Annotated in this window: 57 protein-coding genes (2 of these 57 running past the window's edge); 37 read left to right on the top strand and 20 right to left on the bottom strand. The window is 31.3% G+C overall.

All coding sequences use genetic code 11. The features are described 5' to 3' along the window. The 4 genes from KO500_RS04185 to KO500_RS04170 all read right to left on the bottom strand — a co-directional run. Positions 1-63 carry the start of a transporter gene (locus KO500_RS04185; protein ID WP_215955245.1) on the bottom strand. The gene continues 954 nt to the left of window position 1, outside the view, so 63 of the gene's 1,017 nt are visible here — the first part of the coding sequence; it begins with the start codon at positions 61-63; its stop codon lies beyond the left edge, outside the window. 80 nt (positions 64-143) lie between these two features. Further along, entirely contained in the window at positions 144-509 is a 366-nt protein-coding gene (locus KO500_RS04180) for a hypothetical protein (protein WP_215955244.1), read from the bottom strand. 150 nt (positions 510-659) lie between these two features. Continuing rightward, positions 660-2,738: a M16 family metallopeptidase gene (locus tag KO500_RS04175; protein ID WP_215955243.1), complete on the bottom strand. Its 2,079-nt coding sequence runs from the start codon at positions 2,736-2,738 to the stop codon at positions 660-662. 8 nt (positions 2,739-2,746) lie between these two features. Beyond that, on the bottom strand, positions 2,747-4,069 hold the full coding sequence (locus tag KO500_RS04170) for a M16 family metallopeptidase (RefSeq protein WP_215955242.1): 1,323 nt from the start codon (positions 4,067-4,069) through the stop codon (positions 2,747-2,749). Between the two features lie 358 nt (positions 4,070-4,427). Between KO500_RS04170 and rplU the strand changes: the two genes are divergently transcribed. From rplU to KO500_RS04145, 5 genes are all read left to right on the top strand, one after another. Continuing rightward, positions 4,428-5,066 (top strand): 50S ribosomal protein L21, encoded by a 639-nt coding sequence (rplU, locus tag KO500_RS04165; protein ID WP_215955241.1) that lies wholly within the window; start codon positions 4,428-4,430, stop codon positions 5,064-5,066. 28 nt (positions 5,067-5,094) lie between these two features. Beyond that, complete coding sequence (gene rpmA, locus KO500_RS04160) at positions 5,095-5,355, top strand: 50S ribosomal protein L27 (protein WP_215955240.1); 261 nt, start codon at positions 5,095-5,097, stop codon at positions 5,353-5,355. Positions 5,356-5,509: 154 nt separating this feature from the next. After that, a complete protein-coding gene (locus tag KO500_RS04155; protein WP_215955239.1) occupies positions 5,510-7,096 on the top strand; it encodes a tetratricopeptide repeat protein in 1,587 nt (528 codons plus the stop codon). A 173-nt stretch (positions 7,097-7,269) separates the two neighbouring features. Next, on the top strand, positions 7,270-10,158 hold the full coding sequence (locus KO500_RS04150) for a TonB-dependent receptor (RefSeq protein WP_215955238.1): 2,889 nt from the start codon (positions 7,270-7,272) through the stop codon (positions 10,156-10,158). Positions 10,159-10,227: 69 nt separating this feature from the next. After that, a complete protein-coding gene (locus KO500_RS04145; RefSeq protein ID WP_215955237.1) occupies positions 10,228-11,250 on the top strand; it encodes a phytase in 1,023 nt (340 codons plus the stop codon). 56 nt (positions 11,251-11,306) lie between these two features. Here the strand turns inward: KO500_RS04145 and KO500_RS04140 are convergent, their stop codons facing one another. Together KO500_RS04140 and ahcY are read right to left on the bottom strand one after the other, a co-directional pair. Further along, positions 11,307-12,410 carry an SDR family oxidoreductase gene (locus tag KO500_RS04140; protein ID WP_215955236.1) on the bottom strand — a complete coding sequence of 368 codons (1,104 nt, stop codon included), beginning with the start codon at positions 12,408-12,410 and terminating at the stop codon, positions 11,307-11,309. A gap of 89 nt (positions 12,411-12,499) precedes the next feature. Next, on the bottom strand, positions 12,500-13,816 hold the full coding sequence (gene ahcY / locus KO500_RS04135) for an adenosylhomocysteinase (protein WP_215955235.1): 1,317 nt from the start codon (positions 13,814-13,816) through the stop codon (positions 12,500-12,502). Positions 13,817-13,890: 74 nt separating this feature from the next. Here ahcY and KO500_RS04130 point away from each other — a divergent pair, with 74 nt between their 5' ends. From KO500_RS04130 to KO500_RS04055, 16 genes are all read left to right on the top strand, one after another. After that, the gene (locus tag KO500_RS04130) at positions 13,891-14,523 is read left to right on the top strand and encodes a 4'-phosphopantetheinyl transferase family protein (protein WP_215955234.1); all 633 of its coding nucleotides are present in this window, start codon (positions 13,891-13,893) and stop codon (positions 14,521-14,523) included. Between the two features lie 11 nt (positions 14,524-14,534). Beyond that, a complete protein-coding gene (locus KO500_RS04125) occupies positions 14,535-14,795 on the top strand; it encodes a thiamine-binding protein (protein ID WP_215955233.1) in 261 nt (86 codons plus the stop codon). After that, entirely contained in the window at positions 14,779-15,411 is a 633-nt protein-coding gene (gene pnuC / locus KO500_RS04120) for a nicotinamide riboside transporter PnuC (protein ID WP_215955232.1), read from the top strand. Before KO500_RS04125 ends, pnuC begins: the two co-directional genes overlap by 17 nt. Further along, positions 15,372-15,935, top strand: a complete 564-nt coding sequence (locus KO500_RS04115) for an AAA family ATPase (protein WP_215955231.1) — start codon at positions 15,372-15,374, stop codon at positions 15,933-15,935. Before pnuC ends, KO500_RS04115 begins: the two co-directional genes overlap by 40 nt. After that, entirely contained in the window at positions 15,932-17,470 is a 1,539-nt protein-coding gene (locus KO500_RS04110; RefSeq protein ID WP_215955230.1) for a DUF4301 family protein, read from the top strand. The genes KO500_RS04115 and KO500_RS04110 overlap by 4 nt, the downstream gene beginning before the upstream one ends. Positions 17,471-17,650: 180 nt before the next feature. Continuing rightward, positions 17,651-17,953: a hypothetical protein gene (locus KO500_RS04105; protein ID WP_215955229.1), complete on the top strand. Its 303-nt coding sequence runs from the start codon at positions 17,651-17,653 to the stop codon at positions 17,951-17,953. Positions 17,954-18,188: 235 nt separating this feature from the next. Further along, positions 18,189-18,872, top strand: coding sequence for a type VI secretion system tube protein TssD (tssD, locus tag KO500_RS04100; RefSeq protein WP_215955228.1), 684 nt, complete (start codon positions 18,189-18,191; stop codon positions 18,870-18,872). 20 nt (positions 18,873-18,892) lie between these two features. Then, the gene (locus KO500_RS04095) at positions 18,893-22,309 is read left to right on the top strand and encodes a hypothetical protein (RefSeq protein WP_215955227.1); all 3,417 of its coding nucleotides are present in this window, start codon (positions 18,893-18,895) and stop codon (positions 22,307-22,309) included. Next, complete coding sequence (locus KO500_RS04090; protein ID WP_215955226.1) at positions 22,291-23,085, top strand: formylglycine-generating enzyme family protein; 795 nt, start codon at positions 22,291-22,293, stop codon at positions 23,083-23,085. The genes KO500_RS04095 and KO500_RS04090 overlap by 19 nt, the downstream gene beginning before the upstream one ends. Beyond that, positions 23,085-23,873 carry a formylglycine-generating enzyme family protein gene (locus tag KO500_RS04085; protein ID WP_215955225.1) on the top strand — a complete coding sequence of 263 codons (789 nt, stop codon included), beginning with the start codon at positions 23,085-23,087 and terminating at the stop codon, positions 23,871-23,873. Before KO500_RS04090 ends, KO500_RS04085 begins: the two co-directional genes overlap by 1 nt. Positions 23,874-24,276: 403 nt before the next feature. Next, the gene (locus KO500_RS04080) at positions 24,277-24,660 is read left to right on the top strand and encodes a hypothetical protein (protein WP_215955224.1); all 384 of its coding nucleotides are present in this window, start codon (positions 24,277-24,279) and stop codon (positions 24,658-24,660) included. 203 nt (positions 24,661-24,863) lie between these two features. Then, positions 24,864-25,160: a hypothetical protein gene (locus KO500_RS04075; protein WP_215955223.1), complete on the top strand. Its 297-nt coding sequence runs from the start codon at positions 24,864-24,866 to the stop codon at positions 25,158-25,160. A 296-nt stretch (positions 25,161-25,456) separates the two neighbouring features. Continuing rightward, complete coding sequence (locus KO500_RS04070) at positions 25,457-25,765, top strand: hypothetical protein (protein WP_215955222.1); 309 nt, start codon at positions 25,457-25,459, stop codon at positions 25,763-25,765. Positions 25,766-26,031: 266 nt separating this feature from the next. Next, positions 26,032-26,340, top strand: a complete 309-nt coding sequence (locus KO500_RS04065) for a hypothetical protein (protein WP_215955221.1) — start codon at positions 26,032-26,034, stop codon at positions 26,338-26,340. Between the two features lie 245 nt (positions 26,341-26,585). After that, positions 26,586-26,894: a hypothetical protein gene (locus tag KO500_RS04060; protein ID WP_215955220.1), complete on the top strand. Its 309-nt coding sequence runs from the start codon at positions 26,586-26,588 to the stop codon at positions 26,892-26,894. 146 nt (positions 26,895-27,040) lie between these two features. After that, positions 27,041-28,405 (top strand): sigma-54-dependent transcriptional regulator, encoded by a 1,365-nt coding sequence (locus KO500_RS04055; protein ID WP_215955219.1) that lies wholly within the window; start codon positions 27,041-27,043, stop codon positions 28,403-28,405. Here KO500_RS04055 and KO500_RS04050 read toward each other — a convergent pair. Further along, positions 28,380-30,860, bottom strand: a complete 2,481-nt coding sequence (locus KO500_RS04050; protein WP_215955218.1) for a hybrid sensor histidine kinase/response regulator — start codon at positions 30,858-30,860, stop codon at positions 28,380-28,382. The two genes, KO500_RS04055 and KO500_RS04050, sit on opposite strands and share 26 nt — an antisense overlap. A 386-nt stretch (positions 30,861-31,246) precedes the next feature. On the opposite strand from KO500_RS04050, the gene KO500_RS04045 reads away from it, so the two are divergent. Both KO500_RS04045 and KO500_RS04040 read left to right on the top strand, forming a co-directional pair. Then, a complete protein-coding gene (locus tag KO500_RS04045; protein ID WP_436835708.1) occupies positions 31,247-33,523 on the top strand; it encodes a TonB-dependent receptor in 2,277 nt (758 codons plus the stop codon). A 100-nt stretch (positions 33,524-33,623) separates the two neighbouring features. Next, positions 33,624-34,592, top strand: coding sequence for a Gfo/Idh/MocA family protein (locus KO500_RS04040; RefSeq protein WP_215955217.1), 969 nt, complete (start codon positions 33,624-33,626; stop codon positions 34,590-34,592). Positions 34,593-34,596: 4 nt separating this feature from the next. On the opposite strand, the gene KO500_RS04035 is transcribed toward KO500_RS04040, so the two are convergent. Continuing rightward, positions 34,597-35,049 carry a hypothetical protein gene (locus KO500_RS04035; protein WP_215955216.1) on the bottom strand — a complete coding sequence of 151 codons (453 nt, stop codon included), beginning with the start codon at positions 35,047-35,049 and terminating at the stop codon, positions 34,597-34,599. A 112-nt stretch (positions 35,050-35,161) separates the two neighbouring features. Here KO500_RS04035 and greA point away from each other — a divergent pair, with 112 nt between their 5' ends. Genes greA through KO500_RS04020 form a run of 3 tightly spaced genes read left to right on the top strand, consistent with a single transcriptional unit; the run spans position 35,162 to position 36,529 of the window. Continuing rightward, positions 35,162-35,638, top strand: a complete 477-nt coding sequence (gene greA / locus KO500_RS04030; protein ID WP_215955215.1) for a transcription elongation factor GreA — start codon at positions 35,162-35,164, stop codon at positions 35,636-35,638. Between the two features lie 53 nt (positions 35,639-35,691). After that, positions 35,692-36,123 carry a BLUF domain-containing protein gene (locus KO500_RS04025; protein WP_215955214.1) on the top strand — a complete coding sequence of 144 codons (432 nt, stop codon included), beginning with the start codon at positions 35,692-35,694 and terminating at the stop codon, positions 36,121-36,123. 16 nt (positions 36,124-36,139) lie between these two features. Further along, positions 36,140-36,529, top strand: coding sequence for an HIT family protein (locus tag KO500_RS04020; RefSeq protein ID WP_215955213.1), 390 nt, complete (start codon positions 36,140-36,142; stop codon positions 36,527-36,529). Positions 36,530-36,533: 4 nt separating this feature from the next. Here KO500_RS04020 and KO500_RS04015 read toward each other — a convergent pair whose 3' ends face one another. Then, positions 36,534-36,893: a hypothetical protein gene (locus KO500_RS04015; RefSeq protein ID WP_215955212.1), complete on the bottom strand. Its 360-nt coding sequence runs from the start codon at positions 36,891-36,893 to the stop codon at positions 36,534-36,536. 11 nt (positions 36,894-36,904) lie between these two features. After that, entirely contained in the window at positions 36,905-38,050 is a 1,146-nt protein-coding gene (locus KO500_RS04010) for a sensor histidine kinase (RefSeq protein WP_215955211.1), read from the bottom strand. A 238-nt stretch (positions 38,051-38,288) separates the two neighbouring features. On the opposite strand from KO500_RS04010, the gene KO500_RS04005 reads away from it, so the two are divergent. Then, on the top strand, positions 38,289-38,669 hold the full coding sequence (locus tag KO500_RS04005; RefSeq protein WP_215955210.1) for a DUF3127 domain-containing protein: 381 nt from the start codon (positions 38,289-38,291) through the stop codon (positions 38,667-38,669). A gap of 100 nt (positions 38,670-38,769) precedes the next feature. Continuing rightward, positions 38,770-39,411 (top strand): leucyl/phenylalanyl-tRNA--protein transferase, encoded by a 642-nt coding sequence (gene aat / locus KO500_RS04000; RefSeq protein ID WP_215955209.1) that lies wholly within the window; start codon positions 38,770-38,772, stop codon positions 39,409-39,411. On the opposite strand, the gene KO500_RS03995 is transcribed toward aat, so the two are convergent. The 4 genes from KO500_RS03995 to KO500_RS03980 all read right to left on the bottom strand — a co-directional run bounded on the left by KO500_RS03995 (position 39,394) and on the right by KO500_RS03980 (position 41,623). Then, the gene (locus tag KO500_RS03995) at positions 39,394-40,083 is read right to left on the bottom strand and encodes a DUF2490 domain-containing protein (protein ID WP_215955208.1); all 690 of its coding nucleotides are present in this window, start codon (positions 40,081-40,083) and stop codon (positions 39,394-39,396) included. The genes aat and KO500_RS03995 overlap by 18 nt on opposite strands. Then, the gene (locus KO500_RS03990; protein ID WP_215955207.1) at positions 40,064-40,651 is read right to left on the bottom strand and encodes a hypothetical protein; all 588 of its coding nucleotides are present in this window, start codon (positions 40,649-40,651) and stop codon (positions 40,064-40,066) included. The genes KO500_RS03995 and KO500_RS03990 overlap by 20 nt, the downstream gene beginning before the upstream one ends. Continuing rightward, positions 40,638-41,201 (bottom strand): DNA-3-methyladenine glycosylase I, encoded by a 564-nt coding sequence (locus KO500_RS03985; protein WP_215955206.1) that lies wholly within the window; start codon positions 41,199-41,201, stop codon positions 40,638-40,640. Before KO500_RS03985 ends, KO500_RS03990 begins: the two co-directional genes overlap by 14 nt. A 68-nt stretch (positions 41,202-41,269) precedes the next feature. Further along, positions 41,270-41,623 carry a hypothetical protein gene (locus KO500_RS03980; RefSeq protein ID WP_215955205.1) on the bottom strand — a complete coding sequence of 118 codons (354 nt, stop codon included), beginning with the start codon at positions 41,621-41,623 and terminating at the stop codon, positions 41,270-41,272. Positions 41,624-41,760: 137 nt separating this feature from the next. On the opposite strand from KO500_RS03980, the gene KO500_RS03975 reads away from it, so the two are divergent. From KO500_RS03975 to KO500_RS03950, 6 genes are all read left to right on the top strand, one after another. Further along, positions 41,761-42,432 (top strand): TetR/AcrR family transcriptional regulator, encoded by a 672-nt coding sequence (locus tag KO500_RS03975; protein WP_215955204.1) that lies wholly within the window; start codon positions 41,761-41,763, stop codon positions 42,430-42,432. After that, positions 42,432-44,099 (top strand): peptidase domain-containing ABC transporter, encoded by a 1,668-nt coding sequence (locus KO500_RS03970; protein WP_215955203.1) that lies wholly within the window; start codon positions 42,432-42,434, stop codon positions 44,097-44,099. The genes KO500_RS03975 and KO500_RS03970 overlap by 1 nt, the downstream gene beginning before the upstream one ends. 6 nt (positions 44,100-44,105) lie before the next feature. Further along, complete coding sequence (locus KO500_RS03965; RefSeq protein WP_215955202.1) at positions 44,106-45,455, top strand: HlyD family secretion protein; 1,350 nt, start codon at positions 44,106-44,108, stop codon at positions 45,453-45,455. Beyond that, positions 45,452-46,858 carry a TolC family protein gene (locus tag KO500_RS03960; protein ID WP_215955201.1) on the top strand — a complete coding sequence of 469 codons (1,407 nt, stop codon included), beginning with the start codon at positions 45,452-45,454 and terminating at the stop codon, positions 46,856-46,858. The genes KO500_RS03965 and KO500_RS03960 overlap by 4 nt, the downstream gene beginning before the upstream one ends. Before the next feature lie 29 nt (positions 46,859-46,887). Beyond that, the gene (locus tag KO500_RS03955) at positions 46,888-47,817 is read left to right on the top strand and encodes a YitT family protein (RefSeq protein ID WP_215955200.1); all 930 of its coding nucleotides are present in this window, start codon (positions 46,888-46,890) and stop codon (positions 47,815-47,817) included. 93 nt (positions 47,818-47,910) lie between these two features. Next, positions 47,911-48,540, top strand: a complete 630-nt coding sequence (locus KO500_RS03950) for a thioredoxin family protein (protein ID WP_215955199.1) — start codon at positions 47,911-47,913, stop codon at positions 48,538-48,540. Here KO500_RS03950 and KO500_RS03945 read toward each other — a convergent pair. The 5 genes from KO500_RS03945 to KO500_RS03925 form a co-directional block, all read right to left on the bottom strand. Beyond that, a complete protein-coding gene (locus tag KO500_RS03945; protein ID WP_215955198.1) occupies positions 48,517-49,257 on the bottom strand; it encodes a hypothetical protein in 741 nt (246 codons plus the stop codon). The genes KO500_RS03950 and KO500_RS03945 overlap by 24 nt on opposite strands. 71 nt (positions 49,258-49,328) lie before the next feature. Further along, on the bottom strand, positions 49,329-50,036 hold the full coding sequence (gene truB / locus KO500_RS03940; RefSeq protein ID WP_215955197.1) for a tRNA pseudouridine(55) synthase TruB: 708 nt from the start codon (positions 50,034-50,036) through the stop codon (positions 49,329-49,331). Between the two features lie 19 nt (positions 50,037-50,055). Then, positions 50,056-50,850, bottom strand: a complete 795-nt coding sequence (locus tag KO500_RS03935) for an undecaprenyl-diphosphate phosphatase (protein WP_215955196.1) — start codon at positions 50,848-50,850, stop codon at positions 50,056-50,058. Next, positions 50,851-51,108 (bottom strand): DUF3098 domain-containing protein, encoded by a 258-nt coding sequence (locus KO500_RS03930; RefSeq protein ID WP_215955195.1) that lies wholly within the window; start codon positions 51,106-51,108, stop codon positions 50,851-50,853. It lies immediately after the preceding gene. A 9-nt stretch (positions 51,109-51,117) separates the two neighbouring features. Continuing rightward, a complete protein-coding gene (locus KO500_RS03925; protein WP_215955194.1) occupies positions 51,118-51,996 on the bottom strand; it encodes a cell division protein FtsX in 879 nt (292 codons plus the stop codon). Between the two features lie 187 nt (positions 51,997-52,183). Here KO500_RS03925 and KO500_RS03920 point away from each other — a divergent pair, with 187 nt between their 5' ends. From KO500_RS03920 to KO500_RS03910, 3 genes are all read left to right on the top strand, one after another. After that, positions 52,184-55,276 carry a leucine--tRNA ligase gene (locus KO500_RS03920; RefSeq protein ID WP_215955193.1) on the top strand — a complete coding sequence of 1,031 codons (3,093 nt, stop codon included), beginning with the start codon at positions 52,184-52,186 and terminating at the stop codon, positions 55,274-55,276. Between the two features lie 409 nt (positions 55,277-55,685). Next, on the top strand, positions 55,686-56,777 hold the full coding sequence (ald, locus tag KO500_RS03915) for an alanine dehydrogenase (protein WP_215955192.1): 1,092 nt from the start codon (positions 55,686-55,688) through the stop codon (positions 56,775-56,777). Positions 56,778-56,916: 139 nt separating this feature from the next. Continuing rightward, positions 56,917-57,615: a zinc metallopeptidase gene (locus KO500_RS03910; RefSeq protein ID WP_215955191.1), complete on the top strand. Its 699-nt coding sequence runs from the start codon at positions 56,917-56,919 to the stop codon at positions 57,613-57,615. 50 nt (positions 57,616-57,665) lie between these two features. Here KO500_RS03910 and KO500_RS03905 read toward each other — a convergent pair whose 3' ends face one another. After that, on the bottom strand, positions 57,666-57,671 hold the 3' end of the coding sequence (locus KO500_RS03905) for an Lrp/AsnC family transcriptional regulator (protein ID WP_215955190.1). The gene runs 465 nt beyond the window's last position; the window shows 6 of its 471 coding nt (coding positions 466-471); its start codon lies beyond the right edge, outside the window — the gene reads right to left on this strand; the stop codon is at positions 57,666-57,668.

The raw sequence follows: 57,671 nt of genomic DNA, 5'->3' as shown, positions 1-57,671 counted from the left end.
AGTTTCTTGAGCGTATACGGTAATTGATGCCATTAATATAAGGGCATATTTAAATATTTTCATTTTAATATGATTTTTTGTTTTAATGTAATTTGTGGCCCTAGAACATATATTCAGGACTTATTTTTTATTGAAAAATCAAATTAAATAGGAGGGTGAAAAAAATTGTAGACACCTTTATAAGTGTATATTTTAGGTTGATAGGTGCTATAGTTTAAAATATAATTCTCAATTTTTTGTATTGAAGAACTAAACGGAGTTAATATTCCAATAACATAATTTTCTTTTGAAACCTTTGGGGTATTGTTTTTGTCAGATTCATTTTGTTTATGAATTTGTTTTGCTAAAAAACATTTACCATTACAATTTAATTTGGGTTTGTCTTTATTTATACATAAAAACTCATTAATATAATCTTGATTTAAGGTGTAGTTAATTAACGGTACAATAGGTTTGGTTAATGCCGTTACATATAGAAGTAAACAAAAATAAGTGACTTTGATATTCAAATATTTTTTTGACAAAGATAGTATCAGGTGTATAGTACTTAAAATTTAAAATCTTAATAAGTGTTAAACTTTAAGTTTTGCTTAATAAAAAAGCACCTACTTAAGTCTATTTTTGACTTTGGTAGGTGCTTTGCTTTTAGTGAGGTTTAATTACTCAAAATCAGCATCACTTACATTTGTGTTTATTGTTGCTGAAATTAATTTGCTTTCCAGTTTTTGCGGACCAAAAGAGCTGATTTTTATACTAGGGAACATAAGTCCGTTAGTTTCTGTATAATCTTTTAAAATGGCTTCTTGAGATTGTGTTTGGCCATTCATATTAGTTACTGATGTTTCTTTGATTTTTAAACCAGATTCAACATCATAATAATAAGAAGCAGTTATTGCATCGCCAGTTACTTCAATTTTATAAGCTTTTGTATCATCTACATCTTCAATACCTACTAATTTTCCTGTTCCATTTTTAGTAAATGTTTGCTCAGGGAAAATGCCTAAAGAATTTTTCATATCTGTAGCAACGCTTTCTGGTAAAGACATTTTGTTTTCGCCTTGTTTCATGTAAAGTTCATCACCATTAGATATAATAGTTTGCATAGGGGTGTTATTCATATACATTGTCATTGCATATCTATCAATAGTTCTTTTTTCTTCTATTTTTACAACAGCTCCATTCATGCTTCCTTCGTAAACTAATGCTAAAGAAGTTAAAGTGGCAACTTTGTCTTTTCCGCCAATAGCCTTAAAATAGTTGTCAATTACTGTTTGAATAGATGTTCCCTCAGGTAAGGCTGTTTCATAATTTGGTTTTTCAACCTCCTTAATCATTTTGTTGTAGTATTTTACAGGTATTTTGTTTCCGTTAAAGCTTATGTTGTCTAAATTTTCTAAAACTTCACTTCCTTTACCTGCAACCACAATTCTAAGTTTATCAGTAGTTAAATATTTTTGAGCAACCTTTTGAATATCTTCAACGGTAATTGAATTAATTCGCTCTAAATAAGTTTTGTAGTAATCATCTGAAAGACCTTCTGTTTCAATATTAAGTGCATAGCCGGCAATAGTTTCAGGTTTTTCCAATGCCATAATAAAACGGCCCATGTACTTTGCTTTTGCATTCTCTAAATCTTTGTCACTTACAAGTTCGGTTTTAATTCTTTGAACTTCTTTTAAAATTTCAACGACAGAGCTATCAGTTACCGCATTTCTAACTTGTGCGGTAGCTCTAAACCTTGCTGGTGCATATTTGTCATTTCCAATACTCGAGTAAGAGCCGTATGTATACCCCTTATCTTCTCTAAGGTTTAAAAATAAACGACCTTCACCGCCACCACCTAAAATTTGATTCATTATTAAAGCAGGAAAATAGTCTTCATCACTCATTTTTAAATCAACTAAACTTTCAACTGCAATTTCTGATTGTACTGCATTTGGTATATCAATAAAATTTATTTGTGTATACAAAGCATTTTTTGGTCTTGAATATTGAAATGAAGGAGGTGTTGATTTAGTCCAAGAAGTAAAGTTTTTCTTAATTAATTTTTGAACTTCTTTAGTGTTAACATCACCAATAACTATCAAATATGCGTTTGCTGGCACAAAGTAGTTTGCATGAAAGCGTTTAACATCTGCAAGAGAAATATTTTCAACTGTTTCAGGAGTTGTAAATTCTCCATATGGGTGGTCTTTTCCATAGGCTAATGCTAATTGTGCTCTATATGCAATTGATGCCACATCTTTTTCTTCGCTTTTTAAACCAGTGATGATTTTTTCTTTCTCTTTGTCAAATTCTTCTTGAGTGAAATTAGGATTTATAGTGGCATCAGCCATTAATTCTAAAATTCTAGGAAAATATTTTGAAATAGAGCTAGCAAATGCACTCTGCGAACCAAAATTCATTCTAGCACCTAAAAAATCAACTTCTTCGTTAAAATCATCTTTAGGTATTGTAGTAGAGCCATTACCTAACAAGCTTGATACAAATGATGTAGTACCAGCTTTTTCTCCTTCTGCGATTGGCGGATTGTCAATTCTTAATTGAATGGAAACTCTAGGTAGTTTATGGTTTTCAACAATTAATACTTTTAATCCATTTTTAAGTTCAAATTGTTGAGGTTCGCTTAAATTTATTTCAGGTGCAGAGCCAGATTTTGGCATTACACTTCTGTCTATTTGTGCGTTTGCAATTACGGCAAATAAAGTGAAGGCTAATGTTATGTATATTTTTTTCATGATAGTGTTTAATTTGCAGGTTTTTCTTCAGGTAAATAATCCAACTCTACACGTTGATTCGGATTTAGATATTTTTTAGCTACGGCTCTAATTTCTTCACGAGTAATTGAGCGGTAAATATCTATTTCGGTATTAATCAAATCTGTGTTTTTATAAAGCATATAATTTCTTGCTAATGAATTAGCGATGCCTTCAACACTTGAATTAGAGTTTATGAAGCTGTTTTCAAACTTATTCTGTAATTTTTGATACTCTTTTTCTGTAATTAATTCAGTTTGAATCTTTACAATTTCTTCATCAATTTCAGCTTTAATAGCTTCAAGAGTGTTGTCGCCAACAGGTAAACCGCCTACTATATACGTTCCGTAATCTTCTTGCGATCCATTAAAAGCAAATACTTGAAGGGCCATTTTTTTCTGGTCAACAATTTTTTTATAAAGTCTAGAGCTTTTTCCGTCACTTAATAAAGTAGAGACCATATCTAATATATACGCTTCTCTGTTTGTTTGCTCAGGCGTTCGGTATCCTAGCATTATTAACGGAATCTGAATATTAGAATCTCTGAATTCAGCTTTTATAGTTGAAGTTATTGGTTCTTCTTTAAAAGTTTGTCTTTTAATTTCAGCGCCTTTTGGGATTGGGCCAAAATAATCTTGAATCATTTTTTTTGTTTCATCAATTTTAATGTCTCCAGCAACAACTAATACAGCATTGTTTGGTACATAATATGTTTTATTAAAGTTTTTAAAATCATCAAGAGTGGCACTTGCTAAGTGTTCAAGAGAACCGATTGTTTGCCAGCGGTAAGGGTGTTTTGTAAAAAGATTTTTAGACATTACTTCTCTCCATCTTCCATAAGGAGCATTATCGTAACTTCTCCTTTTTTCTTCTTGAACCACTTCTTTTTGTGTGTCTACTCCAATTTGATTAATTACTGGGTGCATTAACCGTTCAGACTCTAACCAAAGGCCAAGTTCTAATTTGTTTGATGGGAATACTTCGTAGTAATAGGTTCTGTCTTGAGTTGTATTTGCATTGTTTTTTCCACCATTAGAGCTTACAATTTCAAACCATTTTCCTCTTTCGATATTTTCGGTGCCTTCAAATAGTAAATGTTCAAAAAAATGAGCAAACCCTGTTTTTTTTGGGTCTTCATCTTTTGCGCCAACATGGTACATTACTGATGTTGTTACTAAAGGTGCGTTGTTGTCTTGGTGAAGAATAACATGTAAACCGTTGTCTAGATCATACTCTTCATAAGTCACCTCTTGAGCTTTTGAGGCTAACGTCACTAACGAAAGTGACATAGCTAGAAATAAATTTCTTTTCATTCTTAATAAGTGTTTAGTGTTCGTTTGTAAACTGAAAAATAAGCATTTGTAATCAAATTCTTATAGTGAGTGTGCTGTTTGTTAGTTTTGTTACAGATAAATTCAATTAATTTTATTTTTAGTGGGCTTTAAATAAGAATTTATTAATTAAATAATTTTTATAGTTTTAATAATCAGTTTTTTAGACCTAATTTAAAGCTGTATTTTTGTTGGTAAATATGAGGGTTTAGGTTTTTTTAAGTTTTATGTAAATTTTAAAGACAAAAACCCTTGTTAGTTAACGAATTAAGAGTATATTTGCACCCGCCTATTGAGAAATAGGTAAATTGATTTATTGATAAAATAACAAACACAAGCTATGTACGCAATTGTAGAGATAGCAGGGCAGCAATTTAAAGTTGCGAAAGACCAAAAAGTGTATGTTCACCGTTTACAGAACGAAGAAGGTAGCAAAGTTACTTTTGATAACGTTCTTTTATTAGAAGACGGAAGCAACATTACTATTGGCGCCCCAGCTATAGACGGAGCCACTGTTGAGGCAAAAGTCATTAAGCACCTTAAAGGTGACAAAGTAATCGTTTTTAAGAAAAAAAGACGTAAAGGTTACAAAGTTAAAAACGGTCATAGACAGTATTTAACTGAATTAGTTATTGAAAGCATAGTTTCTTCAGGTGCTAAAAAAGCAACGAAGAAAGCTGAACCTAAAAAAGAAGAGGCTCCTAAAAAAGCAGCTCCAAAAAAGGTAGCTAAAGCTGACGATTTAAAAAAAGTTGAAGGTATTGGTCCAAAGATTGCAGAAACATTAGTTGCTGCTGGAATTTCAACTTTTGCAGAATTAGCTAAAACTGATGCTGCTAAAATCTCTGAAATCATCTCTGATGTTCGTGGAAATCACGTAACTGACACATGGCCTGCACAAGCTAAATTAGCTGCTGAAGGTAAGTGGGATGAGTTGAAAAAATGGCAAGATGAATTAGATGGTGGGAAACCAGCATAAGTATTAATAAAATTAAAACCGTAACAAAATGGCACATAAGAAAGGTGTAGGTAGTTCTAAAAACGGTAGAGAATCAGAATCGAAACGTTTAGGTGTTAAGATTTATGGTGGTCAAGCTGCTATAGCTGGTAACGTACTTGTTAGACAGCGTGGAACTAGACACAATCCAGGTGAAAATGTATACGCAGGAAAAGATCATACTTTACACGCTCGTGTAGATGGTATCGTAAAATTCCAAAAGAAAGCGGGAGGAAAATCTTTCGTATCTATTGAGCCTTTCGAAGCTTAAGAGATAATTTCTTAATACAAAATATACCCTTTATTGCTTTAATTAGCGATAAAGGGTTTTTGCGTTAACTAAAGTTTACTTTAAATTAATATATTCTTAAGCTTAACCTTAAGCTATTCTAGTACTTTTCAAGATTAATTTATATCTGATTATAGTGCTTAAAAAATTTCTTTTTTTCTTCATATTATTTATTGTAAATACATCAATTCTTTTATCTCAAAAAAATGTAGTTCAACATGATACTTCTACTGTTGATATTACTTTCAATAAGTTAAACAATAGTTTAAAAGATAAGTTAGCGTCTGATAATGCAAAAGCTATCGCAAATGCACATTTAAAATTGGGTTCTTTTTGTCAAGAGAATGATGTGTATGCGGAAGCAATAAATCAATTTAACAAGGGTGTATTATTGTTGGAAAATAAAACTCATGATTATTTATATCTCGAATTAATTAATAGGTTGGGTATTGTTCATTTACATTTAAAAAATTACGATACTGCAGAAAGTTATTTTAAGAAAGGAGTAATTGAGGCTTTAGAGCGTAATGATAAACGCCAATTAGCGTATTCAAAAAGTAATTTAGGTACTTGTTTTGAAAAGAAAGGGAATTATATAAAAGCACTTGAATTACAAGAAGAAAGTTTAGGCCTTTATGAAATTCTACTAAATACAGAAGGCCTATCTGTTGTAAATGAAAATATTGGTAGTATTTATGAAGATCTAGAGAAGTACGATGTAGCGTTAAATTATTTTATGAAATCGCTTCATTATCATAAGCATAATAAGGATGCGAGACAAGCTAATATTTTAAATAATATAGGTGATGTGTATAGAAAAACTGGTGTTTTAGATAAAGGTTCTCACTATACGAATAAAGCCTTACTAATTGCAAAGCAAATACATGACAAAACTGAAGAAGCAAGTGCTTATAAAGATTTAGCTGAAAATCATCAATTTATGGGTAATTTAAATGATGCTTATACTTGTTTAGATTATTACATCACCATTAATAGGGCAAATGAAAAATTGCAAGTTGCCAATCAAGCCAGAGCTCTTCAGGTAATTTATGATTCTAAAGAAAAGAAAACTAAAATAGAGCTATTGCTCCAAAATAGTAAGGTTGATAAAGCACAAAATAGATTGTTATTAGTTTCAATTTTAGGATTTGCAGTTTTTGTACTTTTTTGGTACTTATATATTGTTAAAAAAAGAAAGCAAACAAAACAAGAGTTAATTTATAAAGAGCAAATTTTAAAAGCAGCACTTGAAAAAAAGAAAGTTGAGGAGAAAAATTTACAGCGTGAGGTGCATCTTAAAAATTCTTCGTTATCTAGATATAGTTTGCACCTTTCTCAAAAAAATAAAATGCTTTCAAATTTATCACATACTCTAAAAAAATGTTTAGAACGAACAAATGTAGATTTAAAACGTAAGCTAAATGAATTAATAAAGGAAATTGATTTTAACCTTTCACAAGAACAAGAATGGGATGAATTTATGGAGTTGTTTAAAGATATTCATCCGAAATATATTCAGAAAATTAATGATATAGCACTTGATAAACTTTCACCTGCAGAATTGAGATTAAGTATTTTGTTACGATTAAATTTGTCTTCAAAAGAAATTGCATCAATTTTACGATTAACACCTGATAGTGTTCGTGTTTCAAGGTATCGACTTAGAAAAAAATTACCTATTGATTCAAAAGCGGAATTAAGCACTTTTTTACACTCAATTTAACTTTAATTAATGCCAGTGTGTTCATAGTGTTATTGAAATGTAAATTTATCTTTATTGTTGCCCTCTTGTTTCCCCTGTTTGTTGTCATTGTTTCCCTTTTCTTTCCATTAAATAAACATGCTATGTGCTTGATTAACATAAATTTGAATTCGTAAAAATCAACGAAAACAAAAATGAAAAATTCTTTAAAATTTATCTTGTTACTACTCTTTGTTGCTTGTAGTAGTACTTCAGTTCAAGCGCAAAGTGGAAATTTGTCAGGTACAATTTCTGATGAAAATGGTTTAAGTGTTCCTGGGGCAACGGTACACATTGCTTCATTGAAAAAAGGAACAGTTTCTGATTTTGATGGTCACTATTCCTTAGTAAATATTCCTGTAGGTGATTATTCTGTAACAATATCTTATTTAGGGTATTCAAATATTGAAAAAGCAATAACTATTGGTGATGGTAGAACAACTTCATTGGATGTTTACATAGAGCCAAAAAGTTTAGAATTACAAGGTGTTGAAGTTTTAGGTTATGGTTTGCAAAGTCAAGCGAAAGCATTAAATACTCAGAAAAATAATATGAATATTACCAATGTTGTTTCAACAGATCAAATTGGTAAATTTCCTGATTCAAATATTGGTGATGCTGTTAAGCGTATTCCTGGTATAACAATGCAGGTAGATCAAGGGGAGGCACGTAATGTTATTGTTCGTGGTTTGTCTCCGCAATTAAACTCTGTTACATTAAACGGGAGTAGAATTCCATCAGCTGAAAGCGATAATAGAAACATTCAGATGGATTTAATTCCTTCCGATATGATTCAGACAATTGAAGTGAGTAAAGCAGTTACACCTGATATGGATGCAGACGCACTTGGTGGGTCAATTAATTTAATTACTAGAACATCACCACAAGGTTTTAGATTGTCTGCAACTGGAGGTTCAGGAATGAATTTTATTACAGATAAAGCTATTATCAATGGTTCCTTTTTGGTTGGTGACAGAAGTAAAAACGGAAAATTTGGTTGGATGATTTCTGCATCTTACAATAACAATGATTTTGGTTCAGATAATGTAGAAGCGGAATGGAGTGATGAATTTGAATATTATACTGGTGCTGATGATGCTGATGGAGACGCGATTTTACAAGAAGTGGAAGTTGACCCCTTCACAAGTGAGTTTCAGCAACGTGAGTATGTAGTACAACGTATACGCCGTAGTTTTTCAGCAAATATGGATTATAAGATAGATAATAATAACTCACTTTTTTTAAAAACTATTTATAATTGGAGAGATGATAGAGAAAATAGATTTAGACTTTCTTCTGAAATTTTAGATGCTGAAGATATTGAGTTAGGTGACTTTACGGTTCTTGATGGAATGTTAACTCGTTTTCCTGCGGAGGTAGCTCGTGAAACTAAAGGGGGCATTAGTGGTGGTAGAACTCAAAATGCACGTTTAGAAGATCAACGCATGCAAAATTATAGTATTGGTGGTAAACACTTAATTGGTAAATTAAAAGTAGATTGGATGACATCTTTCGCCAAAGCTTCAGAAGAGCGGTTGAATGAACGTTATATTGTTTATGCATCAGAATATTCAGTTTTAAATGATAATACTGATACGCGTTTACCAATAATGACCGCTGAAGACGAAGATGATGCTGTTTTAGAAAATTTTGAATATGATGAGTTATCTGAAGAAAATCAATTTACAAAAGAGGAAGATTTTAATGTATTCGTAAACTTTGAAGTGCCTTCAGACTTTTTTGGTCAAGGTGACGGTACAATTAAATTTGGAGCAAGAACACGTATGAAAACTAAACTACGTGATAATGATTATTTTGAGTACGACTTAGAAGATGATTACCCAACTTTAGCTTCAACTGTAACTAAAAATTTATCAGATGGTGATTTTCTTGCAGGTAGTCAATATCAAATAGGTTCTTTTGCTGATGAAGAGTGGTTAGGTAGTTTAGAGCTTACTGATGGTGAATCTATTATTGATGAGTTTTTGCCTGGTAATTTTAATGTAAGTGAAGATGTTTTTGCTGGTTATTTAATGGCGAATCAAAAACTAACTGAAAAATTAAGTATGCTAGTGGGCGTTAGAGTTGAAAATACAAAATTAGAATCTGATGGTTATAGCTTAACTTATATTGAAGAAGATGAAGATAATGGTATTGACGAAAGTATTTTAGTTGAAGAAGTTAATGATGAAAATAGCTATACAAATGTTTTGCCGGGTGTACATTTTAAATATGATGTAGCAGATAATACGGTATTGAGGTTAGCTTGGACAAATACATTAGCAAGACCTAATTATGAAGATATTGTACCAAGAGTTGAGATTATAAATGAAGATGATGAAATAGTAATTGGTAATCCTGATTTAGAAGCAACAACATCAATGAATTTTGACCTTATGGCTGAGCATTATTACAAAAATGTAGGTTTGCTTTCAGGAGGTGTTTTTTATAAAGATCTAGATAACTTTATCTATACTTTTGTTACAGAAACTTCTGATGATACTTTTGGTGAAGGCACCTCTGGGTATGATGTTTTTCAGCCATTAAATGGTGAAGGAGCTAGTATATTTGGTGCAGAGATTGCTTTTCAACGTCAATTAGATTTCTTGCCTGGTTTTGCAAGAAACTTTAGCATCTATTTAAATTATACATATATCACGTCTTCTGCAAGCGGAATAATGAATGAAGACGGTGATGAGCGAGAAGATGTAGATTTGCCAAATACAACACCAAACACATTTAATGCATCATTAGCATATAATGATAGTAAGTTTTCAGCGAGGTTGTCAGGTAACTTTACAGATTCTTATATTGATGAGTTAGGTGGTAATGAGTTTGAAGATAGGTATTATGACACGCAATTTTTCTTAGATTTTAATGCGAATTATAAAATTAATACTAGCTTAAGTATATATGCAGGTTTAAATAACATTACCAATCAACCTTTGCGTTATTTCCAAGGTCAAAAAGATTTAACACAACAAGTTGAATACTACGGTCAACGCTTAACAATGGGATTAAAATATGATTTATTTAAAAGATAATAAATCAATATAAAAATTAAAAGAGATACCTCTTAATTTGAGAAGTCTTACGTTTATAAAATATAACAAATGAAAAAAATTCTTTTATACAGTTTATTTCCAATTGCATTTATAACATCTTGTAAAACAGATAAATTACCAGCAATTGCTCCAGATGTAAAAACTGAAAAAACACTAAATGATACTGATGATCCTGCAATTTGGATCAATCCAACAGATGCATCAAAAAGTATAGTCTTTGGTACAGATAAAGAAACAAATGGAGCTATTTATGCTTTTGATTTAGATGGAAAAATTCTTGAAGAAAAAACGATAAGAAACATAAAAAGACCTAATAACGTTGATTTAGCTTATGGTTTTCAATTAAATGATTCTACTAAAACAGATGTTATTTTATTCACTGAGCGAGAAAAAAATCAAATTAGAATGTTTTCTGTTCCAGATATGAATCCTTTAGATAATGGTGGGTTTAAAGTTTTTGAAGATGAAACCAATCCTAAATTCACATTTCCTATGGGAATTAGCTTATATAAGTCGCCAAAAACAGATGTGCTTTATGCAATAGTGGGTCGTAAAGTAGGTCCTGAAAATGGATATTTATATCAATATAAAATTGATACGGACACTACGGGAATAGTTCATTCTACACTGGTTAGAAAATTTGGAAAATTTAGTGGTAAAAAAGAAATTGAAGCTATAGCTGTAGATGCTGAATTAGGTTTTGTGTATTATTCTGACGAACAATTTGGTGTGCGAAAATATTATGCAGAGCCAGAAATGGGAGACGAAGAGGTTGGTTTGTTTGGTTCAGAGCTTTTTCAAGAAGATATTGAAGGTATTGCCATAGCGCGCTTCGAAGATGGTACGGGTTATGTGATTGTTTCTGATCAACAAAAAGGACAATTTAATGTTTTTTCAAGAACTACTAATGAGTTTATAAAAGCAGTTAACTTATCTACATTAGAAACTGATGGTTGTGATGTAGTAACAGTGTCTTTAAATGACACGTTTAAAAATGGATTATTTGTAGCAATGAATGATGAAAAAGATTTCTTTTTCTATGATTTAGCTAAATTAGGAATTGAGAAGTAGATAAAATACTTAATAATTAAAAAAGGTTGACAGATAAAATGTCAACCCTTTTTTTGTTACCATTTTTGGTTTCTAAACTTTTTATTTTTCGCAAAAGCAACGGTTTCAGTTAAGTAATCTTCCAAGTTGTAATCGGGTATTGGTAAAATGCTTTCTAAAAGTGCTGTATCCCACTCATTGGGCTTTGAGGTCATGTATGGGTGTAAATGCACACCTATAGTTTCATAATAAAAAGCTTCTAGTTTTGATGCAAACCCTGTAGAGGTATTTATCAAATCTTCCGTAAATGAGAAGTTTGTGTATTCAACTGCATCTAAAATTTTGGTAATGCCTTTCATCATATTCGTTTCAGTAGAATGAACAATGTTTAATTGTTCAATATCTGTAGAAATTACTTTTGCAATCACCTGAGCGGCGTAATCTGTTGGTATTATATTTAAACCAGTATTTGCCGTTGTGGTTATTCTTACCTTGTCATTTGAAGAGGTATTATTAAAAAACTTTGCAAACAGATAAAAGACCATGTATTTTGATATAAAATAATTAGGACTATCTGTAATATTACCGCCAAGAACGCTAGGTCTTAAAATTTGAATTGGAATATTTTTTTCTTTTCCAGCTTCAATTAAAAATTTTTCTGATGCATGTTTTGATGCTTCGTAATGATTGCGGTAATTGTCACCTGTTATTTTTGTATAGTCGTTTTGTATTAGCCCTCCAATGTTTCCTGCAGCAAATGCAGTGCTTATATATACGAATTTTATAATGTGTTCATAAAAAGCATTAAAAATATTTTTAGTAAACTGTAGGTTCTCTTTAAATATTTCATGCTTCGCATTTGGGTCTGTAGATAGGTTTACAAAGCCAGCGGAGTGAATAAAAAAATCAATTTTAATACCATTTAAATAGCTAGTTGGATTTAAAAAATTAGTTGCATTAATAACTGTAATTTTAGCAGCTATTTCGGTAACATTTTTTTTAATAAAATTAGGGGCAAACTCACTTGATAGGATATTGTGTATTCGATTTTCAGGTGTAAGTGTCGCTTTTTTACGAACAGGAAGGTATATGTGTTTAATAGTATCAAAGCGTTGTTCTATTAATGAAAATAAAACTCTAGAGCCTAAAGTTCCTGTTGCGCCTGTTAAAAGTATATTCATCAATTTTATTTGGGGTTTTAAAAAACTAAAAATCCTTATTTAAATTAAAAATAAGGATTTTGAAATAATTCTATTTTGATATTTTAAAACTAGTATCTGTAATACTCAGGTTTAAAAGGTCCTTCAACCGTAACACCAATGTAAGAAGCTTGCTCTGGTTTTAATTCCGTAAGCTCAACACCTAAACGTTCAAGGTGTAATTTAGCTACCTTTTCATCTAAATGCTTAGGTAACATGTATACTTCGTTTTTATATTTATCACTGTAGTTCCAAAGCTCTATTTGTGCTAAAGTTTGATTTGTAAAAGAGTTACTCATTACAAAGCTTGGGTGGCCAGTAGCACAACCTAAGTTTACCAAACGTCCTTCAGCTAAAAGAACAATATCAGTACCATCAATAGTATATTTATCTACTTGTGGTTTAATTTCATCTTTAGTATCACCATAGTTTTCGTTTAACCAAGCAATATCAATCTCATTATCAAAGTGACCAATATTACAAACAATCACTTTATCTCTCATTGCTTTAAAGTGCTCACCACGAATAATATCCTTATTACCAGTAGTTGTAATTACAACATCAGCATTACCAATAACAGTTTCTAATTTTTTAACTTCAAAACCATCCATTGCAGCTTGTAAAGCACAAATAGGATCAATTTCAGTTACTGTTACGATAGAACCTGCACCTTTAAAAGAAGCAGCAGTACCTTTACCAACATCACCATAACCACAAACAACAACTCTTTTACCAGCTAACATAGTATCTGTAGCTCTTCTAATAGCATCAACAGCACTTTCACGACAACCGTATTTGTTATCAAATTTAGATTTAGTAACAGAATCATTTACGTTAATAGCAGGCATTGGTAGCGTACCATTTTTCATTCTTTCATATAATCTGTGAACACCAGTTGTAGTTTCTTCAGATAAACCTTTGATGTCTTTTGCAAGTTCAGGGTATTTATCTAAAACCATATTAGTTAAATCACCACCATCATCTAAAATCATATTTAATGGCTTACGATCTTCACCGAAAAACAATGTTTGTTCAATACACCAATCAAATTCTTCTTCATTTAAGCCTTTCCAAGCGTAAACAGGAACACCTGCAGCGGCAATAGCAGCAGCAGCTTGATCTTGTGTAGAGAAAATGTTACAAGAACTCCATGTAACTTCAGCACCAAGGGCAACTAAAGTTTCAATAAGTACAGCAGTTTGAATAGTCATGTGTAAACAACCTGCAATACGAGCACCTTTTAAAGGCTGTTCGTCTTTGTATTCTTCTCTTAATGACATTAAACCTGGCATTTCAGCCTCAGCTAGGTCAATTTCTTTTCTTCCCCAATCAGCTAAAGCAATATCTTTAACTTTATAAGGTACATAGGAAACAGTTTTAGTGCTCATATCCTTTTTTATTTTTACTTTCGTTATATAGCAATTAAAATCACTCTTTTAGTGGTTGCAAAGGTACTAAAGCAATGGCTCTTTACAAAACAATTACGGTAACACCTAGTATAACAGTTTATATATGGAAGGTTTCTGAAACTGAAAAAGAACTAGCCACAGGTATTGTTTTAACTCCTATTTGCCAACAACGTATGTTGGGCATGAAATCTGAACAACACAGAAAAGGTTTTTTAAGTATAAGGCATTTAATGGCTGAAGCTGGTTATGTTGATCACGATTTGTATTATGATGTAAACGGTAAACCACATCTAAAAGATGGTAAACACATATCAATAACACACTCACACGATTTTACCGGTATTATTGTAGCCGATAATGATGAGGTTGGTATTGATATTGAATTGCAGCGAGAGAAAATATTGAAAATCGCTCACAAATTTACACAACCCCAAGAGTATAGAACGCTTGCAAATGCTGATGCTGTCATACGAAAACTAACTATTGTATGGGGAGCAAAAGAGGCTTTGTATAAAATATACTCTGAAAAAGGCTTGAGTTTTTTACAGCATATTGATGTGAAAGAATTTGATTTACAAGATTCAGAATCTATTGCTGAAATTATGTACCAAGGTAAAAACTCATCATACTCAGTAGATTATTTAGAATTTGAAGGATATACTTGTGTGTATTCCGTAAAACTATAATTAAAATAAAAATGAACATTTCCGTAGAACTTACTTTATCTCCATTACAAGACACTTTTGAGCCTGTGATTATTCAGTTTATAAAAAAAATGAGAGCATCTGGTTTAACAGTTTTAGAAAACCCTTTAAGTACTCAAGTTTATGGTGATTATGATCAAGTAATGGGAGTTTTGCAAACCGAAATTAAAGAAGCTTTTGAGCTTATGGATAAAGGTTTATTGTATATGAAAATTGTAAAATCAGACAGAAGCGATTATGAGCCCCATTTTTGATTTTCTATTTGAACAATATTACGAGTACGAAACACATTTTATTGTTCTTGAAGTTATAGCCGTAATTTTTGGCTTCTTATCTGTTTTGTTTTCTAAACAGAATAATATTTGGGTTTATCCTACGGGAATGATAAGCACATCAATATTTGTGTATTTATTACTTGTTTGGGGTTTGCTGGGTGATATGATGATTAATGCTTATTATTTTATAATGAGTGTTTATGGTTGGTATATCTGGACTAAAAAAGTTGATGGGGAGCATACTACTCCAATATCATACACTACAAAAAAAGAACATAAAATATCAATAACTATATTCTTTTCAACCATATTATTTGTATTTGTGATATATCAAATTTTTGATAAGTGGACAAGTTGGACTGCTTATGTTGATACTATAACTACTGCTATATTTTTTGTTGGAATGTGGCTTATGGCTAAGAGAAAAGTTGAAAATTGGTTATATTGGATTATAGGCGATATAATTTCAGTTCCTTTGTATTTTTATAAGGGCTTTACATTTACGAGTTTTCAATATTTAATATTCACCTTCATTGCCATATTTGGCTACTTCGCATGGAAGAAAAATATAAACAAGAACCCTCAGACATACTAAAAGTAGTTATGTTTGGGCCAGAATCTACTGGCAAAACAACGTTATCAGAACAATTAGCTAGGCACTATAATTCCGTTTGGGCACCAGAATATGCCAGAGAGTATTTGCAAGATAAATGGAATGAAGAGCGTAAAACATGTGAGCCGCATGATTTATTGCCAATTGCGGAAGGCCAAATGAAGCTTGAAAATAAATTAGCCAAAAAAGCTAATAAAATTTTGATTTGCGATACTGATTTATTGGAAACCAAAGTATATTCGGAAGCTTATTATATAGGACATTGCGATCCTACGCTAGAAAAATATGCTCTTGAAAATACATATGATTTATATTTTCTAACTTACATTGATGTTCCTTGGGAGGCCGATGATCTTCGAGATAAGCCTCTTGAAAGAGAAAAAATGTTTCAGTATTTTAAAGATACTTTAGATAAATATGATAGAAACTATGTACTTTTAAAAGGCGACAAAAAAACTAGACTAAAAACAGCTATTAACCATATAAACAAACTATTGAATTCATGATCACATTTTCAGAGAAAGACAATCAACAATTAGTCTCTAAAGGAATAGCAAAAGATAAAGTATTAGGACAAATAGAATCTTTTAAAGAAGGTATTCCGTTTGTAAATTTAGATAAAGCTGCTATTGTAGCTGAAGGTATTTCTAAATTTTCTGACGACGAGGAAAAGGAGCTAGTTGATAATTTTGAAAACTCTAAAAAAGGTTTAACGTTACTTAAATTTGTTCCTGCTTCAGGTGCAGCATCAAGAATGTTTAAAGCTTTTTTTAGTTTTTTAGATAAATACAATCCTAAAGAAGAAAGTATTGAAGATTATTTTTCGCGTACAGAAGATAAAGCCGTAAAGACATTTTTAGATGGTATGAAAGATTTACCATTCTATGAAATAATAGAAAAAAGAATAAAAGGTAAAGCAACTACAAAAGGTGAAGAACTTTACTTATTTATTGAAGATATGTTGCGCGATACGGGTTTAAATTATGGCTTTTACCCTAAAGGCTTATTACCATTTCATAACTATGGTGATTTTGCAGCTACGCCTTTTGAAGAGCACTTAAAAGAAGCGGCTTTATATGCAAGTACAAATAAAGAGGCAAACCTTCATTTTACAATCTCTGAACAACATGGCGATATGTTTAATGCAGAATTTGACAAAATTAAAGAACGAGTTTCTGCAAGTACCAACACATCATTTAATGTAAGTTACTCATTTCAAAAACCATCAACAGATACTATCGCTGTAACTTTAGAAAATGATTTGTTTAGAAACCCTGATGGTTCATTATTGTTCCGTCCAGGAGGTCACGGGGCATTAATTGAGAATCTAAATGAACAAGACGTTGATGTTATATTTATTAAAAACATTGATAATGTAATTAAAGATGCGCATATAAATGAAGTAGCTGATAGTAAAAAAGTATTAGCAGGTTTACTCTTAAAGGTTCAAGAAAAGGCTTTTGGTTATGCAAAAACTTTAGAGAGTGCAACAACGCTTGACGATTCTCTTATAGCTGAAATAAAATTGTTCACAGAAAAAGAATTGAATGTGAAATTTGATGAAAGTTTTGATAGTGCAGCAGTTGCCGATAAAATTACAACCTTAAAAGAAAAAATAAACAGGCCTATTCGTATTTGCGGAATGGTTAAAAATGAAGGTGACCCGGGTGGAGGACCTTTCTGGATTAATGACCGCAACGGAATATCATTACAAATTATAGAGTCTGCTCAGGTTGATGTAGATAATAAAGACCAGTTTGGTATTATGAGTAATGCAACACATTTTAACCCTGTTGATTTAATTTGTGGTGTTAAAAATTATAAAGGCGAAAAGTATAACCTTTTAGATTTTGTTGATGAGAAGCAAGGTTTTATTACAGAAAAAACAAAAGATGGTAAAGAGTTAAAAGCACTTGAGCTACCAGGGTTATGGAATGGAGCAATGGCATTTTGGAATACAATTTTTGTTGAGGTTCCAATAATTACCTTTAATCCAGTTAAAACTGTGACAGATTTATTGAAACCTGCACACCAAGTGTAACTTTAAAGTGTGTATTAATTACACACTTTTTGTGTAGAATACATACAATTACACAATTGTAAAATTTTCAAATAAAGTTAAAACCCATGTAATACAGTGTGTTACATGGGTTTTTCTATGATGTTTTGTTTTTGGCACTATTATTTCTATTAGACTAATAAGAATTTAAATAGAAAGAAGATGAAGAGTTTAGTATACGCAACAGCACTAGCGATAGGAAGTTTAGGAAATATTTCTGCGCATGACAAGGCACCAATTTTCCATGACGGAATAATGGATACTATTTTTTCTGAAGAATATAATGAGATTGGTCTTAATGATTTGCCTGATGCAGTCATGAACAGCTTTGAACAATCTTTTTCAAATGTATCAATATTAAATGCATACATGAATGACGATTATAATTTTAAACTAGAACTTCTTGTGGAAGATGAAGTTGTTGAACTTTATGTTGATGCGGACGGTAATTGGTTTGATATGTAAAACAATTTTTTTTGGGTCTATTTCTAAATAGATTATTTTGGTTAGTTTGGTTAAAAAGTTGCTTCGGCAACTTTTTTTTATGCAAAAAATTGAAGACAATTATAAACTCAAAAAATAAAGTGTATTTCAACGGAAAATGTAAATAAACAATAAAAGGTTTATTTAATTGTTTTATTTTTAGCTAGCTATGTGTAGTAAACCTATTACATGTTGTTAAATTGATAAGAATAAAATTATGGCTTTTATAGCAAAATTATTTATTAATGGTGAAGAACGTAACGTTCTTAATAGTAATTATGTCTACCACCAGTTGCTTGATGCTAGAGGAAAACCTAAAACAAATGTAGAAGGCGGACAAATAAGCTTTGTAGTAGAATCTACTGGTAGTGATTCTCTATTTCATTTATGGATGCTTGATGATTATCAAGTGTATGATGGATATATTCGTTTTTATAAGCGTGATGGTTTAACTAAACTTTTTGACTTTGAATTTGCGAACTGCTATTGCGTAGCTTTAAAAGAACAGTTTAGTGCAACAGGTCAAGATCCTTTGAAAATGGAACTCACTATTACTCCTGGGATACAACGCGTTCGCGATGTAATTTTTGAGAAAGTCTGGAACCCAAGTAATCCTTTTGAGGAGGCTCCGGTTGTTGAGGAACCTGCTGAACCACAAATATTATCATGCAGGTATACAGATTCTGAAGGGAATGAGGTGGAAGAATTGTATGAAGACAAATTGATTCTTGAAATTAAAACAGAAAATTGTGTAGGTAAGATGGTAGATATTGATTTGTCTGATGATGAATATGATTTTATGTATAATGGTATCCATCTAGAAAATGATATTTTAGAAGATTTACTAATTACGTCAAACCTTCAAAAGGTAGAATTAGAAATTATCGAAGAAGAAGATTAACTCCGCGTAAAACGAAACAAATGGCAACGGTAATATTACAAGAAGATACTAATAAAAAGGCAACTGCAAAAGCTCCAGGAGGAGGCGAAGGTGTTACAGAACTCATTTTTTTTCCAAGTATTAATAAAGATTTAGACCCTAATACAGAAGATACAATACAACAAGTTTGGGCCTTAGAAAAACATAGATTAGATTCTTTTAAAGAAAAAACAAAGAAATATGATGATGCTGTAAAGGAATTAGCCAATGCACAAGCACAATTGCCTAAGGCAAAAGATGCTGAGGGTAATGAAGTAATTAATGCTAGTGATTTAGATAGCCTTAAAGTAGCTCAAGATAAGCTAAGAGGATTAATATGCGAAGAGGAAGATGAAGAAAATATAGATCCTGTACCACAAGGAGGTTATAAGTCTTTAATTGAAGGTGTTGGTCTTGTTAGTAAGCGAACATACTATGCATCAATTCATGACTTAGTTGAAGTAAATGATGAGAAGCATAAAAGAGCCAGGTTTAAAAATTTTAAGTTTCCAGTAGATTTATACGCTGAAGATCCTACGTTGGCAAAAAGCATGAAATTTCTTTTGGATGAAATGGAAACCGATAGTAATGATGGAACAACGGATGAAAAGTTAAAAAAACAAAAAGAAGAAAGTGTTAATGTCCAAAAAGCAGAAGGTAATGATGCTCAAGAGGGGAAAGAAAATAAAAATAGTAAATTAAAAGATGCTTTAAAAAAAGTTAAAACAGAGATTAATGAAGAATGGAACTTTGGTAAAACTGATGGTACTTTAAAATTAAATAAGATTAATAATTATATTACTGATCCAATCATACGTGGTTTTTTAAACGATAAAAATGCCGAGCTAATTGACAATGCTGTAACTTTTTTTAATGAAACAGCTAATTTCAGCCACCAAGAAAAGGAACAAAAGAGAGATAAAATAAAAGCATTACTCGAAAAAGAGGTTTTTGATCATTATGATTGGAATAAAACATTATTACTAATTAGAGAAATTTGGGCAAAAACGGATGAGGATTTTGTAAATGAAATTATCAAAATTAAATATATAAAAATACCTTTAGAATTAGAAAAGAGAAAAGAATTAATAGAAGAGGTGTATGAACATCGATTACCAAATTTAATGTTTGATGCTAGCGGAGGTGCGCAACTTATGCGCTATTCTGCTAATGCAGGTGGTGTTACTAATTTTAATTTTACAGATGGTAAAGCATCTGCAAGTGTTTCTGCGGAGGCTAAATTTTCTTTAGCAGAAGCGGGTGTTCAAGCAAATTTGTACTTGCCAGATAATAATGGGATAGATTTAGAATTTAGTGTTGAAATAGAAACAGAGTGTTTTGATATTGAATTAAAAGATTCAAGCGCTAATTCAAATACAGAGGCGGCTACTTTTGCTCATAATTCTTCTTTTATGAATTCGAGTGCAGCACTTGATGTTGCTACACAGTTGCAAAGTATTGTATTTTTAAAAAATTCAGAGAAAGATAAAGAGGTTTTTATACAAGTGGTAGGTCAAGCTGATACTACTGGAGATGATGACTATAATAAAAGAATGGGCTATCGCAGGGCCAATGCTACACATGCTTTTTTTACGAATAATACGGCACAGTGGAACGAGTATTTTGAAGATGGTATTTGGGGAGACGAAGAACGAGATATGATTTATTTATCGGGCTATATGATGGAAAATTATCCTGAGATATATAAAAAGCGCTTCCTACATATGCAAATGAATGATAATGATAAATTAAAAGATATTTTAATACGCGAATTAAAGCTAGCTGTAAAAAAATATAAATATCCCCATTCAAACATTATTTCTACAGGAATTAAATCTAAAGTTTTTGATGATCAAAATGCAAATAGTAAACCTTTAGATGGCCGAGTAATATCAGGTACACTTGCAAACTTGGATTCTAAAGTTTCAGATAAACAGCTTATAGAAACTTATTTTAAACATACTAAAAACTTTATTTTTAGTGAAGTTCCTGGTATTAGTGAAAAAGATTTTAAAATATTTTATATAGATACTCTTGTAAATCCTATTTTAAGCGATGGAGAAAATAACTTAAATGTACAAAAAGAAGGTAGGGTGGTTGCTAATAGAACTGTAGGCTTAAATGTATATGAAAGTGTAAAGAAAAGAATACCTGAAGAAACAACTATAAAATTAGGACAGGGGCGTTTTCATGTAGAAGGTAGTGTGAGTGGTTTTGTTGGAGCTACCATTAATTTATCGGGTGGTTTTGAGGTTAATACGTATAAAGGAGTAGCACAATTAGTGGGTAAAAAAGACCCTACAGAAGAAAAAGCTACAGCTTATGAGGGTAAATTATTAGCAGCTACCGAAAAAGGAAAAAATAATCCATCAGCAGATGTAAGCCTTTTTGGTGCTGATGCTGGTGGTAAGGCTTCTGCTTTTGCAGGAGCTAAAGCGGAAGCTTCTTTAAGTATAGCACTAGAATGGACAAATCCTGAAAAAATAACTAATGGTTGGGGTATTTTAGCTAGTGTAGGTGGTGCCGTAACAGGTACCGCGGGTGCAGGGCTAGAGGGAGAATTTAAAATTGGTTTTGACCGCGATACCAGTACTTTTCAAATAAAAATAAAAGCCAATGCTACTTGGGGCTTAGGTGGTGGTGGTGCTATGAGTTTTAGTGTTGGTATTGAACAGTTATATGATTTTGTAGTATTAGTGTATCATAAACTAGAAGAAAATGACTTTAATATTCTTAAAGTTTTTGAACAAAAATTATATTCCGATAATTTTACAGAGTCTGAATCTGGAATTGATGTTTTTGAAGTGTATACAGGTTGGATATTAAAACTTTGGCAACAAAAGGATTATTTTAAAGCTGCAGGAGCTTTAATGGGAAGCTCTGCTGTTTTTGGTTTTTCAATTTTACAAGATTTTAATGATTTTGTTGATGAATTAAAAGAGTATGGAGAGAATAGAACTGAAACTGAGTATATGGCAGCAAATGTTATCGAAAATACAGATATGCTAACCTATGTCCCACCGAAAGTAAAAGGTCGTATGTTGTACCAATTGGCAGCTTATAAATATAATAAAATTATTAGAAAAGACAGGCAAAAAGAAATCGATGTCATAGCTAATTTAGTTTCTGGTGATTTATATGCTGATTTTGAAGAAGCTGCGTTGATAATTATTGAATCTATTACTCATGGGCGCGAATGGCAAGAAACTATGGAGCATATGGCTGTTAAAGCCTTAGATGGCACATACCAAGTACATGATGAGACTACCAAAGGAACCTCTGGGCGCTTTATAGCTGTACAAGAAAGTAAACAGTTTTTGCAAAACGAATTATTAACGGATACTGATGATTGGAAACGTTTTGAAAACCATATAAAAACTATTAAAAATTTGGATAAAGCATGGATAAAAGAATTTTAAAATTTCATAAACTATTATTACTTTTTTTTTTATTGGTTCAAAGTTGTAATTCACAAAAAAAAGCAACCCCAGAACAGGAACAAATTTTAGAAACTGCAAAAACTAATTTTGTGTTTGTAGAAGGAGGTACGTTTACAATGGGTAAAAATGGTGTTTCAATTGCTAGGGAGCATCAAGTAACTTTAGATAGTTATTCTATAAGTAAGTACGAAACAACTTGGGAGGAATTTGATTTGTATTTTTTATTAAATGAAAAAGAAATAATCAATCCACAATATAGAAAAAATATAGAGGATTACGGACCTAAATATGCAGCAAAAAAAAACACATGGTTTTTAGCTAAAGCGTATTGTCAATGGTTAGGGGAACAACTTAATTTACCTATAGATTTACCAACAGAAGCCCAATGGGAATATGCAGCACGTAGTCGTGGGTTAGATGTAGAGCATGCAACCAATAGCGGAAAAATTGAAGGAGGTATAAATGATAATTATGGAGTGGACAATAAAGTTGGAATTTATCCGCCAAATCCATTAGGGTTATATGATATGTCTGGAGGTAGACCTGAGTGGACAAATGATTGGTTGGCGTTATATTCAAAAGAACCTGTTGTAAACCCTAGGTTTGATAGCATAGTTTCTGGTACTGTAAAAGTAATTCGTGGTTTTCACAAATTAAGTAATTCTGTGTATATACGTAGCTCTAGAGAGCCTGAACAAGATGGCTTTGGCGGAGGCTTTCGTTGTGTATGCAATCAAAAAACACCTATAAAGTAATGCATATAAAATTGCTTTTATTCTTATTTTACATACTAGTTCAAAGTTGTAATTCACAAAAAAAAGCAACCCCAGAACAGGAACAAATTTTAGAAACTGCAAAAACTAATTTTGTGTTTGTAGAAGGAGGTACTTTTACAATGGGTAAAAATGGTGTTTCAATTGCTAGGGAGCATCAAGTAACTTTAGATAGTTATTCGATAAGTAAATATGAAACAACGTGGAAAGAGTTTGATTTATATTTTATGTTAAATGGTAAAGAAATAATTAATTCACAATACAGGGGCCATTTACAAGATTATGGTCCAAATTATGCGGCCAAAAAAAACACATGGTTTTTAGCTAAAGCGTATTGTCAATGGTTAGGGGAACAACTTAGTTTGCCTATAGATTTACCGACGGAGGCCCAATGGGAGTATGCAGCACGTAGCCGTGGGTTAAATGTAGAGCATGCCACGGATAGTGGAAAAATTGAAGGAAGTTTTACAGAGAAAAGAAACTATCCTGTTTATGATACAATTGTGGGGGCTTACCCACCGAACCCTTTAGGAATTTATGATATGTCTGGAGGTAGACCTGAGTGGACCAATGATTGGTTGACGTTATATTCAAAAGAACCTGTTGTAAATCCTAGATTTGATAGCATAGTTTCTGGTACTGTAAAAGTAATTCGTGGTTTTCATAAATTAAGTAATTCTGTGTATATACGTAGCTCTAGAGAGCCTGAACAAGATGGCTTTGGCGGAGGCTTCCGGTGTGTTTGTAACCAGAAAAGACCTATAAAATAATGCGTTTAAAATTGTTTTTGCTTTTATTTTACGTACTGGTTCAAAGTTGTAATTCACAAAAAAAGGCAACCAATGGAAAATAATATTAGATTTGATATTAAAAGAATAAGCAGGCTCCAATAAAGATAACATTATGTATAGTACTTCTTGCAGGAAGTATATTTCTTTATTTAGCTATAAGTCCGTACTGTTAATCAGATAAATTTTATTAAAAACATCACAACTAACAAAAGGATATATACGATTTTGAAACTGAGAATAGTAGGAATTCTAATGGAGATTAATCTAGAAATAAATATACAAAAATTTTTTCATTGGAAGCAGAGGAGGTTATTATGGGGATGATGTAGTTTTCAAATGGACAAGTGATTATGCGGGAAGTTTTAAGTCAAAAAAGGGTATTATGTTTACTAACCGTAGTCCTTTTTTTGATCAAATGAATGGAATAATTAAGCTCTCTGATGTTGAATTGGAAGATTTATTGCTACAGGATATTTCTAATTATTATAACGATTACCCTATTCAATTGTCAGAAACTGTCCTAAGTATTGTTTCAAATGAAAAATATATTTTTATTCTGACTAAAGAAGCTGAGCTTTATAAGCTATTGAAGCTAAATTATGAAGGGGTTACTGAGTCTAAGAGAGAAATTAAAATTGATTTTAAAGAAGACAATATAATTGATGAATTATCTTTAAGCTATAAAAATGATCAATTATATTGGCTTTTAATTACTGATAGATTTTCTCAATGTATAACAATTGATAAAATTGATATATCTTTTTAAATTACTTGTATACTTAAACTACAAATTAAATAGTGTTTACACACATTTACACACATTTACACACTATTAAACAATTATGAAATTCTTCATGTAAATATAATTGTCTGATAATCAGCTTTAGTTGTAATTATTATGCCAACTTCTTATTTGTGGTATTATTATTTCAATAGATAACACGAGTTAAATATTTAAATAATAAGATCATGAGAAATTTAATAATAGCATTTATATTCACATTTATAGGTTTTACTGCCTTTGCAACTGAAAATAGTATTAAGCCAATTAAAACAACCAATGTTGCTTTTGAAGAGCCTTATACTGAAGTTGGAGTCGAAGAACTTCCTATGCCGGTTTTAGAATCTTTTTCTGAAAATTTTCCTGCAGCGGAAATTTATAAAGCATATGTAAATCAAGAAAAGCAATTTAAACTCGAAGTTGAGTTAAAGGATGGTAGTGTTGAAACACTAATTGCTGATGAAAATGGAAATTGGATAAAATAAAAAATCAGACAATGCCCGGTTTTGGTTTGATGGAGAAAGAGTGCTATATGCACTCTTTCTTTATTTTATTTATATCATTTTAAATAAGGGTAACTTAAATATTTAAACTTATGTTTTATATACAACAATATGTGTAAATATGATTCCTTGTTTTGCATACTCAGGTACATAATTATACATAATTTTAATTTCTATAAAATTTAAAATATTGATAATCAGGTATTTGTAAATTAAAATACTTTCGGCATTATTATTTCTATATACTTAATAAGTATAACAATAAAAACATACACATCATGAAAAAATTAATTCTAGCATCAGTATTTACATTCGTAGGTTTAACAGCAATTGCTCAAGAAGAAAATGTTGTAACCGTTGAAACAGCAGTTGAAGAGGTGACACCAATTCAAGATGAGTATTCAGAAATTTCTAAAGACGAATTACCAGAAGCAGTTACTGCGGCAGTAGCTAAAAATTACCCTACTGCGTCAATTGACAAAGCACACGTTAATGAAGATATGGAATACAAACTTGAAGTTTCATTAGAAGATGGTACATCTGGAACTTTATATGCTGATGAAGACGGAAATTGGTTAGACCAATAAAAATAATATCCAGTTTAGTTTAGTTTAGTTTGGTTGAGAGGGAGTGCTTAGGTGCTTCCTCTCTTTTTTGTTATAAAAAGTCTTGTTTCACTGTATATAATCTACACGAATTACAATTACTGTTCACACAATTACACAAGAAATATTTTGTTCAAACAAGTTAAATAATTGTAAATCAACGTTTTATATTTTGAGTCTGGCTATTTTTTACTTTGGTATTATATTTTCAATAGATATAACAAGATTAATAATAAAACAGACATATTATGAGACAATTAATATTAACATCAATATTCACACTTATAGCTTTAACGGCATTCGCAAAAAATAATAACGTAACATCATTAGATGCTTCAAGAATAATAATTGAACCAAAGACAGATGCGTTTATCAAAATAACTGAACAGAAATTACCTGAATTAGTTTTAAAAACCATAACTAAAAATTTTCCATCAGCTAAGATTGATGAAGCATTTGTAAATGATAAAAAACATTATAAGCTTAAATTATCATTAACGGATGGAGCTTCAGGAGTGTTGTATACTGATGAAAATGGAGAATGGTTGAATCAATAAAAATAATATCCAGTTTAGTTTGGTTGAGAGGGAGTACTTAGGTGCTTCCTCTTTTTTATTATAAATAGTTTGTATATAATCTACACGAATTATAATTACTGTTCACACAATTACACAAGTAATATTTTGTTTAAATAAATTAAATATATGTAAATCAGTACATTGTATTTTGAGTCTGGCTATTTTTTACTTTGGTATTATATTTTCAATAGGTGTAACAAGATTAATAATAAAATAGACATATTATGAAAAAATTAATTATAGCATCAGTATTTGCATTTGTAGGTTTAACTGCATTTGCACAAAATGTAGAAATCGCTTCAGTAGATAATAGAAATCATGTGGTTACCGTAAAAAAAGATAAGTTTACTAAAATTCATAAAGATAAATTACCACGGCCAGTAGTGAATGCAGTAGCTAAAAATTTTCCAACGGCTAAAATTGATGAAGCTTTTGTAAATGATAAAAAGCATTACAAATTAAAACTATCTTTAAGAGACGGTACGACAGGTACGTTTTATGCAGATAAAAATGGAAATTGGATAGACCAATAAAAAATTACCCAGTTTAGATTTGTATCAAGTTGGTTTGGTAGAGAAGGGGTGCGTTTGCATTCCTTCTCTTTTTTATGAAAACTTTAAAACTTATAGACAGGCTTTTCTGTTGTATTTTTGCGTATCTATACTAACAAAACCAATTTATGCCTAAAATATTAATTATTGAAGACGATACTGCCTTTTGCCAAATGCTACAAAAGTTTTTGACAAAAAAAGAATATGATGTTGAAATTAGTTTTAGTGCAGAAGACGGAATAAAAAAATTTAAAAGTGACAGCTTTGATGCCGTAATAACAGATCTTCGTTTACCTAATTATGATGGTATACAGTTATTAACAGATATTAAAACTGAAAACCCCAAAACACCAGTTATTGTTATGACTGGTTATGCAGAAGTTTCTACGGCAGTAAGAGCTATGAAAAAAGGAGCTTTTGATTATATTTCAAAACCATTTACACCTGAAGAAATTGTAATGCTTATTAAAAATGCATTACAAGATAAAGCTCCACAAGCAAAAACTAAGGCTACTCCTAAAGCTGAAAATACAACTGCTACTGCAGTTGAGGTAGATACTACGGCTAACAATGGAGCAATCTCAGGTATTAGTGATGCATCAAAAAAATTAAATGAATATATTAATTTGGTTGCACCAACTGATATGTCGCTTTTAATTACAGGTGAAAGTGGCACAGGTAAAGAGGTTACAGCTAAAGCAATTCATGATAAAAGTAAAAGAAGTGCTTTCAATTTTGTTGCGGTAGATTGTGGTGCTATTCCTAAAGAAATTGCAACAAGTGAGTTTTTTGGACATATAAAAGGAAGTTTTACAGGAGCTATAGAAGATAAAATTGGACATTTTGAAGCAGCTAATGGTGGTACCTTATTTTTAGATGAGATAGGAAATCTATCTTATGAAAATCAAATTCAATTATTACGTGCGTTACAAGAGCGTAAAATTAAACGTGTAGGTAGCACAAAAGAAATTGATGTTGATGTTCGTATTATAACAGCTACAAACGAAGATTTATTAGATGCTGTTGAAAAAGGTAACTTTAGAGAAGATTTGTATCATAGGATTAATGAGTTTTCTATTGAAATACCTTCTCTATATGACCGTTTAGAAGATTTACATTTATTTGCAGATTTCTTTTTAGATAAGGCAAACGCCTCATTAGGCAAAAATGTTTTTGGTTTTTCTGATGAAACAATTGCTGTTTTTAGAAAATACCACTGGCCAGGAAATTTAAGAGAATTACAGAATATAATTAAACGTTCAGTACTACTTACAACTGGTGACTATATTGAAATAACAGTTTTGCCAAAAGAACTTTTTGAAGAAAATAAAAAACCAGAAAGTACCAATTTCTCAAAAGATGCTTACGAGAAAGAGCAAATATTAAGAGCTTTAAAAGAAGCTAATTTCAATAAATCAAAAGCAGCAAAACTACTGCAGATTACTAGAAAAACCTTGTACAATAAAATTAACCATTATAATTTAGATTTATAGTCTCGTTAGCATTCAATGCTAATTTTAATGCAATACAATTATTTTGTAATTGATTGAACTTAGTTTTTAACTCTTTATCAGAGATATCATTGGGTTTTATTTTTTCAAAAGCTTCTAAAATAGCCACACTATCTGTGGCATTTACTTGCCTAAACATTGATAACATTCTATGCGAAACAGAATTTATAGTAGAAAAGTCGTTCTCTTGAGTAGCCTTTTTAAGTTGTATAATATTTTGATCTGTATCTTTTAAAAAGGTATGCAAAACCTCAATTAAACTATCGTTATTATCACCAATAAATGATTTAATGGTATTTAAATTATAAAGACTTGAAGTTGTGCTTTTTTTGTTACTAATCGCTTCTTTCGGAAGGCTGGCTTTAGGGAATAGTTTAGACAATTGTTCTAAAAACTGATTTTTAGTAAATGGTTTTTGTAATGTAGCAACAAAACCAACTTGACTATAAATTTGTTTATTCAAGTCTTTTCTGCCAGTCATAGCTAAAACAGGTTGATTATTATAATGTAAATAGTTGTCCTTTTTTAATTTCATAATAACCTCAAAGCCAGTAATATTAGGCATTTGAATATCGGTTAGAACAACATCGTATTTCAGAGTATTTTGTTTCGGTATTTTTGAGAAATCTGAATATGTAATTGCCTTTATTTTTGATGTCTCACAAACTTCTTTTAGTAACCGTAGCATAGCTAAGTCATCATCAATAATTAAAATGGAAAGGTTAGGGGCAAACTCTGTAACTTTTTTTTCAGCCACAGTTTTTGGTTTTACTTTAACTTTTGAAACCTTTAAAGGTATTTGTAAAGTAAACACACTACCACTTCCTTTTTCGCTTTCAAGGGATAAAGTACCATTTAACAAATCAGCTAATTTTTTAGATATAGTTAAACCTAAGCCATAGCCACCATATTTCTTTTCTGTACTATCATCAGCTTGTGTAAATTCTTTAAAAATAGTTTCTTGCTTATCTTCTTCTATACCTATACCTGAATCAATTACATGAATTATTGTTTGGTAAATTCCAGGTGTTTTTTCAGTCACAGTTGCTTTAATGGTAATGTGACCTTTGTGTGTAAATTTATAGGCATTACTAATAAGATTTGTAATTATTTGGCGTAACCTGAACGGATCGCCCAATACCATATGTTCTAATTTGTTGTCTATTTCAATATGTAGTTCAAGCTTCTTTTGCTTATTTATTTCTTGTAGTTCTAGAGCAGTATCATTCAATAAGTCTGAAAGGTTGAAAGGGATATTTTCAGTTTTTAATTTACCAGCTTCTAGTTTAGAGTAATCTAGTAAGTCATTTACTAAGCTATCAACATATGATGTGGCAGATTTTATATTTTTAAAATAAGAAGTTTGTTTTTGTGTAAGTGATGTATTTTCTATCAATTCTGAATAGCCTGAAATTGTATTCAGTGGCGTTCTTAAATCATGACTTACCGTTGCAATTAATTGATCCCTACTTTTTAGTAATGATTCAGAAAACTTTTTCTCTTTCTCTAAATTTTGTCTGTAGGCTTGTACTTGCCAATAATCACGAGTAATTAAAAAAGTAAATATACCAACAATTAAAAACCCAAGTAAAGCTGCAATACCAGCCAATCGAGTACTCTTTTTTAATATATCGTCTTTTTTTTGATTGTTGATATTTGTGGTATGAATAACTTCTTCTTCGAAAGCTGTAATTATATTTCTTAATTGTTGTGAAAGTTCTAAATCATTTTTATTAATTTCTTTTTCTTTTTTAGCCAAGTTTCTTTGCGAAATAAGGTCTTTATTTTTGGCATCTGAAAGTATCTTTTTTGATGATCTAATAATAGAATCAATCTTTTCGGGGTCAGTAATATTTTTTCCATCATCAGGTACATTTGCATTTAATAAAGCAACCCATTCATCAAGAACTTTACGTTCATAATCTGGCAATTTTTCTGGGTTTTCATTAAAATCATAAATAGAAATTTTATCAAATGAAGCTTCTAGTTGTAAAAATTTATTTAAAGCAGCATCTAACGAGCTATTGGCTTCGTTTTCTAATTTAAGCCTTCTTAATACTTCGTTATTATAAGTTTTTTGTTTTAAGAGTTCTTGAACACTGTCTAATAAGCTAAGTTGGTATTCACTTGTAATTACATTTTTAAGAGAGTCAATTTCAATTGAAACAGAATCAATTTTTTTAGCATAAACACTAAAGCTTTCTTTTGTTTTATTTTGCAAAGCCAGTTTTGATAAACTTTCTGCCTCATAAAGTTGTGTTAGTAATGAGCTGGTTTTTATAAGCTTGGTGTCGTTTTTTGCGGTCTTATTAGTAGCTAAGTAAGCTTTTGCCTCCGATAATATAAAGATACCCGATGCTAATGCTAATCCGCCTAAAATTAGGTAACTTAAAATAATTCGTAAAGTAAATTTCTTTTTAGATTTATTTTCTTGCATACAATTTTTTACTTGAGTAATACGTACGTTTTAAAGGGTAAAACAGTTGGCAAAGTAGTGTTAATTAATCAATATTTTGTTTTAAATATAGCTGTTTTAGGCTAAAAAAGTTAGTTGTTTTATTATTCTGAAAATAAATATTGTTTATTTCGAATACGATTTTATATTTGCACCATCTCAAAGGGGTGCTGATAACCAAAATTATACAATTAATTTAGTTTGAAGCTGAGATTATACCCAATGAACCTGGGCGGGTAATGCTGCCAAGGGAAGCGTATATCGCCATTAGGAACGTGTAACGGTTTCATACTTTTAAAAAGTAAAAGCCAAACTCAATTTTAACAAGAATAACAGCCCCTTTTATTTGTCACTAACTATTAGTACGAATGAAAATGCTTTTTTCAAATTCCAAAATTTCGCCATTCTCTCAAAATGGCAGCACTAAGCACATAGTGCAAAACAAAATTTTAGCAGTAACGCTACTATTTGCAACTCTAAATGCTTTTTCTCAACAACCAAAAGACTCTTTAGAAGGCAAAAAAGTGGTCTTAGCTGAGGTTTTTGTATCTGCACTTAGAGTTACAAAAGAAACTCCGGTTACTTTCTCAAACCTCACTAAAGAGCAAATTAAACCTAGAAATTTAGGTCAAGATATACCTATTTTAATGAACTTTTTGCCATCAGTAGTAACAACTTCTGATGCTGGTGCAGGTGTTGGTTATACAGGTATTCGTGTCCGTGGTAGTGATGCAACTAGAGTAAATGTAACTATAAACGGAATACCTTATAATGACTCAGAATCACACGGTACTTTTTGGGTGAATATGCCCGATTTTGCTTCTTCAACTGAAAGTTTACAATTGCAACGTGGTGTAGGTTCTTCAACTAACGGTGCAGGAGCTTTTGGTGCGAGTTTAAATTTATTAACAGACGCTGTTTCGCAAGAGGCATATGGTCAAATCTCTACCTCAATAGGTAGTTTTAACACTTTAAAAAACACTTTAAAATTTAGTACTGGTTTGCTGAATGATTATGTAGAAATTTCAGGTAGATTGTCGCAAATTAATTCTGATGGTTATATTGATAGAGCTTCTTCAGATCTTGAATCATATTTTTTGCAAGCTGCTTATTATGATGACAATACTTTATTAAAAGCGATTCTTTTTGGTGGACATGAAGTTACATACCAAGCTTGGTACGGTACGCCATTGGCTAGAATAGAAAATGATGCGCAAGGTATTGAAGATTTTATAGTTGAAAATGGACTTACGGAATCTGAAGCTGAAAATTTAAGAAACTCAGATCGTAAGTATAATTATTATACCTATGATAATGAGGTAGATAATTACAAGCAAAACCACGCGCAATTACTTTGGAACGAAACTTTAAATGAAAATTGGAGTACAAACCTAGCATTTCATTATACTAAAGGTAGTGGCTATTTTGAGCAATATAGAGAAGAGGATGATTTTGAAACTTATGGTTTTGAGACCATTACTGTTGATGGTGAAGAAGTAAACACTACCGATCTTATTCGTAGACGTTGGTTAGATAATGATTTTTATGGTACTGTGTTTTCTGCTAATTATAAAAAAGAGAATATAGACTTAATTATTGGTGGTGGTTATAATAAATATGAAGGCGAGCACTACGGTGAAATTATTTGGGCTAGGTATGCAACTACTAGTAATATTAACGACCGATATTATGATGATAATTCTACTAAAACAGATTTTAATATCTATTCTAAAATAAACTACAAGCTTAATAAGCAATGGAGTCTTTTTGGTGATTTACAGTACAGAACTGTTGGCTATGAAGCAAATGGTGAAGATACTGGTTTGGTTGATGATACTTTTAATTTTTTCAACCCTAAAGCCGGTATAACTTATGATATGAATAGGAATAATAATTTATATTTTTCGTATGCCGTAGCAAATAGAGAACCTAATAGAAATGATTATGAAAGTGGAAACCCTAAGCCTGAAAAATTAAGCGATTTTGAATTAGGGTGGAGATATGTTTCTGAAAAATTACAATTGAATACTAATGTGTATTACATGAATTATAAAGATCAATTGGTTTTAACGGGTGAATTAAATGATGTAGGGGCACCTTTAAGAGAAAATGTTGGTGATAGTTACCGTTTAGGTCTTGAGATTGATGCTAATATAGCATTAGGAGATCATTTTTCATTTAGACCAACATTAACTTTAAGTGAAAATAAAAATAAAGATTTTTATTTTCAAAGAGATGGTGTATTGCAGAATCTTGGTAATACAGAAATTTCTTTTTCACCTAGCGTAATTGCAGGTATGGCTTTCTCATATATGCCAACAGATAATTTACAATTTGTATTGTTAGGTAAACACGTAGGTGAACAGTATATGGGAAATATTGATGCAGAGAGTTCAATATTAGATGCGTATTCTCAATTTGATTTTAACGTGCAGTATGAGATTAACACCAATACATTTATTAAAAGTATCGTAGTATCAGGTTTAGTTAATAATATTTTTAATGAACTTTATGAGTCTAACGGATATTTTTATACTTATGATGATACTTGGTCAACTCCAGGTGAAACAACTACAATTGAAGGTGCAGCTTATTATCCGCAAGCAGGAACAAATTATTTATTAGGAGCTACGTTTAATTTTTGAGTAACTTAATCTATATAAGGCAAAGGGAATTCCAGCATAATTGGAATTCCCTTTTTTTATTTTTTACTTTTGTTATTGTAAACGTATAAAAGCATTAAAAATGAATAAGCCAGTTAGATGGGGAATTATCGGATGTGGATCAGTAACGGAGGTTAAAAGTGGTCCGCCTTATAAAAATACTACTGGTTTTAGTTTAGATGCTGTTATGCGCAGAGATAAAGCTAAAGTTGAAGATTATGCCAAACGTCATGGAGTGCCAAAAGCATATACTGATGCCTCAGATTTGATAAATGACCCAGATATTGATGCTATTTATATTGCAACACCGCCAGACACGCATAAATTATATGGTTTAGAAGTTGCAAATGCTGACAAGCCTTGTTGTATAGAGAAGCCTTTAGCGCCAAATTATGAAGATAGTTTGGCTATAGTTGAAGCATTCAAAGCTAAAAACATACCGCTTTTCGTTGCTTATTACAGACGTTCATTACCACGTTTTTTACAAGTAGAAAATTGGTTAAGAACAAAAAAAATAGGAGAGGTGAGAAGCATTTGTTGGAATTTATTTAAGCCTGCAAATGACATTGATTTAAGTGGTGAGTACAATTGGCGAACCGATAAAAAAATTGCTCCGGGTGGTTATTTTGATGATTTAGCTTGTCATGGGTTAGATCTGTTTGCTTATTTATTAGGTGCAATTAAAACAGCTCATGGTGTTAGTACGAATCAACAAGGTTTATATACGGGAAAAGATGCGATAACAGCTTCTTGGATGCATGAAAATGGGGTTACAGGTTTGGCAAACTGGAATTTTGGAAGTTATAAACGAGAAGATAAAGTTGAAATAATAGGTACAAAAGGTCGTATTCAATTTTCAGTATTTTCAGAAGAAGATATTGTGTTAGAAAATGAATCGGGTATTCAAAAGTTGTTTATTGAAAACCCAAAACACGTACAACAATATCATGTTGAAAATTTAAAAGCTGATTTAGTTGATGGCAAAAAGCATTCATCAACGGGTGAAACTGCATTAGAAGCAAATTGGGTAATGAGTCAAATACTTAAATAAGTACTTAGTTTGAAACTGAAATAATATTACCACTAGCTGTCACTGTGTATTCAAGCATGTTGTAATAACCATCTACACTATCCTCAACTTCACTTAGTAATTGACCGGTAAATAAAGTGTAGTTATAATCTTCACAAGAACAAGTAACCGAGTTGCCACTGCTATCTAAAGTCATTGTAGAACAACTACTAATGGCGTGGTTTGGGCAACTAGCCTCATATGCTCTATAACCACTAAACGATGTGCTGGTTTTTATAACAAATATGCCGTTAATTCCTGCTTGGCTATTATCAATATATACTGAGCTACCTTCGTTAGTTAATGAACTATATAAAGGTAAATTTGTGTTAATTGTGTAACTAAAATTATACTCCGTTAAGTACGGATTTCTGTTTGTGCTATTGCTATCACAGGCACTAAATAAAATCAACAAAAAAACTCCAAAACATCTCTTCATAACATCATTGTTAATTGGTAATTGAATTACAAAGTTGAACAAAAAAAATGTATATTTGTCTTAAATCCTCTTGAAAAAAGAGGATTTTCTTATTTTATTAAACGTTATACTTATGAGTAAAACATCTTATTATACAGCAGAAGGATTAAAGAAGTTGAGAGACGAGCTTAATCAACTTAAAGATATTGAGCGCCCAAAAGCTTCAAGAGCTATTGCAGAGGCTAGAGATAAAGGAGATTTATCTGAAAATGCTGAATATGATGCTGCTAAAGAAGCTCAGGGATTATTAGAACTTAGAATTTCTAAATTAGAAGAAACATATGCAAATGCTCGTTTAATTGACGAGTCTCAATTAGATACCTCTAAGGCTTTAGTGCTTTCAACTGTTAAACTGAAAAATCAGAACAACGGTATGGAAATGAAATATACATTAGTAGCTGAAAGTGAAGCAGATTTAAAGACCGGAAAAATTTCTGTAAACTCTCCAATAGGTAAAGGCTTATTGGGTAAAAAAGTAGGCGAAATAGCTGAAATAAAAATACCTAGTGGGATTTTAAAACTTGAGATTTTAGAAATTACAAGAGCTTAACCAGTTCAATTTTTTAGTATCTTAGAAGAGATATTTTTTTTAAAAGTTATATAATGTTTGAATTAACCTATAGGTCTTTAGCTGTTTCTAGTATTAGTAAACAAGAAATTACATCAATATTAGAAGAGGCGAACGACTTTAATTCTAAGCATAATATTACAGGTTGTTTAGTTTATTATAACAACCATTTTATTCAAATTTTAGAAGGCGAAAAAAAAATTGTAAAAGACATTTATAAAAAAATAAGTACTGATAAAAGGCATAAAAATGTTATAACATTGTCAGAGGGGGAAAAAGATATTAAGTTTTTTCCTGATTGGAATATGGCATACGCTAGCCCAAATGCATCTGAAGTACATTTAGAAGAAGTTAAAATGTACGCAAACAATCTTTTATTACTGTCTGAGTTCATGGACAAGCCAACAACTACTTTAAAAATGTTTTGGGAAGGTATTAGAAGGGTTATAGAAGAACCGAAGTATTAATTTTACAAATTAAAAAATGGCTACTATTTTTACAAAAATTATAAACGGTGAAATTCCTTGTTATAAAATAGCTGAAGATGCTGATTTTTTTGCCTTTTTAGATATTAACCCTAATGCGGTGGGGCATACACTTTGTATCCCTAAAAAAGAAGTAGATAAGCTTACTGACTTAGATGAGGCTACCTACACTGGTTTAATGGCATTTTCAAGAAAAGTAAGTTTGGCTTTAGAAAAAACGGTAGATTGCAAGCGTGTTGGTATGACGGTTATCGGACTTGAAGTGCCCCATGTTCATGTACATTTAATACCTTTAAACGACATGAAAGATGCTACTTTTCAGAAAAAAGAAAACCTAACTAAAGAAGAATTTGAAACAATTGCGGCTAAAATAAGTGAGGCATTGTAATCGTTTAGTTTACTAATAATCCACTTTCAAGCATAAAATAAACTCCTGCAGCAATTACAGCTATTACTACTAATAAAATTATGTAGAATAGTGAGGTGAATTTTACCGATGATTTTTGTGGCGTTGCCATTTTTTGATAGTATTCAAAAACACGTTCTATATCTGGTGTATACGCAACAGGATAAATTTGTGTGTGACAAGTTTTACATTTTAATTCCGAAGTAATTTCGTTTGTAGTTTTGTGTACAAATTTACCGTAGCTATGTTTCTGGAAAAAAGAAAGTTTTAGTTCTTGATTAAAGCATTCAGGACAGTTGTTAGTTAAATCAGCCTCTTTAATCACCTCATGTTTAATCTTTGCCATAACGCATCTCTCTAATTAATTTTAAAGGACATTTTCATAATAGTGCCTTCTTTACTTGAAGAAAGTACTCTTATTTTCCCTTTATGATATTCCTCTACAATTCGTTTCACTAATGATAATCCTAAGCCCCAACCTCTTTTTTTAGAAGTAACACCAGGATTGAAAATAGTTGTATAGTCTTTTTTTAATATACCATGGCCAGTATCAGTCACTAAAACTACGGCATTATTTCCTTCTTTTAAAATTTCAATGCTGATGCAACCTTTACCGCGCATGGCATCAATACCATTTTTAACCAAGTTTTCAATAGTCCATTGGTATAATGATTTGTTTAGTTGTACGGGTAAAGTGGTTATTTGGCTCTCAAAAGAAAATAAAATTAGTTTTGAGCTTCTTCTTTTTAAGTAATCAAAAGCATTTTTTGTTTCAGTAACAATATCAAGTTCTTCAAGTATAGGTAACGATCCAATTTTTGAAAAACGTTCGGTAATTGTTTCCAGTCGTGTAATATCTTTTTCTATTTCTGACGTAATGCTAGGATTTATATTTTCAGCCTTTAAAAGTTCATTCCAACCTAATAATGAAGTTAAAGGGGTTCCTATTTGGTGCGCAGTTTCTTTTGCCATTCCGGCCCAAAGTTTATTCTGTTCTGATGATTTATTTGTTTTGAAAAAGAAATAGATTACGGCGCCAAATAAAAACATAATAAGCAATAATGCTATTGGATAAAATTTCAATTTGTTAAGTACTTCGGAGTTTCCGTAGTAAAGTGTTGCTAAATCTTCACCTTTATGATCAATTTTTATAGGAGTGTTTTCTGCTTTAAATTGGCGTATTTTTGCCTCAATCAAAGCAGTGTCATTAATGGCATCTTTAGGCATGTTACTCACCTTAATAGCGCCATCTCTATTAACCAAAACCATTGGTGTTGAGGTGTTATTCTGAAATATTTTTAAAGGTAAATTTCCTGGGTCAGCATCAGCGGGTAGTGATTGTAGTTCAACCAAAGCACTTGCCCAAATTTCAACTTTGTTGCGTTCTTCTTCTTTAAATTTTTTAAAAAAACTATTGGTGTTCCATAGTATAAGACATACAATAGCAAACGAGGCAATTTGTAATATTATAGTTGTAGTTTTCTTTTCAGGATTAAAGTTCATTCTTGCAAATGGTTAATTCTCTGACAATATAACGTAATTAGTTAAAAGATATTCTATCTAACTTAGTCCTATTCAATTTTTCATAAATGGCGTTAATTTATGTACTTTTGCAGTGCTTGTGTTTGAAATGATTTCTTTTTCATTCAAATACAGACAGTAACGTAAAAGCACAAGAATATTTCACATATAAATTACACACTTTCTACTAAGAAAGTAGTATCATCAAATTAAGAGAAGAATGGAAGTACAAGGAAAAGTTAAAATGGTTGGCGAAACGCAAACTTTTGGAAATAACGGTTTTAGAAAAAGAGAAGTAGTTGTAACTACTGAAGAGCAGTATCCACAACACATAATGGTTGAATTTGTACAAGATAAATGTGATTTATTAAATAGTGTGCAAGTAGGTCAATCTGTTAAAATAGGTATTAACTTAAGAGGTAGAGAATGGGTTAACCCGCAAGGAGAAACTAAGTATTTTAATTCTATTCAAGGTTGGAGAATTGAAAATTTACAAGCAGCGGCAGCTCCTGATGCAGGTATGCCTCCTGTTCCTCCAATGGATGCTTTTCAACCAGCAGATAATTTAAATGAAGAAGATCACGACGATTTACCTTTCTAAAAAAAATAAATATTTGACAAAAGGCTTATTTAGGATACTAAATAAGCCTTTTGTTTTTTATATTGTATTGATATTATAACAATCACCTCTCTTAATTAGTATGTATTTCTTATCAGATAAATTAGTTTTTCCAGCTGTAGAAGAAGCAAGCCCGGAAGGTATATTGGCTGTTGGTGGTGATTTATCTCCTGAGCGATTAATATTGGCATATAAAAGTGGAATTTTCCCTTGGTTTGATGACGATCGACAAATATTATGGTGGAGCCCTGACCCTCGTATGGTACTTTACCCAAATAATGTTCGGATATCAAAAAGTATGTGTAAAGTCCTAAAAAGTAATCAGTTTAGATTAACTAAAAATACTTGTTTTGATGTTGTTATTGATAACTGCGCGAAAATTAAGCGAGAATTTCAAAATGGCACGTGGATTACGAGTAATATGAAGAATGCCTACACAAAACTTCATGAAATAGGAATTGCAAAATCTTATGAGGTTTGGGAGAATGATGTTTTAGTTGGTGGCTTGTATGGTATAGATTTAGGACATGTTTTTTGTGGTGAGAGTATGTTTAGTACAGTAAGTAATGCATCAAAATTTGCTTTTATTCATTTAGCACAAGAATTAGCCTTAAAAAACTATACATTAATTGATTGTCAAGTGTATACTGAGCACCTAGAAAGCTTAGGTGCAGTTGAAATATCAAGAGATAAATTTATTAAAACTTTACAAGGAAAAGATTAGTGAAGAAGTAATTAAATAAGCGTGGCTATCATCATGCGTATAATTTTCATACCTATAATCTATACCTGCATGTAGTTTTGTTTTTTCGGTGAGTTGCATTCCAATATTACCAATAAAACGGTGGTCATAAATAGGTTTGCTTTCTTCTTTCACACTTAATAAAGCTTCAGTCCCCGCTATTAAATAAAATTCGCCAACATCTACCATTTCTCCTGAAAATGGAAAATCTAAAGTAAACCTGTACCTAAACCTATGTGCAGTATTTGAATTGAATAAACGTTGTTCAGCCCTTAGCCTATGACCGTAACGTACAATTTTTGGTTTGTGTTTAATACTGTATTGTTCGGTAATTCTAAGCTCATCTTCTTGGCTGTTTCCAAAATTTGCTCTAAATCGGTATAAAACACCTAGTGCGATACTTTGGTTTTCTCTAATTTTTAATTCCGAAAAATGAGCTACATCTATATGCCTAGCTTTAGTATATTGCTCATTATCTTTATAAATATAAGATCTATTTGCTACTGAAAAAATATGCTTATAGCCGGCAGTAACTCTATAATTTAGTGCAATAACTGGTTCAACATAAACTGTAGGTGTATTTTGTGCTAGAGTATTTGTAATAATTAATAAACTAAAAATAAAAAAAGTTTTTTTAGTAAAGGATGTGATCATAATTAGGTGGAAGTGATTTTTTTATGCTTTTGAAATTACCACCAGCATCAAATAAAATTTGAAAATCTTCATATTTAGCTTCTTTTTTACCCGCAACCATTAGCTCATAGTTTACGGTAGGTAACATTAAATTTTGAAAAGCATTTTTTAAGGTAGTTTCGGTGCTAGTAAGCGTTGTAGCTTTATATTGTTGCTGTATTTTTTGTATTTTATACATGCTATAAGTATTGTGTAAATACCTTTCAATTGCTTCATAACTATCATTTGGGATATCTACACTTTTTATTTTTATTTCAATATCTTCTAGTTCACCTTGAGTATCAAATTCAATACTATACCACAAACGTGCTTTTTTAAACTTTACTTCAAAACTTGTAATGCTACTATCAATTTCTTTATAGTATTTTATTCTTTTGGCATCACTAAGTCTGGTTTCAATTAACTGTAATGCTTTAGGAGGAAATTCTTTTTTACGAATACGGAATTCACGTTCGTATTTTTCTTGAGCAACTACACTAAAAGTGCTGAAAATGAATGATAATACGACTAAAAAATTAAACTTCTTCATACCTAAAACAATTTATTTCATGGTCATTAACCATACCAGTTGCTTGCATAAACGCGTAAATAACAGTGCTACCTACGAATTTAAAACCTCTTTTTTTCAAATCTTTGCTAATTGTATCAGAAAGTTCGGTGTTTGCAGGTGCTTCTTTATAATGGGCTACTTTGTTTTTTATTGTCTGGTTGTTCACAAAACTCCAAATATAAATGCTAAAGCTTCCAAATTCTTCTTGAATTTTAAGGTAAGCTTTAGCATTTGAAATGGTAGCTCGTACCTTTAGTTTGTTTCTAATAATACCTGAGTTTTGTAAAAGTAATGCTATTTTATCTTCATCGTAATCACTAATTTTTAGGTAATCAAAATTATCAAAAGCTTCTCTAAAATTTTCGCGTTTACGTAATATGGTTATCCAACTTAGTCCAGCCTGGAATGTTTCTAAAACCAAAAACTCAAAAAGAGCATCATCATTTTTTTCGGGCACACCCCATTCTAAATCATGATAAGCTTCGTAAAGTTTGTCGCCTACACACCAGCCACACCTGTGTTTTTCCATAATTTATATCAAAATATCTAAGGTACTTAAATTTTGTAATTCACATAAATAATAGTAGTGTTAATTTGTTAAGGCATGGTAAGTTCACCAGCTTCAATAGCTTTTTCTCCATTTGCTGTAACGCTTTTGTAGAATCTAAAAAAAGGTTTTTTGTCTTCACGTTTTAAAGTAATAAGCGTGTTTTCTTTTACTTTTTCTACAGCCGTAACTTCTACTTTTACACCTCTTAATTGTTGAAAATTGGCTATAACTCCTCTTTTTACAATAATATTTTTTTTAGGAAAATTAATGTGTTTACTGTTAATAGGTTTGCTAATAATTAATTGATTGCCAACCTCAATAGCTGGTTCGTTTGTTGTGCTTTGAGCATTAACGAAGTTTAGAGATGTTAGAATACCTAATAAGAATACCGTTTTTTTCATGGGTTAAAATTTTTAAGTTCAAATTATTAGACCTAAAATATTAATAATAATGCATTACTATCTTTAAAAAATGTTAAACTATCGAATTATAATAGTATTACTATTACATTTGTAAAATATTTTTAGATAGTAAATAGATGGATGAGTTCTTACAAAGCTTTAAAATTATAATTAACGAGAAGATTTACGTGAAGGATCCTGAATCAACAGATTTAGGGAAAAAAATTATTGAGCAAAGTATTTTACTTATACATGAAATTGGAATAGAGAAATTTACTTTTAAAAAATTAGGTGTTGTCATCGGTTCAAACGAGAGTTCTGTGTATCGTTATTTTGAAAATAAGCACAAGTTGTTGTTGTATCTAACATCTTGGTATTGGAGTTGGGTAGAATATAAATTGGTCTTTTCAACAAATAATATAACAAAGAGTAAAAAAAGATTAACCATTGCCATTGAAAATATAACAATGAGTATCGAAGAGGATTCTACGTTCTCACATATTAATGAGGTTATTCTACATAAGATTGTAATTAATGAATACTCGAAATCATACTTAACTAAAGAAGTTGATATTGAAAATAAGAACGGATATTTTGTTATTTATAAGAGGTTAATATCAAGATTGAGTATGATGATATCTGATTATAATCCTGAGTATGCTTTTCCGTCTAGTTTGGCAAGTACCGTTTTAGAAGGTTCTTTACATCAATTTTTTTTAAAAGAACATTTTCCAACCCTTACAGATTGTCATGAACCGCAATCACCAACTCAATATTTTACACAACTAGTACTTAAAACATTAAAATAATGGCAAACCCAATATTAACTCCCTGGCAAAGATTAGTCGGCTTATTAAAGCTTGATAAAAAAGATATTTTTCAGACATTTTATTATGCAATATTTGCAGGTATTGTAAACCTATCATTGCCTTTAGGTATACAAGCGATTATAAATTTAATACAAGGTGCAGAAATAAGTACCTCATGGATTATTTTGGTGATATTAGTAACCGGTGGTGTCGCTTTTGCTGGTGTTTTACAATTAATGCAAATACGAATTATTGAAAACGTACAGCAGAAAATTTTTACTAGAGCTTCATTTGAGTTATCATATCGTTTCCCAAAAATAAAAATGACGGAATTACGAGATTATTATCCGCCAGAACTTGCTAATCGTTTTTTTGATACCATTAATATTCAAAAATCAGTATCTAAAGTATTGTTAGATTTTCCAGCCGCTTTACTACAGATTCTTTTTGGGTTGATTTTGCTTTCTTTTTATCATCCATTTTTCATTTTATATGGATTACTATTACTTATATTAATTTATATAGTTTTTAAGTTTACAGCTAAAAGAGGTTTGGAAACTAGTTTGCAAGAATCTAAATACAAATACAAAGTAGCGCACTGGATTCAAGAAATTGCACGCTCACTTATTAGCTTTAAGCTTTCAGGAAAAACCAATCTTGCTTTAAAAAAGAATGATGCTTTGGTTGATGATTACTTAAAAGCTAGAGAAAGTCATTTTAGAATTTTGGTCATTCAATTCATACAAATGATTGGTTTTAAAGTACTAGTTACTGCTGGTTTATTATTAATTGGCGGTTTGTTGGTGTTAAACCAAGAAATGAATATTGGACAATTTGTAGCGGCAGAAATAATCATATTATTAGTAATTACTTCGGTTGAAAAATTAATTCGTGGTTTAGAGACTATTTATGATTTACTAACTTCAATTGAAAAATTAGGACAAGTAGTTGATAAAAATTTAGAGTCACAAGAAGGTGAATTGCCGTTAACTGATGAGACTGATATTACGATAGAATTAGATAATATTTCATACAAATTGTACGGATCTGATAAAACAATGATAAAAAATTTATCATTAAAAATCTTACCTAAAACAACAACTTTAGTTAGGGGTGGTAATGGTTCAGGAAAAACAACATTGTTACGTTTGATCTCCGGACTTTTAGAACCTACTGAAGGTAATGTGTATGTCAATGATGTTTCGTTACAAAATATAGTACCTAATCATTATAGGTCTTTCATTGGGCAATCATTAACTGAAGAAAGTACATTTGAAGGAACTATTTTAGATAATATAACTTTTGGTTGTGATACTGTCTCTCAAGAAGATTTGTATTGGGCAATTGAAAAAGTAGGCCTGTCTAGTTTTGTAAAAGAACAATCAAAAGGTGTAAATGCCTTTTTATTCCCTGAGGGACAACAAATACCCTATAATATTACAAAGAAAATTGTATTAGCTAGGGCTATTGTAAATAAGCCAAAACTTTTAATATTAAAAGAACCATTAGATCAATTAGATGAGCAAGATGTTATAAGAATAATTGATTTCTTGACTAATAAAGATAACCCTTGGGCTTTAATTGTGGTTAGTCATGATGCACGATGGTTGAATGCTGTTGATAGAACAATAGTACTGGGTAATGGTAGAATAATTAACGAAAAATAATTTGTTATGCTTAATATTTCAAAAAACAAATTTAATCAAGATCATAACCTTGGTAAATATAAAGCATTAGACCGAGCTTTTAATGAGAGGGATTATCCGCATTTTAATAGGTTTTTAATGGCTTCGGCAATATTTGGTATTATTGTTTTGTTTTTACCTTGGACTCAAAATATAAGAGGTACAGGAGCTTTAACAACTTTAAAACCAGACCAAAGGCCTCAAACTATACAGTCGCCAATACCTGGTAGAATTGAAAAGTGGTATGTACAAGAAGGTGATTTTGTAAATAAAGGCGATACTATTCTATTTATTTCAGAAATTAAAAATGAATATTTTGATCCTCAATTAGTTGAGCGTACAGGTAGTCAAATTAAAGCCAAAGAAATGTCTGTTGAATCATACACAGGCAAGGTAAAGGCATTGAATAATCAAATTAATGCTTTAACAAATGAGCGTAGTTTAAAATTGCAACAAGCAAAAAATAAACTAATGCAATCAAAACTTAAAGTACAGAGTGATAGTATTGATTTAGAAGCTGCTCAGACAAATATTGATATAGCTGAAAAACAATATGGTCGTACAGTAAAACTACAAGAAGAAGGTTTAAAGTCGTTGACTGATGTTGAGCAGAAAAAGCTTAAATATCAAGAAACTCAGGCTAAGTTAATTTCTCAGCAAAATAAATTATTGGCTAGTAAAAATGAGATTATAAATGCTGAAATTGAAGTTAGTAGAGTACAAGCTACTTATGCAGATAAAATCTCAAAAGCGCAAAGTGATAAATTTACAGCACAGTCTAATCAGTTTGATTCTGAAGCTCAAGTAAGTAAATTGGAAAATCAGTTTACTAATTACGAAATGCGTAATGATTTATATTACATAAAATCGCAACAAAGTGGTTATGTGAATAGAGCAATAAAAGCAGGCCTTGGTGAAACTTTTAAAGAAGGTGAACAGCTGGTGAGTATTATGCCAGATTATTACGAAAAAGCTGTTGAATTATACATTGCCCCAATGGATCTTCCTTTAGTGCATAAAGGCGAAAAAGTACGTGTGCAGTTTGACGGGTGGCCGTCAATTGTGTTTAGTGGTTGGCCAAATGCATCTTTTGGTACGTATGGTGGTGTTGTAATTGCTATAGAAACTTTTATAAGCGCTAATGGGAAGTATCGTATTCTTTTAGAGCAAGACCCCAATGATGAACCTTGGCCAGAACAAATTCGTGTGGGTTCAGGTGTTAGTGCTATTGCTTTGTTAGAAGATGTTCCAATTTGGTATGAATTATGGAGACAATTAAATGGTTTTCCACCAAACTATTATACGCCTGAAACCAGTAATGAAAATGCAAAAAAATGATAAAAAAATATACTTTTTACATATCATTATTTCTTAGTTGTAGTTTTTTAAATGCTCAAAAATTAGATGCTTCAATTTTAGAATTTGAAGAGTATTTGGGTTACGTTAAAAAATTTCATCCAATTGCAAAGCAAGCAGATTTACTAATGCAATCTGGGCAAGCTAAATTAATGAAATCTCGTGGTGGTTTTGATCCTAAAATAGAAGTTGATTTTAGTAAAAAGGAATTTAAGGGCACAACATATTATGATAAATTAAATGCTACTTTTAAAATTCCTACTTGGTACGGAATAGATGTAAAAGGTTCTTTTTCTCAAAATGATGGTACGTATCTAAATCCTGAATATACAGTGCCAGAAGATGGTTTGTATAGTGCAGGTTTAAAAATGTCTATTGGGCAAGGTTTATGGATTAATGATAGAATGGCGACTTTAAAAAAGGCTAAATTTTACAAAGAGCAATCAAAAGCAGATAGAGAAATTACAGTAAATCAAGTTTTGTACGATGCTTCAATTGCTTATTTTAACTGGTTACAAGCTTACAATGAAAGTTTAATTTTTGAAAATTTTTATAAAAATGCACAAGTACGTTTTAGTGGGATAAAAAGGAGTGCTGAACTTGGGCAAATAGCAACGATTGACACAGTTGAAGCTAAAATTACCATACAAAATAGAGCTTTAAGTTTAGAGCAGGCAAAATTAAATTTAATAAAAAGTAAACTTGAACTTTCGAGTTTTTTGTGGTTAAATGATGTACCTATTGAATTGCAAGAAACGATAATACCTGATCAAAATTTGGTAGAAGATATTGATGTTACTTTAGAAATTTTAGGAAAGCCATTAGATAGTTTTACGATTGAAAATCACCCAAAATTAAAGTCTTATGAGTATAAAATAAAAAGCTTAACGGTTGATAAAAATCTGAAAGCAAATAAGTTGTTGCCTAAAATAGATGTAGAATATAATTTTTTAACGGAGACACCAGGTGAAATAAATTCTTTTGAAACTGAATATTATAAAGGCGGAATTAATTTTCAATTACCACTGTTTTTAAGAAAAGAACGTGGTGATTTAAAGCTGGCAAAATACAAGTTGCAAGATGCAAAATATGATAAGGATAATGTCCAGCTTCAAATAAGAAATAAAATTGTCTCTTTATACACTGAGTTAGATTCTTTTGAGGTTCAAAATGAATATATTTTTGATATTGTTACAAATTATAGAGCATTATTAGCGGCTGAAGAGCGCAAATTTAGCTTTGGTGAAAGTTCTGTTTTTTTAATAAATTCAAGAGAAAGTAAACTTATTGATGCGGAATTAAAGCAAAATCAAATACAAAATAAATTTTTTACCGTAAAAGCTAAATTGTTTAATAGTTTAGCGTTGAGTCTTGAAAATCTATAGTAGTTTTATAGTATAAAATTAGTCCTACTATGCCTAATACAAAAAACAAAGGATTAAAAGAGCTTTTACAAGCAAGGTCTTATTTAAACCGTTCTCGAGTTCTTCGTTTGCGTTTTAAAACATTTATTAAAGACTTTTTATTAATATTTATAGGTATATTTTCTGCGGCCTTTGGTTTAGAAAGTTTTCTGTTACCTAATAATTTTATCGATGGTGGAGCAACAGGTATTTCGCTTTTAGCAACAGGAGTTTTTAAATTGCCTTTATCATTACTAATACTTTTGGTGAATATACCATTTGTATTTCTGGGGTATAAGGTAATAGGTAAATCATTTGCTATTAAAGCAAGTATTGCAATTTTGGGTTTGGCAGTTGTGTTGGCAACTGTGCATTTTCCTGAGGTAACTCAAGATAAACTTTTAGTAGCTGTTTTTGGAGGTTTTTTTTTAGGTGCAGGTATTGGTTTGTCAATTAGAGGTGGTGCGGTTTTAGATGGTACAGAGGTGTTAGCTATCTATTTGAGTAGAAAGCTGAGTACAAAAATTGGTGATATTATTATTTTAATCAATATTGTTATCTTTTTAACCGCAGCTTATTTTTTATCCGTTGAAACTGCCTTGTACTCTATGCTAACGTATTTATCTGCTTCTAAAACATTAGATTTTGTAGTTGATGGTATTGAAGAGTATAATGGGGTTACTATTATTTCTGCAAAAAGCGAAGACGTAAGAATCATGATTACTGAAAAGCTAGGTCGTGGAGTAACAGTGTACAATGCAAAAGGTGGTTATGGTAAATTAGGAATTCAAAAAGATTATGATGTTATTTATACTGTTGTTACAAGGCTGGAAATTAGAAGATTAAATATCGAGGTTTCTAAGATTGATGCCAATGCTTTTATTGTAATGCACAGCATAAATGATACTCGAGGTGGTATGATTAAGAAAAGACATTTGTAAGTTTTTTTAACTTTTTTCTACAAACCTGATGTAAATCAGTTTTTTAGCTGATTACAGTATTTAATTTTATATCCCAAATAAAACAAATCAAACATGCTGGAAAATAATAACATCGTAAAAGATACCACTACAATAATAGAAGATAGTTTGCCAAAAGCTATTTCATATGAAGAATATAGAACTATGGTGGCTAAATTAGTTGAAGAGAAAAAAGCAACTGGTATTGTACAAACGGAAGCGCTAACTAATTACACGATGCTTAATGATAAACGTATGAAACGTTTAGATAAAACTACAAAGTTTAGTGATGAGGCAATTGCTAAAATTGAAGCTTTTAATAATAAAGTAACTTGGTTAGTACTTACAGAAAGTTGGTGTGGTGATGCTGCGCAAACCATGCCAGTAATGAATAAAATGGCCAATTTAAATGATAATATAGATTTTAAAGTAGTTTTGAGAGATGAGAATACTGAGCTTATGAATCTGTTTTTAACCAATGGTGGCATGTCTATACCAAAGTTGGTAATGCTTGATAGTGAAACTAATGAAGTTTTAGGTGATTGGGGACCAAGACCTAGCGAGGCCACAAAAATGGTTGAAGATTATAAAAATACGCACGGTACTTTAACTCCTGAATTTAAAAAAGATCTTCAAATGTGGTACACAAAAGATAAAGGGCAAAATACTTTAAATGATATTTTAACGAGCTTTTTCTTGAAATAGATAAGTAATAGTGCCTTTTTGAGAAGCTTTGCTTGTGCTGTTAAAACGTGCTTTTTTAGCATAAGCAATTGCATTATCTATCAAACAGCCATTTTCAGTGGTTGAACTTTTTTTGTTGTAATCAGCTTCAATAACAGTACCGTTATTATCTACTTCAATATTAATCACAATTTTACCACCTTCAATGCATGTATAAATTGGAACAGGTAATTTTCTATGGCTTCTTTCTACTAATGAATAAGAAATTGAGGTTCTACGTTTTGCTAAATTATTTGTAGGTACATCTTTTTGAGCTTCACGTTCGCCTAATAGTTCCTTTTTTTTACGACGTTTTTCTCTGAGCTCTTTCAAGCTAGCGGCATAATTGCCTGAGCTTGCATCAGAAGTTAACAATTCTGATTGTTCATCAGTATCAGAGCTAAGTTCAGATTCTTCCATTAACTCTTCAAGTGTTTTTAAAGGCTCAGGATTTCCATAACTTGCTTTTGCAGTTTCGTTATATGCTTGATGACTTTTTACTGATTCAGATTTAGATTGCTCTTGTTCAACTTCTTCTTCAATCAGCTCTTCTGGAATTTCTTCCATCATAGCTAACTCAACAGTGTATTCTTCTTTTTCTTTTTCGCTACCTAAATGTATGTTGTACAGCACCAACACCACGATAGACATGGAAAAAAAGGTTATAAGTAAAGAAAGTTGACTTCTGTTTAAATTCATATTTCTAATAACCACTTTTTTAGAATATTATTTTAAAAAATCGTTGAATGGCAACGTTAAAGCTTTTTTTTCTAAGAATCAGCTTCTGGTAGTGCTAATAACTTATTAAAATCTTCTGTGGTTATAGCATTATTTACGTCGAAATCACCTATTTTGGTTCTTCTTAAAACTGTTAAATGTCCGCCAGAATTTAAAGCTTTTCCAAAGTCATAAGCCAAAGAGCGTATGTAAGTTCCTTTGCTACAGACTACTCTAAAATTTACATTATTACCATCAATACTTGTAATTTCAAATTCAGATATGGTAATCTGACGTTTTTTAATTTCTACTTCTTGGCCTTCGCGTGCATATTCATATAAGCGTTTACCGTCTTTTTTTAATGCAGAAAAAATAGGCGGTACTTGTTCAATTTCACCTATAAATTGAGTAGTAGTATCTTTTATTAATTGTTCTGTTATATGATCCGTTGGGTATGTTCGGTCAATTTCAGTTTCTAAATCGTAAGATGGTGTAGTTGCACCTAAAGTAATAGTACCGGTGTATTCTTTTGCTTGCCCTTGCAGTTCACTTATTTTTTTAGTGAATTTACCTGTGCAAATAATAAGTAAACCAGTAGCTAAAGGGTCTAGTGTACCTGCATGACCAACTTTTATTTTTTTAAGTTCAAACCTTTTTCGTATACTCCATTTTATAGAGTTTACTGCTTGAAAAGAAGACCATTTTAATGGTTTATCAATAAGTAAAATTTGTCCGTCTAAAAAATATTCTTTCGTTTTCAATAGGTATACTTTCTAAGATTTAAGCTAAATATCCGTGCGCAATAGCAATAATACCAACTATTAAACAATAGATAGAAAAATAAGAAAGCTTACTTTTCTTTACTAATTGTATCATCCAAGTACAGGCCGCTAAACCAGCAAGAAAGGCAGCAATAAAACCTGCGCCCATTGCAACATTATGATCGCTGTTAAAAGTTAATTCACCACCAACTAAATCTTTCCCAATTTTACCAAATATTAACGGTACTACCATTAAAAATGAAAAACGAGCCGCTTTAGTTTTGTCAACACCTAAAAGTACTGATGTTGAAATTGTAGCGCCGCTTCGTGAAATACCGGGAAGCATGGCAATAGCTTGTGATATACCTACTATAAAGGCATTTTTAAAACTTACTTTTTTCTCGGTGTCTTTAGCTTTATCAGCAAAATATAAAAGCACTGCAGTTATAACTAGCATAAAACCTACAAAGCGAACGTTACCACCAAAAAAGCTTTCTAGCTGCTCTTCAAAAAATAAACCAATCAATACGGCTGGTAACATTGATATAATGATCTTTAATGAAAACTGTGTTTCTTCGTTCCATTTAAATTTAAACAGACCGCCTAATATTTCTAAGATATCTTTTCTGAAAACTACAATAGTACTCAATGCGGTTGCAAAGTGGAGTACTACGGTAAATAATAGGCTTTCTTCTGGTACAGAATTATCACCTAAAATAGCTTTCCCTAATTCCAAATGACCACTAGAAGAGACAGGTAAGAATTCAGTTAAACCTTGAATTATACCTAGGATAATAGCATCTAAAGTTTCCAATTATTTTTTCTTTTTTGGGTTTAGTAAAATAGCGTAAACTTCTATTCCTAAACCTATTAGTACTAAGGTTGGAGCTAATCTAATACGTCTGAAACTATAAATTTCAGGGTTAAATACATTGGGGTCATCGCTACCGCCACCACTCATAAGTATAAAACCTATTGTAATAAATGCCAATCCTATAAACATGAACATGTAATTTTTCTTTTGAAAAATAAATTCTTTTTCAGAATTGGAGTTATTGTTGTTTTTAGCCATGCTGCAAATTTAATAATATAATTCGTCTGTCCTAAGATTTAAAAAACGTTGTGTAGCAAAATAAGTGCTTATTAATGAAATTAATAGCCCTAAAATAAAAACACTACTAAAAAGTATAGCAATTATCACGGGGTCGTTAAGTAAACCTAGTTCAGGAAAATTATCATTAATGTAATATAGTGTACCTGCTAACGCGGCCATTGCTACCAAAGCACCTAGCATACCTAGTTTTAAATTGGTCCATATAAAAGGCTTGCGTATAAATATTTTTGTAGCACCCACCATTTGCATGGTTTTAATAATAAATCGTTTTGAATAAATTGATAATCGAATAGAACTATTAATAAGTAATACTGCTATAAAAGTGAAAATACCACTGGCAACTAAAATCCAAAAACTAATACGTTTTACATTATCATTTAAAAGCCCAATTAAAGGTTTGTCATAACTAACTTCAGCCACATAATTTTTGCTTGAAATCTCATCGGCAATTTCCTGTAGTTTTTCTGGAGTAACAAAATCGGCATTTAAGTGTACATCAAGTGAATTTTTCAACGGGTTATACCCTAAAAAATCTTGAAAGTTTTCACCAATATCTTCACTGTGTTGTATAGCCGCTTCTTCTTTAGAAACATAAACAGCTTCTTTAGCGTATTCGGCCATTGCTAAGCTTTTTTGAAGTTGATCAACTTCTACTTGTTTGGCAGTATCTTTTAAGAAAACAGATATGGTAATTTGCTCTTTAAAGTGGTCGGCCATTTTCTTGGTGTTTAAGACTAATAAGCCCAATATTCCTAACAGGAAAAGTACAAGCCCGATACTTAAAACTACTGAGAAGTAGCTTGATATTAATTTTCTTTTTTGAAAACGCTCAAAAGATTTACTCATAAATTCACTTAAACAATACGTAAAAATACTAAAGTAAATTTAATATAAAATCTATCTTAACACTTTACTGTACTATTATTATAAATTTTGTACTAAAAAGTTCTTTTGGCTATCTTTTCGCCTTTCCTATAATAAACTTATTTTTGCTTCGCATTAAAACCAGCAAGGTTTAAATAAACTTTATATAATGAACTACGATTTCAACGAAATTGAAGCCAAATGGCAAAAATATTGGGCAGAAAACCAAACGTTTAAAGCAGCAAACAATTCTGATAAAGAAAAGTTTTATGTATTAGATATGTTTCCTTATCCATCAGGTGCAGGCTTGCATGTTGGGCATCCGTTAGGGTATATTGCTAGTGATATTTATGCGCGTTATAAAAGACACAAAGGTTTTAATGTATTACACCCAATGGGGTACGATTCTTTTGGTTTGCCTGCTGAACAATATGCAATTCAAACTGGGCAACATCCAGCTGATACAACTAGGGTTAATATAGATGGAGGTTTTGATAAAGAAGGTAATGAAATTAAAGGGTACAGAAAGCAATTAGATGTGATGGGTTTCTCTTTTGATTGGTCTCGTGAAGTACGCACTTCTAATCCTGATTATTACAAATGGACACAGTGGATTTTTATTCAGTTGTTTAACTCATGGTATAATAATGATAGTAATAAAGCAGAGGATATTTCAACTTTAATTGCTCTTTTTGAAAAAGAAGGAAATACAACGGTTAATGCTGTTTCTGATGAAGATATAGAGGCTTTTACAGCGGAACAATGGAAAGGTTTTGATACTAAAAAAAAGCAAGAAATACTATTACAATATAGACTTACTTATTTAGCAGATACTGAGGTAAACTGGTGCCCTGCATTAGGTACAGTTTTAGCGAATGATGAGATTGTTAATGGCGTTTCAGAACGTGGTGGGCATCCGGTTATTCGTAAAAAAATGACACAGTGGAGCATGCGAATTTCTGCATATGCGCAACGTTTGTTAGATGATTTAACTACGGTGGATTGGCCACAACCTTTAAAAGATTCACAAACCAATTGGATTGGTAGAAGTCAAGGCGCATCGGCAATTTTTAATGTTAAAGATCACGATGATAAAATTGAAGTTTTCACTACAAGACCTGATACTATTTTTGGGGTTAGTTTTATGACTTTAGCTCCAGAACACGATTTAGTGTCTAAAATTACAACTCCAGAACAAAAAGAAGCGGTTGAAGCTTATATTGAAGCTACTGCAAAACGTAGTGAGCGTGAGCGTATGGCCGACGTAAAAACCATTTCTGGTGTTTTTACTGGTGCATATGCAGAACACCCTTTTACAAAAGAGCCAATTCCTATTTGGATTGGTGATTATGTACTAGCAGGTTACGGTACAGGAGCTGTTATGGCAGTGCCATGTGGTGATCAGCGTGATTATGATTTTGCGAAACACTTTAATATTACAATACCTAATATTTTTGAAGGTGTTGATATTTCTGAAGAAGCTTTTGCTGATAAGGGTAAAACAGTAATTACTAATTCTGATTTCTTAAATGGCTTGCCGTATAAGAAAGCAATGAAATTAGCCATTTACGAATTAGAAAAAATAGGTCATGGTAAAGGTAAAATTAACTACCGTTTGCGTGATGCTGTTTTTAGTCGTCAGCGTTATTGGGGAGAACCTTTCCCGGTATATTATGTTGATGGAATGCCTCAAATGATTGATGCAGAACATTTACCAATTGCATTGCCAGAAGTTGAAAAATACTTACCAACAGAAACAGGTGAGCCACCTTTAGGTAATGCTACCATTTGGGCTTGGAATACAGAAACGAATGAGGTTGTTGATAACAGCGAAATAAATAACACGACTGTTTTTCCATTAGAATTAAATACCATGCCAGGTTGGGCTGGGAGTAGTTTTTACTTTAACCGTTATATGGATCCAAATAATGAGAATGAAATATTCTCAAAAGAAGCTATCAATTATTGGCAAGATGTAGATTTATACATTGGTGGTAGTGAACATGCTACGGGTCACTTACTATATGCACGTTTTTGGCAAAAATTCTTGTTTGATAAAGGTGTAGTGCCTAAAAATGAGTTTGCTAAAAAACTGATCAACCAAGGGATGATTACCGGGACTAGTGCTTTAGTTTATAGAATTAATCTAAAAGTAGTTGAAAAATCAAAAATTATTCTAAGGGAAAAAGGAGAAGCAATTATTCCAAAAGAGGCGTTTAAGTATATTTCTGTTAAGTCAAATATATTTGCATCTTATAAATTATTAGATTCAATTTCGAGTAAAACTGTTACTTCTTCTAATTCAGTTATTACTGCAGAAAACATAGAATTAGCTATAAAATTGATGAGTATTTTTAAAGTAGAAAAAAATATAATTGATTTAATTAATGATGGCTCGCATATACTAGACATCAGTTATGATTGTATTCGTATTGATGTAAATAATGTGGATGCTTCAGATAAAATTATTGATTTTGGAAAGTTGCGAGATTGGAATGATTTTCAGCACGGGAATTTTATAGATGACATTGGTGTAATTATTAAAAATGTTGGAGAATTTACAACAGGTAGAGAGGTTGAGAAAATGTCTAAACGTTGGTACAATGTTGTAAGTCCGGATAGTATTTGTGTAGAGTATGGTGCTGATAGTTTGCGTTTGTACGAGATGTTTTTAGGACCGTTAGAACAATCTAAACCTTGGAATACTGCAGGTATTACAGGTGCACATGGTTTTCTTAAAAAGTTATGGCGTTTGTATGTTGATGACAACGGCGTAAAAGTTACTGATACTGAAGCATCAAAAGACAGTTTAAAAACATTACATAAAACCATTAAAAAGGTAGAAGAAGATATTGAGAATTTCTCATTCAATACATCGGTTTCAACTTTTATGATTGCGGTAAATGAATTGTCCTCTCAAAAATGTACGAGCAGAGAAGTTTTAGAGGCGTTAATTATTCTAGTTTCACCTTATGCGCCACACATTGCAGAAGAGTTATGGAACAAATTAGGGCATTCTGAATCTATTTCTACGGCACCTTTTCCGAAATTTGAGTCATCGCACTTGGTAGAAAGTAGCAAAGAATATCCAGTTTCTTTCAACGGAAAAATGCGCTTCAAATTAGAATTACCGCTTGATTTATCTAAAGAAGAAATTGAAAAAACGGTAATGGAGCACGAAAAAACTCAAAAACAATTAGCAGGTAGAACTCCTAAGAAGGTAATTATTGTTCCTGGTAAAATAATAAATATAGTTGGTTAATATTTTGATATTCAATTATTTGCGTTGTAATTTTAACAGTTAGGGCGTAAATAATTGTGACTTTAAGATCAATTGCGATATTTATGTTAAAAAGTCTTAAAATTTTTATTTTTTGTTAAAAAAAATTCATCTCATTAAGATTTTCATTAAAGCGTTAGGTTGCAATTGTTAAATGTTTGTTTCTTAAACATTTCACGTCATTTTGTTTTTTTTTTAAAATAATTTATCCCAAATTTGGATCGACTAATTATAATAAATGTAACACGAGTGAAGTATATTGTTATGGATGGCAATTTTATTTTTACTCGTGTTTACTATTAACAGAGATGAAGGTGATTTGCGAAATTCAAGTTATTAACATGAATCTCTGTACTGAAAATTCATCATTTTAAAAAACAACCCTCGAAAGATGAAAGTAGGTATTCCTAAAGAAATTAAAAACAATGAGAGTCGAATAGGTATGACTCCTGGTGGTGTTTTCGAACTTACGAAAAACAATCACGAAGTATTTGTGCAATCAACTGCAGGTGACAATAGTGGTTTTTTAGATGAAGATTATATTAATGCTGGAGCAACAATTCTTGAGACTATTGAGGAAGTTTACGCTATTGCAGATATGATTGTTAAGGTAAAAGAGCCAATTGAGGCAGAATATAGCTTAATAAAAAAAGATCAAATTGTATTTACATATTTCCATTTTGCATCAAGTGAGCCTTTAACAAAAGCAATGATTGAGAGTGGTGCTGTTTGTATTGCTTATGAAACTGTTGAAGATAGAGAAGGTACTTTACCATTGTTAACACCAATGTCAGAGGTTGCTGGTAGAATGTCTATTCAGCAAGGGGCAAAATATTTAGAGAAACCAGTTAAAGGTCGTGGACTTTTATTAGGTGGTGTCCCGGGTGTGCCTCCAGGTAAAGTTTTAATATTAGGTGCAGGTGTAGTTGGTATGCAGGCGGCAAAAATGGCTTCTGGTTTAGGTGCGCAAGTAACTATTTTAGATATTGATATGAAACGTTTGCGTTATGCTAATGACGTATTGCCAAATAACTGTACTACATTATTTTCTAACGAATATAATATTAGAGAATTTGTTCAGACACATGATTTAATCATTGGAGGTGTTTTGTTAAAAGGTAAAAAAGCCCCAAATTTAATTACTAGAGACATGCTTAAAACCATGAAATCTGGTGCTGTAATTGTTGATGTTGCTGTTGATCAAGGTGGTTGTGTTGAAACTACAAAACCAACAACACACGAAGATCCCATTTATATTATTGATGAAATTGTACATTATTCTGTAGCGAATATGCCAGGTGCTGTGCCATATACATCTACATTAGCGTTAACTAATGTTACTACAGCATATGCTTTAAAAATTGCAAACTTAGGTTGGGAAAAAGCATTAGCTTCTGATCCTGGCTTGCAAAAAGGACTGAACATATCTAAGGGTGAGGTAGTTTATAAAGAAATTATTGAAGCTTTTGATTGGGTATCATAAATACCTAGAAAATATATACTTATAAAATTCTGACATTTTTTCCTGTTTTGACATTCGGAGAATTTGGCGGGATTTTTGCTTTCTATAAAGTATGTTGCAAAGAGCAGAATCTTTGCTATATTTATTAAAAATTAAAATTATGATACGTTATTATATATTAATAGGTGGTATTGCGTTAATTAGTTGGCTAGTAAGCAATAAACTTAAAAGTAAATTTAAAAAATATTCTCAAGTCCATCTACGTAATGGAATGAGTGGTGCTGAGATTGCCGAGAAAATGTTAGCAGATAATGGTATTAGAGATGTAAAAGTTATATCTACACCAGGTATGCTTACGGATCACTATAACCCATCTAATAAAACAGTAAATCTAAGTGAAGGTGTTTACAATCAAAGAAATGCAGCAGCAGCAGCAGTTGCGGCTCACGAATGTGGTCATGCGGTGCAACATGCTACAGCATATCAGTGGTTAACAATGCGTTCTAAATTAGTGCCAATTGTAAATATTACATCAAGCATGTCGACTTGGGTAGTTTTTGGTGGTTTGGCATTAGGCGCAGCGGCAGGTGTAGGTTTTGGGTATTATGTTGCAGTTGCTGGTTTAGTAATGATGAGTATGGCAACAATATTTAGTTTGATTACACTCCCTGTAGAATACGATGCAAGTAATAGAGCTTTAGCTTGGCTTAAAAATAAAAATATGCTTTCTCAAGAAGAATATGCAGGTTCTGAAGATGCATTAAAGTGGGCTGCAAGAACATATTTAGTAGCCGCTATTGGGTCTATAGCAACATTGGCTTACTGGGCACTTCAAGTTTTTGGAGGTAGTAGGGATTAAATTTCTTTATTTGAAATTAAATAAAAAGCTCCTTTATAAAGGAGCTTTTTTTATAT

It is taken from the genome of Cellulophaga baltica, assembly GCF_018861125.1.
GTDB lineage: Bacteria > Bacteroidota > Bacteroidia > Flavobacteriales > Flavobacteriaceae > Cellulophaga > Cellulophaga baltica_A.
The sequence above is the reverse complement of the archived record's forward strand: the minus strand, read 5'-3'. Positions and strand labels throughout refer to the sequence as shown.

Coding starts and splice junctions, on each gene's coding strand:
- KO500_RS04125 (WP_215955233.1), top strand. CDS start 14,535: ATGAACATTTCCGTAGAACTTACTTTATCTCCATTACAAGACACTTTT.
- KO500_RS03945 (WP_215955198.1), bottom strand. CDS start 49,257: ATGAATTTAAACAGAAGTCAACTTTCTTTACTTATAACCTTTTTTTCC.
- KO500_RS03910 (WP_215955191.1), top strand. CDS start 56,917: ATGATACGTTATTATATATTAATAGGTGGTATTGCGTTAATTAGTTGG.
- KO500_RS03980 (WP_215955205.1), bottom strand. CDS start 41,623: ATGAAAAAAACGGTATTCTTATTAGGTATTCTAACATCTCTAAACTTC.
- ald (WP_215955192.1), top strand. CDS start 55,686: ATGAAAGTAGGTATTCCTAAAGAAATTAAAAACAATGAGAGTCGAATA.
- KO500_RS03930 (WP_215955195.1), bottom strand. CDS start 51,108: ATGGCTAAAAACAACAATAACTCCAATTCTGAAAAAGAATTTATTTTT.
- KO500_RS04070 (WP_215955222.1), top strand. CDS start 25,457: ATGAAAAAATTAATTCTAGCATCAGTATTTACATTCGTAGGTTTAACA.
- tssD (WP_215955228.1), top strand. CDS start 18,189: ATGGCTTTTATAGCAAAATTATTTATTAATGGTGAAGAACGTAACGTT.
- KO500_RS04075 (WP_215955223.1), top strand. CDS start 24,864: ATGAGAAATTTAATAATAGCATTTATATTCACATTTATAGGTTTTACT.
- KO500_RS04140 (WP_215955236.1), bottom strand. CDS start 12,410: ATGAATATACTTTTAACAGGCGCAACAGGAACTTTAGGCTCTAGAGTT.
- KO500_RS04040 (WP_215955217.1), top strand. CDS start 33,624: ATGAATAAGCCAGTTAGATGGGGAATTATCGGATGTGGATCAGTAACG.
- KO500_RS03960 (WP_215955201.1), top strand. CDS start 45,452: ATGATAAAAAAATATACTTTTTACATATCATTATTTCTTAGTTGTAGT.
- KO500_RS03925 (WP_215955194.1), bottom strand. CDS start 51,996: ATGAGTAAATCTTTTGAGCGTTTTCAAAAAAGAAAATTAATATCAAGC.
- KO500_RS03970 (WP_215955203.1), top strand. CDS start 42,432: ATGGCAAACCCAATATTAACTCCCTGGCAAAGATTAGTCGGCTTATTA.
- KO500_RS04110 (WP_215955230.1), top strand. CDS start 15,932: ATGATCACATTTTCAGAGAAAGACAATCAACAATTAGTCTCTAAAGGA.
- KO500_RS04095 (WP_215955227.1), top strand. CDS start 18,893: ATGGCAACGGTAATATTACAAGAAGATACTAATAAAAAGGCAACTGCA.
- aat (WP_215955209.1), top strand. CDS start 38,770: ATGTATTTCTTATCAGATAAATTAGTTTTTCCAGCTGTAGAAGAAGCA.
- greA (WP_215955215.1), top strand. CDS start 35,162: ATGAGTAAAACATCTTATTATACAGCAGAAGGATTAAAGAAGTTGAGA.
- pnuC (WP_215955232.1), top strand. CDS start 14,779: ATGAGCCCCATTTTTGATTTTCTATTTGAACAATATTACGAGTACGAA.
- rplU (WP_215955241.1), top strand. CDS start 4,428: ATGTACGCAATTGTAGAGATAGCAGGGCAGCAATTTAAAGTTGCGAAA.
- KO500_RS04020 (WP_215955213.1), top strand. CDS start 36,140: ATGGCTACTATTTTTACAAAAATTATAAACGGTGAAATTCCTTGTTAT.
- KO500_RS04045 (WP_436835708.1), top strand. CDS start 31,247: ATGAAAATGCTTTTTTCAAATTCCAAAATTTCGCCATTCTCTCAAAAT.
- KO500_RS04080 (WP_215955224.1), top strand. CDS start 24,277: ATGTTTACTAACCGTAGTCCTTTTTTTGATCAAATGAATGGAATAATT.
- KO500_RS04085 (WP_215955225.1), top strand. CDS start 23,085: ATGCATATAAAATTGCTTTTATTCTTATTTTACATACTAGTTCAAAGT.
- ahcY (WP_215955235.1), bottom strand. CDS start 13,816: ATGAGCACTAAAACTGTTTCCTATGTACCTTATAAAGTTAAAGATATT.
- KO500_RS03920 (WP_215955193.1), top strand. CDS start 52,184: ATGAACTACGATTTCAACGAAATTGAAGCCAAATGGCAAAAATATTGG.
- KO500_RS04015 (WP_215955212.1), bottom strand. CDS start 36,893: ATGGCAAAGATTAAACATGAGGTGATTAAAGAGGCTGATTTAACTAAC.
- KO500_RS04150 (WP_215955238.1), top strand. CDS start 7,270: ATGAAAAATTCTTTAAAATTTATCTTGTTACTACTCTTTGTTGCTTGT.
- KO500_RS03995 (WP_215955208.1), bottom strand. CDS start 40,083: ATGATCACATCCTTTACTAAAAAAACTTTTTTTATTTTTAGTTTATTA.
- KO500_RS03975 (WP_215955204.1), top strand. CDS start 41,761: ATGGATGAGTTCTTACAAAGCTTTAAAATTATAATTAACGAGAAGATT.
- KO500_RS04035 (WP_215955216.1), bottom strand. CDS start 35,049: ATGAAGAGATGTTTTGGAGTTTTTTTGTTGATTTTATTTAGTGCCTGT.
- KO500_RS03955 (WP_215955200.1), top strand. CDS start 46,888: ATGCCTAATACAAAAAACAAAGGATTAAAAGAGCTTTTACAAGCAAGG.
- KO500_RS04055 (WP_215955219.1), top strand. CDS start 27,041: ATGCCTAAAATATTAATTATTGAAGACGATACTGCCTTTTGCCAAATG.
- KO500_RS04050 (WP_215955218.1), bottom strand. CDS start 30,860: ATGCAAGAAAATAAATCTAAAAAGAAATTTACTTTACGAATTATTTTA.
- KO500_RS04090 (WP_215955226.1), top strand. CDS start 22,291: ATGGATAAAAGAATTTTAAAATTTCATAAACTATTATTACTTTTTTTT.
- KO500_RS04170 (WP_215955242.1), bottom strand. CDS start 4,069: ATGAAAAGAAATTTATTTCTAGCTATGTCACTTTCGTTAGTGACGTTA.
- KO500_RS04105 (WP_215955229.1), top strand. CDS start 17,651: ATGAAGAGTTTAGTATACGCAACAGCACTAGCGATAGGAAGTTTAGGA.
- KO500_RS04115 (WP_215955231.1), top strand. CDS start 15,372: ATGGAAGAAAAATATAAACAAGAACCCTCAGACATACTAAAAGTAGTT.
- rpmA (WP_215955240.1), top strand. CDS start 5,095: ATGGCACATAAGAAAGGTGTAGGTAGTTCTAAAAACGGTAGAGAATCA.
- KO500_RS04130 (WP_215955234.1), top strand. CDS start 13,891: ATGGCTCTTTACAAAACAATTACGGTAACACCTAGTATAACAGTTTAT.
- KO500_RS04005 (WP_215955210.1), top strand. CDS start 38,289: ATGGAAGTACAAGGAAAAGTTAAAATGGTTGGCGAAACGCAAACTTTT.
- KO500_RS03950 (WP_215955199.1), top strand. CDS start 47,911: ATGCTGGAAAATAATAACATCGTAAAAGATACCACTACAATAATAGAA.
- KO500_RS04145 (WP_215955237.1), top strand. CDS start 10,228: ATGAAAAAAATTCTTTTATACAGTTTATTTCCAATTGCATTTATAACA.
- KO500_RS04175 (WP_215955243.1), bottom strand. CDS start 2,738: ATGAAAAAAATATACATAACATTAGCCTTCACTTTATTTGCCGTAATT.
- KO500_RS03985 (WP_215955206.1), bottom strand. CDS start 41,201: ATGGAAAAACACAGGTGTGGCTGGTGTGTAGGCGACAAACTTTACGAA.
- KO500_RS04025 (WP_215955214.1), top strand. CDS start 35,692: ATGTTTGAATTAACCTATAGGTCTTTAGCTGTTTCTAGTATTAGTAAA.
- KO500_RS04010 (WP_215955211.1), bottom strand. CDS start 38,050: ATGAACTTTAATCCTGAAAAGAAAACTACAACTATAATATTACAAATT.
- KO500_RS03990 (WP_215955207.1), bottom strand. CDS start 40,651: ATGAAGAAGTTTAATTTTTTAGTCGTATTATCATTCATTTTCAGCACT.
- KO500_RS04060 (WP_215955220.1), top strand. CDS start 26,586: ATGAAAAAATTAATTATAGCATCAGTATTTGCATTTGTAGGTTTAACT.
- KO500_RS04065 (WP_215955221.1), top strand. CDS start 26,032: ATGAGACAATTAATATTAACATCAATATTCACACTTATAGCTTTAACG.
- KO500_RS03965 (WP_215955202.1), top strand. CDS start 44,106: ATGCTTAATATTTCAAAAAACAAATTTAATCAAGATCATAACCTTGGT.